This window comes from Streptomyces sp. NPDC003379 (assembly GCF_053589195.1).
In genome coordinates, this window is record NZ_JBSFRK010000004.1 from 189,801 (window position 1) to 246,305 (window position 56,505).

The window sequence follows — 56,505 nt, forward strand, 5'->3', positions numbered from 1 at the left end:
ACCTCCCACGCCCCACCAAGGCGTTGCCGAGCTTCATCTTTGGCCGAACCGACGGCACACCTCCAGAGCTCCACCAGAACCCCCCGTAACGTCAAGCAGCGTTCTCCACAGACCGCTTCTTAGCCGGAGGCAACACCGTGAAGGAAATCCTGGACGCGATTCAGTCGCAGGACGCAAAGCCCGCCGACTTCGCCGCTCTCGCCCTGCCCGACTCGTACCGCGCGATCACCGTGCACAAGGACGAGACGGAGATGTTCGCGGGCCTGGAAACGCGCGACAAGGACCCCCGCAAGTCGCTCCACCTCGACGACGTGCCGATCCCCGAACTCGGCCCCGGCGAGGCCCTGGTGGCCGTCATGGCCTCCTCGGTGAACTACAACTCCGTGTGGACGTCGATCTTCGAGCCGATGGCGACCTTCGGCTTCCTGGAGCGCTACGGCAGGCTCAGCGAGCTCACCAAGCGCCACGACCTGCCGTACCACATCATCGGCTCCGACCTGGCGGGCGTCGTGCTGCGCACCGGGCCCGGAGTGAACTCCTGGAAGCCCGGCGACGAGGTCGTCGCGCACTGCCTGAGCGTCGAACTGGAGTCCTCCGACGGACACAACGACACGATGCTCGACCCCGAGCAGCGCATCTGGGGCTTCGAGACCAACTTCGGCGGCCTCGCCGAGATCGCGCTCGTCAAGTCCAACCAGCTGATGCCGAAGCCCGGCCATCTGAGCTGGGAGGAGGCGGCCTCGCCCGGCCTGGTGAACTCCACCGCGTACCGCCAGCTGGTCTCCCGCAACGGCGCCGGCATGAAGCAGGGCGACAACGTCCTGATCTGGGGCGCCAGCGGTGGACTCGGGTCGTACGCCACACAGTTCGCGCTCGCGGGCGGCGCCAACCCCATCTGCGTCGTCTCCAGCCCCCAGAAGGCCGAGATCTGCCGCGCCATGGGCGCCGACGCGATCATCGACCGCAACGCCGAGGGGTACAAGTTCTGGAAGGACGAGCGCACCCAGGACCCCAAGGAGTGGAAGCGCTTCGGCAAGCGCATCCGCGAGCTCACCGGCGGCGAGGACATCGACATCGTCTTCGAGCACCCCGGCCGCGAGACCTTCGGCGCGAGCGTCTACGTCACCCGCAAGGGCGGCACCATCACCACCTGCGCCTCGACCTCGGGCTACATGCACGAGTACGACAACCGCTACCTGTGGATGTCCCTGAAGCGCATCATCGGCTCGCACTTCGCCAACTACCGCGAGGCGTGGGAGGCGAACCGCCTGATCGCCAAGGGCAAGATCCACCCCACACTCTCCAAGGTGTACTCCCTGGAGGACACCGGCCAGGCCGCCTACGACGTCCACCGCAACCTCCACCAGGGCAAGGTCGGCGTCCTCACGCTCGCCCCCCGGGAGGGCCTCGGGGTGCGCGACCCGGAGCTGCGGGCCGAGCACATCGACGCGATCAATCGCTTCCGCAACGTCTGACGCCCTAAGGAGCAGCGGGACATGACAGAGCGCCAGAAGGACCGGCCGTGGCTCATGCGGACGTACGCCGGTCATTCCACGGCGGAGGCGTCCAACGAGTTGTACCGGCGCAACCTCGCCAAGGGTCAGACGGGCCTCTCGGTCGCGTTCGACCTGCCCACGCAGACCGGCTACGACCCCGACCACATCCTCGCCCGCGGCGAGGTCGGACGGGTCGGCGTACCGGTCTCCCACCTCGGCGACATGCGACGGCTGTTCCAGGACATCCCCCTGGAGCAGATGAACACCTCGATGACGATCAACGCCACCGCCATGTGGCTTCTGGCGCTCTATCAGGTGGTCGCGGAGGAGCAGGGCGCGGACATCACCAAGCTGCAGGGGACGACGCAGAACGACATCGTCAAGGAGTACCTGTCGCGCGGGACGCACGTCTTCCCGCCGGTGCCGTCCCTGCGCCTGACCACCGACATGATCACGTACACGGTGGCCCACCTCCCCAAGTGGAACCCCATCAACATCTGCAGCTACCACCTCCAGGAGGCGGGGGCCACCCCGGTCCAGGAGATCGCGTACGCGATGTCCACCGCCATCGCGGTCCTCGACGCCGTACGCGACTCGGGGCAGGTCCCCGAGGAGAAGTTCGGGGACGTCGTGGCCCGCATCTCCTTCTTCGTGAACGCGGGTGTCCGCTTCATCGAGGAGATGTGCAAGATGCGGGCGTTCGGGCGGATCTGGGATCAGGTCACGCGCGAGCGGTACGGCATCGAGGACCCCAAGCAGCGCCGTTTCCGCTACGGCGTGCAGGTCAACTCCCTGGGACTGACGGAGGCGCAGCCCGAGAACAACGTCCAGCGGATCGTCCTCGAAATGCTGGCCGTCACGCTGTCCAAGGACGCACGCGCGCGTGCCGTGCAGCTGCCCGCCTGGAACGAGGCGCTCGGCCTGCCCCGGCCCTGGGACCAGCAGTGGTCCCTGCGCATCCAGCAGGTCCTCGCACACGAGAGCGACCTACTGGAGTACGAGGACATCTTCGACGGCTCGCACGTCATCGAGGACAAGGTCGCCTCCCTCGTCGAGGAGTCCCTCGCCGAGATGGACCGCATCGAGCGGATGGGCGGCGCGATGGCCGCCGTCGAGTCCGGCTACCTCAAGTCGCAGCTCGTCTCCTCGCACGCCGAGCGCCGGGCGCGCATCGAGTCCGGCGAGGAGAAGATCGTCGGCGTGAACTCCTACGAGTCCACCGAGCCGAGCCCGCTCACCTCGGACCTGGACGGGGCGATCATGACGGTCGACCCGGCGGTCGAGGCGAACGTCGTGAACGCGCTGCGGCACTGGCGCGACAACCGCTGGCAGCCGCCGTTCAACCACCCCCGCCCGTGCAAGGCCCTGGAGAACCTCAAGGCGGTGGCCATGGGCACGGGCAACCTCATGGAGGCCACCCTGGAGTGCGCACGCGCCGGTGTGACGACCGGCGAGTGGGCGGGTGCCCTGCGGGAGGTCTTCGGCGAGTTCCGGGCGCCCACGGGCGTCTCCAGCGCCCCCGTGGCCGTCACCGCCGAGGCGGGCACGCCGCTCGCCCTGGTCCGCGAGAAGGTCGCCAAGACGGCCGCCGACCTCGGCACCGGCAAGCTCCGCTTCCTGGTCGGCAAGCCCGGCCTCGACGGGCACTCCAACGGCGCCGAGCAGATCGCGGTGCGCGCCCGTGACGCCGGCTTCGAGGTGGTCTACCAGGGCATCAGGCTCACGCCCGAGCAGATCGTCGACGCGGCGCTCGCCGAGGACGTGCACGCGGTGGGCCTGTCGATCCTCTCCGGCTCGCACGCCGAGCTGGTGCCGGACGTCCTGGTGCGCCTGCGCGAGGCCGGGGCGCTCGACATTCCCGTCATCGCGGGAGGCATCATCCCCAACAGCGACGCCGAGGACCTGCTGGCGGCGGGTGTCGCCGCCGTCTTCACACCCAAGGACTTCGGCATCACGGAGATCATCGGCCGTATCGTCGACGAGATCCGGAAAGCGAACAAGCTCGACCCTCTGGAGGTCCCCGCATGACTGTGAACCGTCTTCGCCCCCGGCGCTCCTGTCTGGCCGTACCCGGCTCGAACCCGCGCTTCCTGGAGAAGGCCCAGGGCCTCCCCGCCGACCAGGTCTTCCTGGACCTGGAGGACGCCTGCGCGCCGCTCGCCAAGCCGGAGGCCCGGCACACCATCGTCAAGTTCCTCAACGAGGGCGACTGGACGGGCAAGACGCGGGTCGTGCGCGTGAACGACTGGACGACCGAGTGGACGTACCGCGACGTCGTCACCGTCGTCGAGGGCGCGGGCCAGAACCTCGACTGCATCATGCTGCCGAAGGTGCAGACGGCCGACCAGGTCGTCGCCCTCGATCTCCTCCTCACCCAGATCGAGAAGACGATGGGCTTCGAGGTCGGCAAGATCGGCATCGAGGCGCAGATCGAGAACGCGCGGGGCCTCAACAACGTCGACGCCATCGCCGAGGCCTCCCCGCGCGTCGAGACCATCATCTTCGGCCCGGCCGACTTCATGGCGTCCATCAACATGAAGTCCCTGGTCGTCGGCGAGCAGCCGCCCGGCTATCCGGCGGACGCCTACCACTTCATCCTGATGAAGATCCTGATGGCCGCCCGCGCCAACGACCTCCAGGCGATCGACGGCCCCTACCTCCAGATCAAGAACGTCGACGGCTACCGCGAGGTCGCGAACCGCGCCGCCGCCCTCGGCTTCGACGGCAAGTGGGTCCTGCACCCCGGCCAGGTGGAGGCCGCCAACGAGGTCTTCTCGCCCTCCCAGGAGGACTTCGACCACGCCGAGCTGATCCTGGACGCGTACGAGTACTACACGTCCGAGGCGGGCGGCAAGAAGGGCTCGGCGATGCTCGGCGACGAGATGATCGACGAGGCCAGCCGGAAGATGGCGCTGGTCATCTCCGGGAAGGGGCGTGCCGCCGGAATGCGGCGCACGTCCAAGTTCGAGGCCCCGGAGGCGTAAGACACCATGCAGTTCGGCCGCACCTACGAAGAGTTCGAAGTCGGCGCCGTGTACAAGCACTGGCCCGGAAAGACGGTCACCGAGTACGACGACCACCTCTTCTGCCTGCTCACGATGAACCACCACCCCCTCCACATGGACAGCAACTACGCGGAGCGGACGACGGACTTCAAGAAGAACGTCGTCGTGGGCAACTACATCTACTCGCTGCTCCTCGGCATGTCCGTCCCGGACGTCTCCGGCAAGGCCATCGCCAACCTGGAGGTCGAGTCGCTCAAGCACGTGGCGCCGACCTTCCACGGCGACACGATCTACGGCGAGACGACCGTCCTCGACAAGACGCCGTCGAAGTCCAAGAGCGACCGTGGCATCGTTTACGTGGAGACCAAGGGCTACAAGCAGGACGGCACCCTGGTCTGTGTGTTCCGCCGCAAGGTGATGGTGCCCACGGAGACGTACATCAAGGAGCGCGGCGGAGAGCAGCCCGGCCGCCCGGAGCTGAAGAGCCAGGAGAAGTAGTGATGAGCCGACTCGCGCAGACCGCCGGTCTCACCGACGTCCAGCAGGAGATCCTGTCCACCATCCGGGACTTCGTCGACAAAGAGATCATTCCGGTCGCGACGGAGCTGGAGCACCGGGACGAGTATCCGCAGAAAATCGTGGACGGCCTCAAGGAGTTGGGTCTCTTCGGGCTGATGATCCCGGAGGAGTACGGCGGTCTGGGCGAGTCGTTGCTCACGTACGCGTTGTGCGTCGAGGAGATAGCGCGTGGCTGGATGTCGGTCTCCGGCATCATCAACACGCACTTCATCGTCGCCTACATGCTCAAGCAGCACGGCACACAGGAGCAGAGGGAGACCTTCCTGCCGCGGATGGCGGCCGGCGAGGTGCGCGGCGCGTTCTCCATGTCGGAGCCGGGCCTCGGCTCGGATGTGTCGGCGATCACGTCCAAGGGCGTCAAGGACGGCGACGAGTACGTCCTGAACGGTCAGAAGATGTGGCTGACCAACGGCGGAACGTCCACGCTGGTGGCCGTTCTGTGCCGCAGTGACGAAGGACACGCTGAGGGCACCGCCCCGCACAAGTCGATGACGACGTTCCTCGTGGAGAAGGAACCCGGCTTCGGCGAGGTCCGCCCCGGTCTGACCATCCCCGGCAAGATCGACAAGATGGGCTACAAGGGCGTCGACACGACCGAGCTCATCATGGACGACCTGCGAATTCCGGCCAATCGCGTGCTCGGCGGGGTCACCGGCCGAGGGTTTTACCAAATGATGGACGGTGTCGAAGTGGGCCGCGTGAACGTCGCGGCGCGTGGTTGCGGTGTCGCTCACCGTGCATTTGAGCTCGGCGTCTCTTATGCCCAGCAACGCCACACTTTCGGCAAGCCGATCGCTCAACACCAGGCGATCCAGTTCAAACTGGCCGAGATGGCTACCAAGGTCGAGGCCGCCCATGCGATGATGGTCAACGCAGCACGCAAAAAGGACTCCGGGGAGCGAAACGACCTCGAAGCCGGGATGGCGAAGTACCTCGCATCCGAGTACTGCAAGGAAGTCGTCGAGGACGCGTTCAGGATTCACGGCGGGTACGGCTTCTCGAAGGAGTATGAGATCGAGCGCCTCTACAGGGAGGCCCCGATGCTGCTCATCGGTGAAGGTACCGCCGAGATCCAGAAAATGATCATTGGTCGTCGACTGCTCGAAGAGTATCGATTCCAGGGCTAGATGCCCGGTTTAGGGCGTTTTCTTCGCGAAGAAGATCACACCCTGTCAACACTCTTCGGCCGTCGACTCGGCTTCCTGGCTTGCCCAGTTGTGCCTCGCAACCGATAGCATCCGGAGAAAGCCGCCGTCCCCCGTATCACCGCGCGGCATCATCCGCTACGAAGGTCATCCATGCCCCACAGCCAAACCTCTGCACCACGCGACGGCATTCTTCAGGGACGCCTTGCTCGCGGAGCATCGCCGTGGCTCCTGCCGACCGTCGCCACCGCGGCACTCAGCCTCGTCCGCGCGCGCCGCTCCAAGGGCGCCGCGGCCGTCGCCGTCCCCGCCACCGCTCTGGCGGCGGGAATGCTGTGGTTCTTCCGCGACCCCGAGCGCGAGATCGCTCAGGGCCGGGTCATCTCCCCCGCCGACGGCGTGGTGCAGAGCATCATGCCGTGGAAGGACGGGCGTACCCGCGTCGCCATCTTCATGAGCCCGCTGAATGTCCACGTCAACCGCGCGCCCCTCGCGGGCACGGTGACGTCCGTGGAACACATCCCCGGCGGGTTCGTCCCGGCGTTCAACAAGGAGAGCGAGAACAACGAACGCGTTGTCTGGCACTTCGACACCGAGCTCGGCGACATCGAGATGATCCAGATCGCGGGCGCGGTCGCACGGCGCATCGTGCCGTACGTGCCGCAGGGCACGAAGGTGGAGCAGGGCGAGCGGATCGGCCTGATCCGCTTCGGCTCGCGTGTCGACATCTACCTCCCCGAGGGTGTCGAGGTGGACGTCGAGGTCGGTCAGAAGACCGTGGCTGGGGTGACTCGCATTGACCGTGGTTGATCCCGAGACACAGGCCGGCTGGGTGCCGGAGGCCGCGGTGCAGGACGACGCGCCCTGCGACGCCGACGAGATGCCGCTGTCACTGCGCCTCTCGATAGCGGACACCCTCACGCTCGGTAACGCCACGTGCGGGTTCATGGCGGTGTACTTCACCACCACGGGCATCCTCATCCCCTACGTGCAGGGCAGCACCGAAAGCGGCATGGCGCGACACTCCGCCGCGACCGCCGTGATCCTGATGCTCTGCGCGGCCGTCTTCGACCTCTTCGACGGGCTCGTGGCGCGCAAGCTGCGGTCCTCGCCGATGGGCGCGGAGCTGGACAACCTCTCCGACCTGATCAGCTTCGGTCTGGCCCCCGCGTACTTCGTGCTGGTCTACGGCATGGTCGCGGACGACGCGCACCAGCGGGTGGCGGCGGTGGGCGCGATCGTTGTCCTGTTGGCGGTGGTGCTGCGGCTTGCGCGGTTCAGTTGCGTGACCGTGAAGGACGGCACCTTCCAGGGCATGCCATCGCCCTTCGGTGCGCTCACGGTCGTCTCGATCGTGCTCCTGGAGCTGCCCTTCGTGGCGACGCTCCTCGCGATCATCGGGACGGCCTGGCTCATGGTCAGCCGTGTCGAGTACCCCAAGCCGCGGGGCCCCCTCGCGGTGGCCATGCTCGCCTGGATCGTCGCCGCAATGGGGTTGCTCGCGGCCTGGGCGTTCGACGCGCCGGGCGGTCAGCTGCTCCTGCAGACCGGCTGCGCGCTCCAGCTCGTCCTCGGTGCGGTGATTCCCCTCTTCGCCACCGCTCGGAGGGTGAACAACTTCCGCGACAACCGGCGCGAGGCCCGTGCGGCGCAGTTGCCGTAGTTTCTTCCTGTACGCAGCCCTGGGGCCCGAACCATCTGGTTCGGGCCCCTTTGCGTGCCGTCGATCGCCCTTCGGGCTCGTCCTCAGTCGCCGGACGGGCTGAAATTCCGCGCCGCCTCCGCCGCTTCCGGCTCGCGTACGACCTTCATGCCGCCCGTCGCCTCCTTGTCCGGCTGGAGGATCACGCTCTGTTTCGACGAGGGCGCCTTGGGGTCGGTGAAGTTCTGCGGGACGCCGAAGCCCGAGTCGAAGTCGTCGAGGGTCAGCAGGGCCTTGTCGACGCCGTCGCGTGTGAGGTCCTTGTCCGCGCACGCCTTCTTCAGGGCCTCGCCGAAGACGGAGGCCGCAGTCCAGCCCGCCACGACTCCGTTGTCGAGGGAGTCCTTCGGGTGGGCCTTCTTGTAGTCGGCGACGAGCTTCTTCGCCGCCGCCGTGTCCGCGCCGACGGGCAGCGTGGGCGAGGCGACGTAGTAGTTCTTCTCCAGGGCGGGGCCGGACTGCGTGGCGAGGAGCTGGGGGGCGAACGCCGAGTTGTTGCCGATGACCGGGACGTCGAAGCGGCCGGCCGCCGCGACGCCGACGAGGGACGCCGCCTGGCGCGGGCCCGCGCTGATCACGATGGCCTTGACCCCGGCCTTCTTCAGGGCGGAGACCTGGGCGGTCATGTCGTTGTCCGTCGGCTTGATCTTCTGCTCGACGACGGTCAGGCCCGCCTTCCGTGCCATGTGCCGGGAGCCCTTCAGGGCGCTCTCGCCGTAGTCGCCCTCGAAGTAGACGTGGCCGAGCTTGTCGCCCTTCTTGAGGCCCTTCTCCTTCATCAGGAAGTCGATGGCGTTGATCGTCTCCAGGTCGTACGTCGATCCGATGACCCGTACGTACGGGCTGCCCAGGAGGTTCGCCGACCAGGCCTGCGGCAGGACCAGGGCCTTGTCGCTGTCGACGCGCTTCTTGACGGCGGCCACGAACGGGGAGCCGATGAACTGGGCGAAGCCGAGGACCTTCGGCTCCAGCTCGGTGTAGGCGGCGACGGCCTTCTGCGGGTCGTAGCCGTGGTCGCGGACGGTCAGCTTCAGCTTGTGGCCGCAGATGCCGCCGTCCTCGTTGGTCTGGTCCACGTAGAGCTGCTGGGCCTGTGTGACGCTCTTGCCGAGGGTGGCGTAGACGCCGGTCATGTCGGTGAGCACGCCGAGATTGATGGTCCCGCCCGAGATGCCGTCGCCGGTCTTCACCCCTCCCGCGCTCTTCTCGCCGTCGCCGTCGCCGTCGTTCGCCTTGGAGCTGCACGCGGTGAGCGCGAGGAGGGCGGCGAGCGCGGTGGCGGCCGCCGTGGCCCTGGTCAGTGTGTTCATGCTGTCTCCCCTGAGGTGCCTGATGTGCCTGGAGTGGCTGGAGTGTCCTGGGCGGGCCCGCGGCGGCGGGCGGCGAGCCTCACCAGGCCGCCGGGCAGGAAGAGCACCACCGCCACGACGGCGGCGCCGTACAGATACCGGGACGCCTCCCCCGGTGAGATCCCGCCGGTGCCGGGCGCCGAGACGAGGGGCAGCGCGTCGCTGTACCGGGTCAGCAGCTGCGGCAGCAGGGAGACCAGGGCCGCGCCCGCGACCGCTCCGGAGACCGAGCCGAGGCCGCCGATGACGATCATGGCGAGGTACTCCAGGGACAGCGTCATGCCGAAGTAGTCGGGCACGGTCCGCTGGAAGATCAGGGCGAGCAGCACCCCGGCGAGGCCCGCGTACATCGACGACAGGACGAAGACGCCGGCGCGGTAGCGGGCCACCGGCACGCCGATGACACCGGCGGCGACCCGGTGGTCGCGGATGGCGTTCATGGCGCGCCCCGGCCGCCCGCGCAGCACGCCCCGGGCGAACAGCCCGCCGAGCAGGAGCAGCACCAGACCGGCGTACCAGAGCTTCTCCGCCGAGCCGAACGGCACGGCGGCGACGACGACCTCGCGCTCGTCGAAGGTCAGGCCGAAGAGGTTCAGGGGCGGTACGTCACGTCCGTTGGAGCCGCCGGTCAGGTCGTGGGCGTTGAACAGCACATGCTGCCCGATGAAGATCAGTGCCAGGGTGGCGATGCCGAGGTAGGCGCCGCGCAGACGGCCCGCGATCGGGCTGAAGAGGCCGCCCGCGAGCCCGGCGACTGCCACCGCGAGCACGGCGGCGAGCCAGGTCGGCAGGCCGAGCCCCGTCAGGCCGTCGCCGCCGTCACCGGCGAGGACGCAGTAGCCGTACGCGCCGATGGCGAGGAAGAAGGCGTGCCCCATGGAGAGCTGGCCGGTCGCGCCGGTGAGGAGGTTGATGCCGATCGCGCCGATCGCGGCGGCCATCGCGAAGAGGCCCGCCTGGAGCCAGAAGCGGTCCAGGTAGAAGGGCAGGGCGAGCAGCAGGGCGGTCCCTGCCGCCCAGACGTACGTACGACGGCTGCTGAGCGGCGTGCGACGGCGGGGACGTGTGGCGGGGGTGGTGAGGGTGTCAGACACGGGCGAGCTCCTTCGTGCCGAAGAGCCCGGCGGGGCGGATGAGCAGGATCGCGGTCATCACGAGATAGGGCGCGAGGTCGCCGAGGCCGCGCCCGAGGAAGGTCAGCTCGCTCTGGTAGCCGGTGGCGAGCGACTCGGTCACGCCGACCACGAGGCCGCCGACGAGGGCGCCCGTGGTGGAGTCGAGGCCGCCGAGGATCGCGGCGGGGAACGCCTTCAGGGCGGCCAGCGACGTGGCGCGTTCGAGTCCCGGCGTCGGGAAGACGGTGAGGAAGAGCGCGGCCACGGCGGCCAGCGCGCCCGCCACCGCCCACGCGCCGAGCGACACCCTGCCCAGGCGTACGCCCATCAGCGCGGCGGTCTCCGGGCTCTCGGCGGCGGCGCGCATGGCCACGCCCCAGGAGGTGTAGCGGAAGGCGAGCAGGAAGACGGTGATGAGCAGGGCCGCCGCGACGAACGCGGCGATGCGGGTGTGTGCGAGGGAGACCGGGCCGACGCTCAGCACGTCGTCGCCCCAGGGGTCGCCGAGTGGCAGGACGTCGGTGCCGAGGCGCCGGGTCAGCTCGGTGGTGAGCAGGATGTCGACGCCGATGGTGACGATGGCGAGCACACTGTGGTCGGTGCCCCGGTAGCGGCGCATGACCAGGAACTCGACGGCCGCCCCGACCACCGCGGCGCCCGCGATGCCGACGAGGAGCGCCGGCCAGAAGCCGAGGTCGTCGTGGAGGGACGCGGTGATGTAGCCGCCCGCGAGGAGCAACGAGGCATGGGCGAAGTTCACCACCTCGGTGGCGCGGAAGATGACGACGAAGCCGAGTGCGATGAGCGCGTAGACGGAGCCCATCGAGAGGCCGTTGAGGAGGAGTTCGATGAAGGTGGTCATGAGCGGGTGCCCTCCTCACCGGGTCGTTCGCCGTCGTTGCCCTCGCCCAGGTAGGCGCGGATGACCGCCGGGTCGTTCTGTACGTCGGCGGGGACGCCGTCGGCGATGCGGCGCCCGAAGTCGAGTACGGTCACCGCGTCCGCGAGCCGCATCACCACCCCCATGTCGTGTTCCACCAGGACGATCGAGATGCCGAGGCTGTCGCGTACGCCCGCGATGACGGCGGCCGTGCGGCGCCGCTCGTCGGCGGTCATGCCGGCGACCGGCTCGTCGAGGAGCAGCAGGCGCGGCTCCATGCACAGGGCGCGGGCCAGCTCGGCGAGCTTCTGCTGTCCGTAGGGCAAGGCGCCCGCGGGAACGTCGAGTTGGCGTTCGATCCCGACGAACGCGGCGATCTCGCGGACGCGTTCGCGGTGGCGGCGCTCCTCGCGGGCCGCCGCGGGGAGCCGGAGCCCGGCGGCCACGAAACCGGTGCGGGTCAGGCGGTGGCGGCCGAGCAGCAGGCTGTCGGCGACGGTGGCGCGCGGCGGCAGGGCGAGGTTCTGGAAGATCCGGGCGACGCCGAGTCCGGCGATCTGGTGCGGGCGCATGCCGGTGAGTTCGTGCTCTCCGAAGCGGACGCTGCCGCCGGTGGCGCGGTAGACGCCGGACAGGACGTTGAAGCAGGTGGACTTGCCCGCGCCGTTGGGTCCGATGACGGCGTGCACGGTGCCGGGGCGGACGGTGAAACTGACGGCGTCCAGCGCGGTGAGCCCGGCGAAGCGGACGGTCAACTCGTGGATTTCGAGGGGCGGTACAGGCTCTCCGGTCACCGTCGGTCCTCCCACCGGGGCAGCGTCGGCAGCGCGCCGAGGCCCCGGGTCGCGTCGGCGGCGGCGTCCTCGTCGACCACGCCGAGGTAGCGGCGGCGCACCTCGTCGGAGGCGGCGAGCTCGTCGGCCGGGCCCGCCAGGGCGACCTCGCCGACGTCGAGGACGTACGCCTGTGAGGCGAGGCGCAGCGCGAGGGCGGCGTTCTGCTCGACGAGGAGCACCGAGGTGCCCTGGGCGTTGATCTCCCGGATGGTGTCGGCGATGCGGGCGGCCATCAGCGGCGCGAGGCCGAGGGACGGTTCGTCGAGGAGGAGCAGGCGCGGCGAGGCCATCAGGGCCCTGCCCACGGCGAGCATCTGCTGTTCACCGCCGGAGAGCAGCCCGGCGCGCTGGGCGCCGCGCTCGGCGAGGACCGGGAAGAGCTCGTGGACGCGGCGCAGGGCGTCCGCCTTGGCGGCGCGCGACCCGGTCGAGCCGAGCGCCCCCGCGCGCAGATTGTCGGCGACGGTCATCCGGGCGAACACACGTCTTCCTTCCGGTACTTGGGAGATCCCGGCGGCCACCACGCGGTCCGGCGCGAGGCCGTCGACGCGTGTGCCGTCGAAGTGGATGTCGCCCGAGGTGAGCGCCCCGCCCTGGAAGGAGAGGGTGCGCGAGACGGCGCGCAGCAGCGTCGACTTGCCGGCGCCGTTGCCGCCGAGCACGGCGACGACGGTGCCGTCCGGCACGTCGAGCGAGACGCGGCGCAGGGCGCGGACGGGCCCGTAGCCGACCGACACCTCCCGCACGACGAGCCCCGCCCCACGAGCCTTGGGGCCACCGGCACGGTGAGCCTCGCGGCCACCCGCGCCGCGGGCCTTGCTGCCACCCGGGCCGCGAGCCTTGGGGTCACCCGCGCCGCGAGCCTCGGGGTCACCCGCGCCGCGGGTCTCGCGGCCACCCACGCCGCGAGCCTTGGGGTCACCCGCGCCGCGAGCCTTGGGGTCACCCGCGCCGCGAGCCTTGCGGCCACCCGGGCCGTGAGCCTCGGGGTCACCCACGCCGCGAGCCTCGGGGTCACCCGGGCCGTGAGCCTCGGGGTCACCCAGGCCGCGAGCCTTGGGGTCACCCGCGCCGCGGGCCTTGCGGCCACCCACGCCGCGAGCCTCGGGATCAGCGGCGCCGCGAGGCTTGGGGTCACCCACGCGGTGAACCTCCGGGTCACTCGGGCCGCGAGCCTTGCGGCTACCCACGCCGCGAGCCTCGGGGTTACCCGCGCCCCGAGCCTTGCGGCTACCCACGCCGCGAGCCTCGGGGTTACCCGCGCCCCGAGCCTTGCGGTCACCCAGGCCGCGAGACTCAGGATCACCCGCGCCGCGAGCCTTACGGCCACCCACGCCGTGAGCCTCGGGGTCACCCGCGCCGCGGGTCTCGCGGTCACCCAGGCCGCGAGCCTCGGGGGCACCGGCGCCGCGAGCCTCGGGCTCACCCGCGCCCCGAGCCTTGGGCTCGCCCGCGTCGGTGCTGTCCGTGCCCGAGCTCTCCGTATTGGAACCACCCACGTACCGACCCCCAGTTCCGCGCGGCTCGTGCCGCCGTCGCGTGGCGCTCACCCCAGCACCGCGGGACCGGCCCGTCCACGGGGAGCGGGGGAAACGCTGCGGGAGACCAGCGGCGGCGCCCCGCCGTTGTGCACGCGCACAACACCGCGTGTCAGGGGCCTGCGCGGGGGCGCGCCCCCGTGGCATCCTCCGCAGCAACAACGTCCTGGAGCGCGGCGATGGGGGATCCATGACCGGGTTCACGAACGGCCGCAGGCCTCGGACCGGGCACGACTGGAAACTACTCAAGGAGGCGTGCACAGCCCTGCTGCCCCGGCTGCCCGAACTGGTCGACGAACACCTGCGGCAGCTCTCCGAGCACTCGCCGGTGTTCGGGCGCGTCCTGCCGTACGACGTGCACTGGCGCGAGTCCGAGGAGGCCATGCGGATCGGCATCGAGGCGATCTCGGCGCCGCGGGCCTCGCCGCGCCGCGATCTGGAGCACGCGGAGGAGGCGGGCCGCCGCCGCGCCCAACAGGGCCTGCCGCTCGACCTGCTGGTGCACTCGTACCGCAACGCGGGCTATCTGGTCTGGGACTCGCTCCTGGAGGGCGTGGCGGGCAAGGACCCCGAGCAGCTCGCGGTCCTGATGCGCTCGGCGACGATGGTGTGGTCGGCGGTCGACGCGCAGGCGGCGGTGGCGTCCGACGCGTACCGCGCGACGGAGCTGGAACTGCGGCGGCGCACCGACGAGCAGTTGCAGGCGCTGCTGGACGCGCTCCTGGAGGGGCAGACCGCGCCGGGCCTCGCGGCGCGCGCGGCGGCCGGGCTCGACCTGCCCGAGCAGGGGCCGTACGCGGTGGTAGTGCTGCGCGTGGAACGGCGTGACGGGCGCGAGGCGTTCCACCGGCAGATCCAGCGTCCCGGGTTCCGTTTCATCTGGCGGATGCGGACGGACTGCGAGGTCGGCGTGGTCGCGCTCGGCGCGGACGAGGGGCTGGACGGCCTCGCCCGGCTGCTCGACGGGCGGTGCCCGGGGCCCGGCGGCATCAGCCCCGTGGTGCCCGGCCTCGCGGAGCTCGGCCACGCGCGTCGGCTCGCGGAGCTGGCGCTGCGCACCTGCCCGCCGGACGCGACCGGCATCGTACGCCTCGACCAGCGGATGCCGACCGCCCTCGTGGTCAGCCAGCCGGAGCTGGCGGGGCGCCTCGTCGCGGACGTGCTCGGCGAGGTCCTCGCGCTCGAACCGGCGGACCGCGCGGTCCTCCTGGAGACCCTGGACGCGTGGCTGACCTGCGAGGGCTCCGCCGGCCGGGCGGCCGGGCTCCTCTACTGCCACCGCAACACGGTCTTCAACCGCCTGCGCCGCCTGGAACAGCTGACCTCACGGTCGCTGGCGCGGCCGAGGGACCTGGTCGAGGTGGCGTTGGCGGTGGAGGCACATCGGCTGTCCCCTGGGTAGGAGCGCCCCGCCAGGGGCGCGGGGAACTGCGCGAGCAACCCAAGAGAACCCGCACCCGCACCGCACCGCACCGCCCCCGCGAGGAAAGCAAGGCCGGGCAGGCGAGAGAACGGCACGGAAACGGCGGGGCGCCTCGGCCCGGGCGGAGCCAGACCCGGGCCGACAGGCCGAGCGACCTGAGGCCAAGCGACCTCAGGCCAAGTAATCCCGCCCGAGATTCTCCGCGAGCGTCTCCAGAAGCGGCCCCGCCTCTGCGATGCACCGCGCCACATCCGGCTCCACGTCCGTGAGGGCGTACGCGCGGCGAATGCCCGCCTTGCCCAGGCTCTCCGGCGGCAGCGCGAGCCGCCCGCAGACCGCGACGACCTCGATACCCGCGGCGCGGGCCGCCGAGGCCACCCCGGCGGGCGCCTTGCCATGCAGGGTCTGCTCGTCCAGAGACCCCTCACCGGTGATCACAAGGGTGGCCCGCTCCAGCGCGGGCCCGAAGCCCAGCACGTCCAGCATGACCTCGATGCCGGGCCGGAAGCCCGCCCCGAGCCCGACCAGCGCGCCGTACCCGATGCCGCCCGCGGCACCCGCGCCCGGCGACTGCGCGTACTCGGCGGCCTTGGGGCCGATGGACTTCTCCAGGACCGTGGCGAAGTGGGCGAGCGCCGCGTCCAGCGCGGCGACGTCCTCAGGGGTGGCCCCCTTCTGCGGCCCGTACACCGCGGGCGCGCCCTTCGGCCCGGTCAGCGGGTTGTCGACATCGCTGGCGAGCACGATGTCGACGTCCTTCAGACGCGGGTCGAGGCCCGACAGATCGGCGGTGGCCAGCTCCTTGAGCGGCCCGCCGCCCGGCGCGACGGGCTCGCCGTCCGCGTCCAGGAAGCGCGCGCCGAGCGCGGCCAGCATGCCCGCGCCACCGTCGGTGGTGGCGCTGCCGCCGACGCCGAAGACGATCGTGCGGGCGCCCGCGTCGAGCGCGGCGCGGATCAGCTCTCCGGAGCCGTACGTCGTGGAGGTGAGCGGCGCGAAGACACCCTCGGGGAGCAGCTGGAGGCCCGAGGCCTCGGCCATCTCCACCACGGCGGTGCCGTCTTTGAGCGCGTACGCCGCCGTCACCTGCTCGCCGAGCGGTCCGGTGACACGTACGTCCCGGCGTTCGAAGCCGCCCGCGACGGCCGCGGCGACCGTGCCGTCACCGCCGTCGGCGACCGGGAGCGCCTCGACCGACACGCCGGGGGCGGCGCGGCGGAGCCCGGCCGTCACCCGCTCGGCGACCTGCACGGCCGTGAGCGATCCCTTGAACTTGTCCGCGGCGATGAGCACGTGCTGCGCCTGCGCGTGCCGAGCCTGCTGCTCGCGCCGCGCCTGCTGCTCGCGTCCCGCCGTCCTTGCAGCGTCCGCCACCTTGCATTCCCCTTGCTTTCGGCCTTGCTCACGTCAAGGCAGTCGCGCCGCTGCGACCATAACCGCAGGAGGGGCCCCCTGCCCATGGTCGCCTGCGGAGCGAGACGACATTCCCGGGCAGAACGGCTCGGCGTTACCCTTCCCCGATGACCACTCAGGACTACGCCACGTACATAGCGGGCCTCCCGCGCGTCCTCGTCGGGGCCGCCGCGCTCTTCCGGGACGCGCGGGGCCGGGTCCTGCTCGTCGAGCCCAACTACCGCGACGGCTGGGCGCTGCCCGGCGGGACCGTCGAGTCGGACGACGGGGAGACGCCCCGCCAGGGTGCGCGCAGGGAGACGGCCGAGGAGATCGGCCTCGACGTCGTGCTCGGACGGCTGCTCGCGGTGGACTGGGTGCCGCCCGGGCCGCGGCGGGAGCGGCCTCCGGTGGTGGCGTACTTGTACGACGGCGGGGTCCTGGACGCGGACCAGCTGGAGTCGATCAAGCTCCAGGAGGCGGAGCTGCTCTCCTGGCGCCTGGTGACCGACGAGGAACTCGCGGAGCTGCTGCCGGACGGACTCGGCCGCCGGGTCGCGGCCGCGCTCGACGTACTGGCGCGGGGCGACGGCCCGGCGGAACTGGAGAACGGCCACCGGGTCGCCTGACCCGGCGCCCGCCGGGGGCGAAGCCTGCGGCCCCCTCGTCCGAGGCCCGCTGATGCCTCAGAAGAGCGCGTCCTCGCCCCCCGCGGCCCCGCCCTCGAAGGCCAGTAGCCGTTGCTTGCGGGCGAGCCCGCCGCCGTAGCCCGTCAGGCTGCCGTTGGCGCCGACGACGCGGTGGCAAGGGACGATCACGCCGATCGGGTTCTTGCCGTTGGCGAGGCCGACCGCGCGGGACGCGCCGGGCTTGCCGAGGATCTCGGCGAGTTCGCCGTACGTACGGGTCTCGCCGTAGGGGATCCGCTGGAGCTCGTCCCAGACGGTGCGCTGGAACGGCGTGCCGTCGAGCCGCAGCGGCAGGTCGAAGTCTTTCAACTCCCCGGCGAAGTAGGCCTCCAGCTGGCTGATCACCTCGCCGAAGGGCGCCGGGTCGCGGTGGCCGAAGGTCTCCTCCGCCGGCCGGTGGCGCTGCTCGGTCATATAGAGACCGCTGAGGACGCCGTCCGTGGCGACGAGCGTGAGCGGACCGTAGGGGCTGTCGATAAGGGTGTGCAGGCGTTCCTGCGCGCCTTCCTGTGCGCCTTCGTGCGCGTCTTCGTGTTCGCGTTCATGTTCCACGGTTTTCCGTCCCTTACGCGGGGATGTAGTTGATCGGGTGGTCGTCGGTGGCCCACAAGTACTGCACCGCGTACGCCCGCCACGGCCGCCAGGCGGTGGCGCGCGCGGTGAGTGCGGCGGGGGTGTGCGGCAGGCCGAGATCCTTCGCGGAGCGCCGGATTCCGAGGTCGGAGGGGAGGAAGGCGTCGGGGTCGCCGAGCGCGCGCATCGCGATCACCTCGACCGTCCAGGGCCCGAAGCCGGGCAGTTCGGTGAGCTGGGCGCGGACCTCGTCCCAGTCGCTCTCCGCGCCGAGCCGGATGCTGCCGTCGGCGAGGTGGCGTACGAGCGTGGTCAGCGTGGTGCGGCGGCTGCGGGGCAGGGCCAGGGACTCAGGGTCGAGTGCGGCGAGGGCCTCCGGGGCGGGGAAGAGGTGGGTGAGGCCGCCCTCGGGGTCGTCGACGCGCTCACCGTGCGCGGCGACGAGGCGCGCGGCGTGGGTGCGGGCGGCAGCCGTGGAGACCTGCTGGCCGAGTACGGCGCGCACGGCGAACTCCGCCTCGTCGACGGTGCGCGGCACCCGCCGCCCCGGGGCCTTGTCGACGAGCGGCGCGAGCAGGGGGTCGCTCCTCAACTGGTCGTCCGTGGCGGCCGGATCGGCGTCCAGGTCGAGCATGCGGCGGCAGCGGCTGATGGCGATGGTCAGATCGCGCAGGTCGGTGAGGCTGAGGCGGCAGCCGATGTGGTCGGGGTGCGGGGTGAGGGCGACGACTCCGTGTCCGTAGGGGAGGCTCAGGGTCCGGCGGTACGCCCCGTCGCGCCACTCCTCGACACCCGGTACGCCCGTCGCGATGAGGTGCCCGAAGAGGTTGTCGGGGTTGAGCGGGGCGCGGAACGGCAGCCGCAGGGAGAGGACACCGGGCGTGGCGGAGGGCATGGCGGAGGCCGCGGCTCCGGCCCGCTTCGACGCGCGGGCGCGCAGCTCTCCGGGGGCGAGCGCGAAGACCTCGCGCACCGTGTCGTTGAAGGTGCGGATCGAGGAGAATCCAGCGGCGAAGGCGATCTCCGCCATGGGCAGCGCGGTCGTCTCGATGAGCAGCCGCGCGGTCTGGGCGCGCTGGGCACGGGCGAGCGCGAGCGGCCCCGCGCCCAGCTCGGCGAGCAGCTGCCGCTCCACCTGGCGGGCGCTGTAGCCAAGGCGGGCCGCGAGGCCGGGGACGCCCTCGCGGTCGACGACGCCGTCGCCGATGAGGCGCATGGCGCGGGCGACGAGATCGGCCCGTTGGTTCCACTCGGGCGAGCCGGGGCTGCTGTCCGGGCGGCACCGCTTGCAGGCGCGGAAGCCCGCCTGCTGGCAGGCGGCGGCGCTCGGGTAGAAGGTCATGTTCTCGGCCCTGGGCGGCACGACCGGGCAGCTGGGACGGCAGTAGATGCGGGTGGTGAGGACAGCCGTGAAGAACCAGCCGTCGAAGCGGGCGTCCTTCGACTGAACGGCGCGTACACAGCGCTCTGTGTCGGTGTGCATGCGCATCAGCATCGCGGATTCCTCCGGGCGTGACTGGCGAGAATCCGACATCAACGTCGCGCTGCCGGAGCACATGGGCGGGGCACACGGGCGACGCACACGGGCGGGGCTCACGGGCAGGGTCTCACCGGCCGGGCCTCACCGGCGGGGCCTCACGCACCGCGGAGCCTCTTCCACACGGCCTTGGCCGCGTTGTGGCCGGACATGCCGTGGACGCCGGGTCCCGGGGGCGTGGCGGAGGAGCAGATGAAGACCGACGGGTGCTTCGTCCCGTACGGGAAGAGGGAGAGCTTGGGCCGCAGCAGCAGTTGCAGACCGCTCGCGGCGCCGCAGGCGATGTCGCCGCCCACGTAGTTGGCGTTGTTCGCGGCGAGTTGGGGCGGTCCGGCCGTGGCGCGCGCGAGGACGCGGTCGCGGAAGCCGGGCGCGAACCGCTCCAGCTGCCGCTCGATCGCGTCGGTCAGGTCGCCGTCCCAGCCGTTCGGGACATGGCCGTACGCCCAGAAGACGTGCTTGCCCTCGGGGGCGCGAGAGGGGTCGACGACGCTGGGCTGCACGGTGATCAGGAACGGCGCGTCCGGCGCGCGCCCCTCGCGTGAGGCGGCACGCAGCGCGGCGCCGATCTCCGCGCTGCTCGCGCCGATCTGCACCGTCCCGGCGGATCTCGGCTCCTCGGCGGTCCAGGGGACGGGCCCGTCGAGCGCGTAGTCGATCTTGAATACGCTGGCCCCGTACCGGTAGCCGTCATAGGCGCGGCCCAGCCCGGCGATCCGCGCGAGCGCGGTCGGTGAGGTGTCGAAGACGTAGGCCCGCGCGGGCGGCAGATCGTCGAGCCGCTTGACCTCGTAGTCCGTGTGGACGGAGCCGCCGAGGTCCTTCAGATACGCGGTCAGCGCGTCGGAGATGGACTGCGAACCGCCGCGCGCGAGCGGCCAGCCGCGGGCGTGCGCGGCCAGCGCGAAGACCATGCCGACGCCGCCCGTGACGATGCCGTCGAGCGGCGCGATGACATGGGCAACGAGACCCGAGAACAGGGCGCGGGCCCGGTCGTCGCGGAAGCGCCGCGTCAGCCACGTCGCCGGGGGCAGCCCCACGAGCCCGAAGCGGGCGAGGGTGACGGGGTCGCGGGGCAGCGAACTCATCGGCAGGGACATGAAGTCGCGCAGCAGGACGTCCCACTTGGGGAGGAAGGGCTCCACCAGGCGCCTGTACGTCCCCGCGTCACGCGGCCCGAAGGAGGCGGCGGTCTCGGCGACGGAGCGGGAGAGCACGGCGGCGCTGCCGTCCGGGAAGGGGTGCGCCATGGGCAGCCGGGCGTGCAGCCACTCCAGGCCGTACCGCTCCAGGGGCATGGCGCGGAACGCCGGTGAGTTGATGCCGAGCGGATGCGCGGCGGAGCAGGGGTCGTGCCGGAAGCCGGGGAGCGTCAGCTCTTCGGTACGTGCTCCGCCCCCCACGGTGCTCTTGGCCTCGAAGACGGCCACGGAGAAGCCGCGGCGGGCCAGCTCGACGGCAGCGGTCAGCCCGTTCGGCCCCGCTCCCACGACGACGGCGTCAAGCATCGACGGCACCTTCGGACTCCTTTGTCAGCCGATTGTCAGCCGATGGCCACTCCCGCTCAGGATAGGCCGGGGCGCTGCCCGCTCGTCTCAGGCCCCGTTCGCGAGGAGGTCCACCACCCGCCGGGCCGTGGCGGCGTCGCGGGCCACGGTGAAGGGCAGTGCGTTGCCCCCGGCTATTCGGAACGGCTCGCCCGTCAGCGTCAGGGCGGCGCCTCCCGCCTCGGCGACGAGCAGCAGACCCGCGGCGTGGTCCCAGGCCAGCTCCCACGAGAAGGCGACGGCGTCCAACTCGCCCTTCGCCACGGCGAGGTACTCAAGGCCCGCCGAACCGCACGGCCGGGGCCGCACGCCCTCCGCGCGCAGCCCGAGCAGCGCGTGCTTCTGCTCCTCGGTGGTGAAGTCCGGGTGGGAGGTGGCCACTTCCAGTTCCCGCCCCGGCTCGGGCGCCCCGGAGACCAGCGGCCGCCCGTCCAACCACGCGCCCTTGCCGCGCACGGCCCAGGCGAACTCGTCCAGCGCCGGCGCGTACGTCCACGACGCCAGTACCTCGCCGCCCACCGCGAGGGCCACGAGCATGCAGAACCCGGGCTCGCCCCGGACGAACTGCCGGGTGCCGTCGACGGGGTCGACGATCCACACGGGGGCCTCGCCGCGTATCGCGTCGTACGTCGACGGGTCGGCGTGCACCGCTTCCTCGCCCACGACGACGGAGCCCGGGAGGAGGGCGGACAGGTCGGCGGTCAGCTGCTCCTCGGCGCGGCGGTCGGCCACGGTCACCACGTCGTGCGGGCCGCTCTTCTCCACCACGTCACCCTCGGCGAGCTGCCGGAAGCGGGGGGTCACCTCCGCGGCGGCGGCCTTCCTCAAGGCCTCCTCCACGTCACGTACGCCGTGCGTCAAAAACTCTTCGATCATGCATCCATGAGAGCACGCCGCACTGACATCCCGTACGTGGCCGCTGAACGGGACCTTGCCTCCCGCTGAACACGCGTCTCTGGCGGCGCGCCCGGAGCCATACCCTGCCCCGCCGCGAAGCGACGGGCCCTGCTCCTACGAGGCGATGGTGCTGCGGGGCAGACGGGCGGGCGGGTGGGAAACACCGGCCGCGAAGCGGCGGACCAGAACCCGCCCGAGGCGCCCCCGCCAGACTCAGCGGCCCACCGCATACCCCTGCATCCCCCGAGCATTCGCCGCCCCCGACAGCACCCCGCTCCCCGGATCCCGTGCCACCGCGCACAGCCGTCCCTCCGACCACGCGCCGCCCACCAGCACGTCGTGCCCCCTCCGCCGCAGCCCGGCCACCAGCTCCGGAGCCATCCGGGACTCCACCGTCACGCTTCCGGCCCGCATCCCACGCGGGTGGAACGACCCGGGAAAGCTGTCCGTGTGCCAGTTGGGCGCGTCGATCGCGCCCTGTAGGTCGAGGCCGCCCCGTACGGAGGCCCGCAAGGCCACCCCCAGGAAGAAGTGGACCTGCCACTGGTCCTGCTGGTCGCCCCCGGGTGTGCCGAAGGCCATGACAGGGACGCCGTCCTTCAGCGCCATCGACGGCGTCAACGTGGTCCGAGGCCGCCTGCCCGGCGTCAGCGAGTTCGGCAGCCCGTCCTCCAGCCACGCCATCTGAAGCCGCGTACCCAGCGGAAAGCCGAGTTCCGGCACGACGGGGTTGGACTGCAGCCACCCCCCGCTGGGCGTCGCGGAGAGCATGTTCCCCCAGCGGTCGACGACGTCGAGATGGCAGGTGTCGCCCCGCGTCCCCCCGTCCCCGGCCACGGTCGGCTCCCCGCTCCCGGGGGCCGAGCCAGAGCCTCCCGCCTCCCCGGCCTCCCCCGAAGCCACCGCGAGCGCATGCGCGGAGAGCCGCGGCCTCCGCCCGCCGGGCGAGCCGGGCCGCAGCTCGTACGAGGCCTTGTCCGCGATCAGCTGGCGCCGCAGCGCGTTGTACTCCTCCGAGAGCAGCTCCCGGACCGGCACACCGTCCGCGCCCCCGGCACCGGCGTCCCCAGCACCCGCGTCCCCGTACCAGGCCTCCCGATCCGCCATGGCGAGCTTGCAGCCCTCGACCAGGAGATGCACGTACTCCTCGGACCCGTACTCCGGAAGCTCCGCGACGTCCCGGGGCAACAGGGCGAGCTGTTGAAGGAAGGCGGGGCCCTGGCTCCAGGCCCCGGCCTTGCACAGGGTCCAGCCGTTCCAGTCGTACGTGACCGGGTCCTCGTAGGACGCGGACCAGCCCCGCAGATCCTCCGCCGAGAGCGTCCCGACGTGGCGCTCGCCGCTGGTGTCCATGGTGGGCCGCCCGGCCTGCCGCACGAGCGCCTCAGCTATGAAGCCGGCGCGCCACACCTCGCGCGCGGCATCGATCACCGCGGCCCGCGACCCCGCCCGCGCAGAAACCCCCGCCTCCGCCTCCGCCTCCGCCTCCGCTATGAGCCGCCTCCACGTCGCCGCGAGCGCCGGATTGCGGAACAGCTCACCGGTGCGGGGCGGTTCACCCCCGGCAGGGCCCCCACGGAGATAGATGTCGGCGGACGACGGCCACTCCTTCTCGAAGAGCTCCCGCACCGTCTCCACGGTCTCGCCGACGCGCTCGACGGGGGCGTGCCCGTCCTCCGCGTACCCGATGGCGTACTTGAGGACATCGGCGAGCGACTTCGTGCCGTGGTCCCGCAGCAGCAGCATCCACGCGTCGAAGGCGCCGGGCACGGCGGCGGCGAGCGGGCCGGTGCCGGGCACCAGTTCGAGCCCGAGGGAGCGGTAGTGGGCCACGGTGGCACCGGCGGGCGCGGGCCCCTGCCCGCAGAGCACGCGCACGTCGCCGCCCACGGGGGCGAGGATGATCGGGACCTCACCGGCGGGCCCGTTGAGATGGGGCTCGACCACGTGCAGGACGAAGCCCGCGGCGACCGCGGCGTCGAAGGCGTTGCCTCCGTCCTCCAGTACGGCCATCGCGGACTGGGAGGCGAGCCAGTGGGTGGACGACACCATGCCGAAGGTGCCCTGGAGAGTAGGGCGGGTGGTGAACATAGGGCCTCTCGCCTCGTTGTTTCCGCGCAAACGGCGGTCCAGCAGGTATCGGCACCCTGCTGCCGAGCTGCGACTGTGTCAACGCGCGGCGCGCTGGAGCGGTTCCTCACCACACGCCCCCCTGCTTCGAAGCCCCCTGGCGTTACAGCCCCGCCGCGGCCTTCCGCCGGAAGGCCGCCCACGCCTGCTCCGGCACGTCCTTCCGCAGGAGGACGTCGGCCGCGGTGCACGCCAGTGCCTGCGCCGCGGCCAGCATCACGTCCCGCCCGCGTGGCCCGGCGGCCGCCTGTGCGAACCGGGGTGTGTGGTCGGAGCCGTCGGAGCCCATGATGGCGACGAACGGATGGATCGCCGGCACGCGCGTGCTGACGTTGCCGATGTCCGATGAGCCCAGGTGGACGCCCGGCGCGGGCTCCGACAACCGGATGCCCGCCCGGCCCAGGTGGCGGGTGAACAGCCCGGACAGCACCTCGTTGTCACGGAAGTGCTCGTACCGGCCGCCCACGTCGGTCACCTCCGCCCTCGTACGGGTGGCGAGGGCGACGCCCTGCGCGCAGGAACGCAGCTCCTCCACCAGTTCCTCCAGCGCGGACGTAGTCCCTCCGCGCAGTCCGAACAGCCCTTCCGCGTACGCGGGGACGATGTTCGTGGCCCGGCCCCCGTCCGTGACGATGCCCTGGATGTGCGATCCGGTGGGCAGCCGCCTGTCGAGTACGCCGAGCGTGTTGAAGAGCTGGATCAGTGCCCCCAGCGCGTCGATCCCCTCCGTCGGATTGCCGGTCGGGTGCGCCGCCCGCCCGTGGAAACCCACCCGGACCTGTGCGCTGGCCGTCAGCGGCGCCCATGCCCAGTCGTAGACGCCCGGATGGAACATCAGCGCCGCGTCCACCCCGTCGAACAGGCCCGCCGCCACCTCCGTGACCTTGCCGCCGCCGCTCTCCTCCGCCGGTGTCCCGACGGCCAGCAGGGTCCCGTCGATCTCGCCGAGCGCGGCCCGCACGGCGAGTGCCGCGCCGAGGCCCGCCGACGCGATCAGGTTGTGGCCGCACGCGTGCCCGAGCAGCGGCAGCGCGTCGTACTCCATCAGCAGGGCGACGCGGGGCCCTTCGCCTTCGCCTGTCGAGGCCCCCGGGGTCTCCATGGCTCCCGTGCCCGTACGGGCGGCGAAGGCGGTCGGCAGCCCGGCCACCTCGCGCTCCACACGGAAACCCTCCCGTTCGAGCTCACCGGCCAGCAGGCGGGCCGCCCGATGCTCCTCGTAGGCGGTCTCCGGTTCCCGGTGCAGGGCGAGGCTCACGTCCCAGAGCCGGTCGGCGCGGGCGGCCACCTCCTGTCCGACGCGGGCGTAGACAGCATCCATGGTGTCGGGCATGTCGGCCTCCTCGGGCGTGGGCAGTCGCTGCGCATACGCACGTATTCCACCGAAAGCGGTGCGCGAAGCCCGCGCCGCGGTTGGGTCGCGCACCTGACCGCGCTGGTGGTCCACGTCCGGCCACAGGCGGTCAGTCGATCCCCCGGGCCCGTCTGAAACGGGCGAGTCCGTCGGAGAGTTCGACGAGCGGCTCGGGGTAGTCGTAGCGCGCCCTCTCCTCGGCCGGCAGCTTCCACGGCTCGTGGACCGCGGCGCCCCGCAGTTCGCCCAGCTCGGGCACCCAACGACGTACGTACGTACCGTCCCGGTCGTAACGCTTGCCCTGGAGTACGGGATTCAGCACCCGGTTGGGGCGGCTATCCGTGCCGGTGCCGGCCATCCACTGCCAGTTGAGCTGGTTGTTGGCGAGATCGACAGTCGGCGAGAAACGCCTCCCGGTTCGGCCCCGCGAACCCGATCCCGTCGATGACCCGGTCACGAACGAAGAGCGGCACCACGGCATCACCACACGCGAGCGCGGCGCGCAGCGGCGGATGGTCGTGCACGCGGAGATCGGAGGTGAACAGGACGACCGAGGTGATCATGGCGCCGCTCCTGTGGGACCGGGAGGGGGTCTGGTACCGGTGCCGGTGCCGGTGCCGGGGCTGCCGCCAGTCCCCGTGCCGCCCTCGCCCCGCCGCCCCGCCTCCCTGGCCGCCGCCTTGGCGATGTTGCGGGCCATTCCGCCGAACACCACCGCGTGGAACGGCGAGACGCTCCACCAGTACGCGTGGCCGAGCAGCCCGTGGGGGTGGAAGAGGGCGCGCTGGCGGTAGCGGGTGCGGCCCTCGGGGTCGCGGTCGGCGTGCATTTCCAGCCAGGCGAGGCCCGGCAGCCTCATTTCGGCCCGTAGCCGCAGGAGCCGGCCCGGATCGATCTCCTCGACCCGCCAGAAGTCGAGCGAGTCGCCGACCCTCAGCCGTGCCGCGTCCCGGCGGCCCCGCCGCAGGCCCACGCCGCCGACCGCGCGGTCGAGCCAGCCCCGCGCGGCCCAGGCCAGCGGGAAGGAGTACCAGCCGTTGTCGCCGCCGACCCCCTCGATGATCCGCCACAGGGCTTGCGGCGGGGCGTCGACGGTGATCCGGCGGTGGTCGGTGTAGAGGCTGCCGCCCGCCCAGTCGGGGTCGGTGGGCAGCGGGTCGCTCGGCGCGCCGGGCAGCGCCGCCGACGACCATCGGGTGACGACCTGCGCCTCCTTCACCCGCCGGAGCGCGAGCGCGAGCGCCTCGTCGAAGGGGATCGGGGCACCGGGCGGGTCGGGCACGTACCGCCCGATGTCGTGCTCATCGCAGACCACCTCGTTCCGCAGCGACTCCGCGAGGGGCCGGGCCAGCGAGCGGGGCACCGGGGTGACGAGGCCGATCCAGAGGCTGGAGAGCGCCGGGCTGAGCATCGGCACACGCACGATGAAACGGTGCGGCAGCCCGGCCACCACCGCGTACCGCCGCATCATCTGTTCGTACGTGACGACGTCGGGGCCGCCGATGTCGAAGGCACGGTTCACGTCGGGCGGCATGCGCGCGCTGCCGACGAGGTAGCGCAGGACGTCGCGTACGGCGATGGGCTGGATGCGGGTGTCGACCCAGCTCGGCGTGACCATGACGGGCAGCCGTTCCGTGAGGTACCGGAGCATCTCGAAGGAGGCGGAGCCGGAGCCGATGATGACGGCCGCGCGCAGCACGGTGGCCGGGACCTCCGCGCGCAGGAAGATCTCGCCGACCTCCGCCCTGGAGCGCAGGTGCGGCGAGAGTTCCTCGGGCGGTACGTCCGCGGGGGTGAGGCCGCCTAGGTAGACGACGCGCCGCACACCGGCGGCGCGGGCTTGTTCCGCGAAGGTCTCGGCCGCCTTGCGGTCGGTCTCCTCGAAGCGGGCGCCGGTGCCGAGGGCGTGCACCAGGTAGTACGCCACGTCGATGCCGCGCAGCGCCGCGGCCAGCGAGGGAGCGTCGGTGACGTCGCCTCGTACGACCTCGGTGCGGGGTGTCCAGGGGTGGTCGCGCAGCTTCTCCGGCGTGCGGGCCAGGCAGCGTACGCGGTATCCGGCGTCGAGGAGCTCGGGGACCAGACGGCCACCGATGTAGCCCGTCGCTCCCGTCACCAGGACGTGCGGGCCCGGCACCAGGACGTGCGGACCCGGCTCGTCGCCCGGCCCCGCGCGAACGCTCATCGCTTCCTCCACCTGCTCACCCTCGCGTCGCCCCGTCCCTCCTGCCTCATCTTCCGTCGGACCGGGCATTCCGGCACTCGGCTAGCGTGGGGATGATTGCGAGACAGTGAGCCGAGGGGCGTGACGCGCGTCCCGGGGGCTCGGAGCACTTGGAGGACGTACGGTGCACGGTGAGTACAAGATCCCCGGCGGCAAGCTCGTCGTGGTGGATCTGGACGTCGAGGGCGGCGAGCTGCGGCGCACGCGCGTGGCCGGCGACTTCTTCCTCGAACCGGACGAGGCGCTCGACGCGATCAACGGCGCGCTGGACGGCGCCCCCGCCGACACGGACGCCGCGGGCCTCGCCGCCCGCATCGAGGCGGCCCTCCCCGAAGGCACCGTGATGTACGGCCTGACGTCGGAGGGCATCGGCATCGCCGTGCGCCGCGCCCTGGCGCACGCGACGGACTGGACCGACTACGACTGGCAGCTCGTCCACGACGGGCCGCAGCAGCCCGCCCTGCACATGGCCCTGGACGAGGTGCTGACCCAGGAGGTCGCGGCGGGCCGGCGCCCGCCGACGCTGCGGGTGTGGGAGTGGGGCGCCCCTTCGGTGATCATCGGCAGCTTCCAGTCGCTGGCCAACGAGGTCGATCAGGAGGGCGCGGCCCGGCACGGGATCGATGTCGTGCGCCGCGTCTCGGGCGGCGGCGCGATGTTCGTGGAGCCGGGGAACACCATCACGTACTCCCTCTCCGTGCCCGACGCCCTCGTGCAGGGACTCTCCTTCCAGGACAGCTACGCCTATCTGGACGACTGGGTGCTCGGCGCTCTCGCCGACATGGGCATCAAGGCGTGGTACCAGCCGCTCAACGACATCGCGACGGAGGCGGGCAAGATCGCGGGCGCCGCGCAGAAGCGTGTGGTGGGGCCCGGTGGGGGCGCGGGCGCGGTCCTGCACCACGTGACGATGTCGTACGACATCGACGCCGACAAGATGCTCGAAGTGCTCCGCATCGGCAAGGAGAAACTCTCCGACAAGGGCACCAAGAGCGCCAAGAAGCGGGTGGACCCGTTGCGCCGCCAGACCGGTCTGCCGCGCGAGACCGTCATCGACCGCATGATCGATTCCTTCCGTTCCCGCTACGGCCTCACCCGGGGGAAGGTCACCGACGCCGAGCTGGCCCGGGCCCAGGAGCTCGTGCGCAGCAAGTTCGGCACCGCCGAATGGACGGCCCGGGTGCCCTGACGGACGGCGGACCGGGTGCCCTGACGGCGGCCCGGGTGCCCCGACGGGCGCAGGTCAGCCCTCGGGGCTGCGCTGCCAGGCGGTCGTGCCGAGCATGCCCGTCTCGCCGATGTCGAGGCCGCCCTCCGGTTCGATGGTCCGGCGCGGCGCGCCCTTGGCGGGGCCGATCTCCACGTAGACGCCGCTGCCCCGCTTGGTGGCCGCGTCCACGGCGGAGTACCGCCAGACCAGTGAGGTGTACGCGGACTCCCCCGGCCTCAGCCTGACGCGGCTGGGGCCCGGGTCGTCCATGGTGGTGACCGGCTCGGTCCCCTTGAGCACCGTCACGTCGAAGAGCTGCCGGTCGACGCCGCGTACCCGGATGTCCGGGTAGCCGTTGAGCTCGCGTACGCCCTTGCCGCAGTTGGTCAGCGTCACCGACATCGCGCGCAGCCCCATCGCGGCGGTCACCATGCCGGGGGACACGCTCAGCCCCGACTTCGGGCAAGGCGGCGCGGTCGGGGCCGGCGCGGTCGGGGCCAAGGTCGACGTGGTCGGGGCCGGGGTCGGCGCGGTCGGCTCGCGCTCCGGGTTCACCTCGCGGTCCAGTTCCGCGGAGAGCCCGCATCCGGACATGAGCAGGGCCGTCACCGTGAGCGTCACGGCGTGCGTGAGCGGCCTCGGCAGCGATGCCGCTCTCCGGCTCCGTCCCGGTTCTGGTCTCTGTCCCGGTCCCTGCCTCGGTATGACGGTCACGCAGGGATCATGTCACGGCCACGGACGACGCCCCTTTCGATCGATTCCGTCTCGGCCACGGCTACGGCTACGGCTACGCGGTCCGCGCTGTCACCAGGCCCGACTCGTAGGCGAACACGACCAGTTGGGCCCGGTCGCGCGCACCGAGTTTGACCATCGCGCGGCTCACATGCGTCTTCGCCGTGAACGGGCTGATGACCATGTGCGCGGCGATCTCCCCGTTCGTCAGCCCGCGAGCGACCAGGGCGGTCACCTCGCGCTCGCGGCGGGTGAGCCCTTCCAGGCCGGGCGCGGAGGCCCGGTCCGGCGGCCTGGCGACGAACTCGCCGATCAGCCAACGGGTCACCGAGGGCGACAGCAACGCCTCGCCGCGCGCGACGACTTCGATGCCCTGCAGCAGCTCGGCGGGCTCGGTGTCCTTGAGCAGGAAGCCGCTGGCCCCGGCGCGCAACGCGTCGAAGACGTACTCGTCGTGGCCGTAGTTGGTGAGGATCACGACGCGCACGGCCGCCAGGCGGGGTTCGGCGACGATCCTGCGGGTCGCCTCGATACCGCTCATCACGGGCATCTGTACGTCGATGAGGGCGACGTCGGGCACCTGCTCACGGACGACGGCGACTCCCTGCCCGCCGTCGGCGGCCTCCCCCACGACCTCGACGCCTTCCTCGGCGTCGAGCAGCGCGCGGAATCCGGCCCGCATCAACGCCTGATCGTCCACCAGCACGACGCGGATCACGCCCGCGCCCTCTCCCACTCGGCGCCCCGCTCGGCCTCCTGCTCGGTCTCCCGCTCGGTCTCCCGCCCGGTGCGGGCCTCGTCCCCGGCGGCGGCATCGGCATCCCCCGCCGGCCGCCGCCTCCCCACGCCGCCCTTGATCGGCAGTTCCGCCCGCACCGCGAACCCGCCGCCGTCCCGTGGCCCCGCCCACAGCCTGCCGCCCAGCGCGGAGACGCGCTCCCGCTTGCCTGTGAGGCCGGTGCCCTCCACCGGCGGATGCCCGGGGGCGGCCGTTCCGTCGTCCTCCACCCGGAGAGCCAACTGCCGTTCGCCGTAGTCGAGTCGGACGCTCACCAGGGCAGGCCCGCCCGCATGGCGCGCGGCGTTGGTCAACGCCTCCTGCACGATGCGGTACGCGGCACGGTCGAGCGCGGGCGACAGGGGCCGCTCGCGCCCGGTCACCGTCAGCTCGACGGCGAGCCCCGCGGCGCGGGCCCGCTCCACGAGCAGCGCGGGGCTGCCGGTGGGCTCGTCGGTGCGCAACACGCCCAACGTGGCCCGTAGTTCGCGCATGGCCTCGCCGCTGGCCTCCTGAATGGCGAGCAGCGCGGGCGGTATCTCCTCGCCCCGCTTGCGCGCCAGGTGCACGGCGACGCCCGCCTGCAGCTTGACGATCGAGATGCTGTGCGTGAGCGAGTCGTGCAGTTCGCGGGCGATCCGCAGCCGCTCCTCACCCGCTCTGCGCAGCGCCGCCTCCTCCCGGGTCCGCTGACAACGGCCTCCCTCCCGTGGACCGCTCCCTCGCTACTCCCCCGGTAGTAGCGCCGCCGCCCGGCGCCCCCGGTGGCGTAGCCCCAACTCCCTTCCCCCGTACGACGCCCGCCGTGCCCGGAACGGCGAGCATCGGCACCTCCAGCACCCGTGATCCGAAGGAGCCCGCAGTGAACGCACGCCCCAACGCCCGTCGGCTGCGGCGCGGGCGCCCTCACGCGGACGGCGGCACGCCTGGCGGGCCGGGGCCACGCGGTCGGCGTGGACATCTCGGCCCCGCTGCTCGAACGGGCCCGCGACCGCACCGCGTCCGAAGGCGTCGCGAACGTCACGTACGAAAGGGCGGACACCCAGACGCACCCTTTTCCGGCGGCCGGGTACGACGTGGCGATCAGCCGGGGCGGGGTGATGTTCTTCGCCGACCACGCCGCGGCGTTCGGCAACATCGCGCGCGCCCTGCGCCCCGGCGGCCGCCTCGCGTTCGCCTGCCCGCAGCCCGTCGGGTCCGGCGGTGAGGAGGCACAGGCGTTCGGGCACCTCGCGGAACTGCTCGCCGACAGCGGCGGCGGAGGTCGCGAAGGTGACGAACGCCTCGGCGACGACAGTCCCGAGGCCGCCTACCGGGCCGACGCCCATACCGCGATGGCCTCCCTCTCCGACCCGGACCGCGTCCACCAGGCCCTCGACGCCTGCAACGCCTTCGACGACGTGACGGTGACCTCCCTGTCCATCAAGACGTACTGGGGCGAAAGCCCTGCCGACGCCGTCGACTTCGTACTCTCCCGCCCGCCGGGCCACACGGTCCCCGCGGACAAGCGAGCCGCCCTGGAGGACATCTTCCGCCCCTACGCGACCGACGCCGGGGTACGGATGCGGGGCGCGGTCTGGCTGGTGACGGCGGTGCGTCCGAACCCGGCGCGCTGAGGGGGCGAAATCGGCCGCCGCCCGCCCACTCCCCCACAGGGCCGCGGGGTTGTACAGTCCATCCACTCCGCGTGAGATCGTCGGCACCCGCACAGCGCGCCCTGCCCCTGTCACGAACGGCGGCCTGCCCATGAACGACGCCTGCCCTCCTCCCGCGGAGAACCTCACCGCGACAGCCGATCCCCGTTTCACCAACGAGGACCTGCTGCCCGTCCCCCCTGAGCGGCGCACCTGGGGGGTGTACAACTACGCCGCTCTGTGGGTGGGCATGGCCCACAACATCCCGTCCTGGACGCTCGCTTCGGGCCTCGTCGCCCTCGGGATGGACTGGAAGCAGGCCGTGCTCGTGATCGCGCTGGCCAATGTGATCGTGCTGCTGCCGATGCTTCTGACCGGGCACGCGGGGCCGAAGTACGGCATCCCCTTCCCCGTGCTCGCCCGCGCCTCGTTCGGGCTGCGCGGCGCCAACCTCCCGGCGCTGATCCGGGCGGCGGTGGCGTGCTGCTGGTTCGGCATCCAGACCTGGATCGGCGGCCAGGGGATCTTCCTGCTCATGGGCAAGATCTTCGGCGGCTGGGCGGAGGTCTCGCAGGTCGGCGGTTATCCGTGGACGCTGTGGCTCTGCTTCGTGGTCTTCTGGGTGTTCGAACTCGCCATCATCTACCGGGGGATGGAGGCCCTGCGGCGGTTCGAGAACTGGGCGGCGCCGTTCGTGATGGTCGGCGCGGTGGTGCTGCTCGTGTGGATGGCGACGGAGGCGGGCGGGTTCGGTCCGCTGCTGGACCAGCCGTCCGAGCTGGGCTGGGGCGCGGACTTCTGGCGCGTCTTCTTCCCCTCCCTCATGGGGATGATCGGCTTCTGGTCCACGCTCTCGCTCAACATCCCCGACTTCACCCGCTTCGGTAAGGGGCAGCGCGCGCAGGTGTGGGGGCAGACGCTCGGCCTGCCGACCACGATGACCGCCTTCGCCCTTCTGTCGGTCCTGGTGACCTCGGGTTCGCAGGTGGTTTACGGCGCGGCGATCTGGGACCCGGTGGAGCTCGCGGCGAAGACGGACAACGTCTTCGGTCTGCTCTTCGCCCTGGTCACCGTGCTGGTCGCGACCATCTCGGTGAACATCGCCGCGAACGTGGTCTCACCCGCGTACGACCTGTCGAACCTCGCCCCGAAGCTCATCGACTTCCGTGCGGGGGCGCTGATCACGGGCGTGGTCGGCGTGCTCGTCATGCCGTGGAAGCTGACCGCGACCCCGGAGCTGTACATCTTCACCTGGCTCGGCGTGGTCGGCGGGCTGCTCGGCACGGTGGCGGGCGTGATGATCGCCGACTACTGGATCGTACGCCGCACCGTCCTGGACCTCCCGGACCTGTACCGACCCCACGGACGCTACTGGTACACGGCGGGCTGGAACTGGCGGGCCCTGCTCGCCTTCGCCGTCGGCGGAACGCTCGCGGTGGGCGGCTCGCACTCCGCACCGGGAAAGGGGCCGTTCCCCGCGGACGGCCTGATCCCCGCACTGGAGCCGCTTGCCGACTACGGGTGGGCGGTCGGGCTCCTCGTCGCCCTGGGGTTGTACTGCCTGACCAGTGTGGCTCACCGGGATCGGCGCTCGTAGAGCCGGTGGGTGCGGAAGTGGACACCGCCGACGGCTCTGGCGGCGCCGTTGGACGCGCGGTTGTCCTCCAGGACCCAGGAGAGCTCCCTTTCGGTGTAGCCGAGGCGGTACGCGGCGCGGAGGCTCTCCGTGAGCAGCGCGTAGGCCATGCCGCTGCCGCGATACTCCTGCTTGATGCCGAGGGCTACGAGACGGGCCCGGTCGACCGTGCGCAGGGCCCTTCTGAACCGGAGCAGTCCGAGGGGCAGGCCGTACGAGGTGAGACGGCCGCGGGCGGCGCGCAGCGCCTGGTTGATGTCGGGGAGCCAGAGCACGAAGGCGACGGGTTCGTTCTCGACTTCGGCGATCTGGAGAAGCTCTGCGGGAAGGAAGGGCCGCAACTCCCGCACCCAGTGCGCGAATTCGCTGTCGGTCAGGGGGATGGAGGCGTAGTTCTCGGCCCAGGCGTCGTTGTAGATGCTTCTGACGACGGCCATGTCGGCTTCGAAACGCGCCGGGTCCATGGGTCTGATCCGCGTTCCCGGTGTGCGCAGGACCTGTTCGGCGGTGCGCCCTACGGCCGCCGGGGGTTCGCCGTCGCAGGACATCGGCACCCGGTACGAGAGCAGGTCCATGGCCTTGACGAAGCCGCATCCCTCCAGCAGGGCGGAGTAGTAGGGCCGGTTGTACGGCATGAGGACGGTGGGCGGCCCGTCGAAGCCGTCCACCAGTACACCGCATTCGTCATTGGTGGAGAAGCTCAGCGGCCCGAGCATCCGGTCGAGACCCCGCTCGGCCAGCCAGCCCGCCGCCGCGTCGAGGAGCGCGGCGGCCGCCTCCGTGTCGTCGGCACACTCGAAGAGGCCGAAGTGACCGCACCGGGCGTCATGGCGCGACTGGAACCGCGGGTCGATGACGGCGGCGATCCTGCCCACGGGGGTGCGCCCGCGCCGGGCCAGGAAGAGCCGGACGGCGCCCGTCTCGAAGAACGGGTTGCTGCCCGGATCGAGGAAGGCTCGCCGTTCCCGTTCCAGCGGGGCGACCCAGTGCGGGTCGTCGCGGTAGACGGCGTAGGGCAGGCGGATGAAGGCGGTGGTGTCCGCGCGGCCCCGTACGGGGGTGACGGTGACGGGCGCGACGGTGGCGGGCGTGACGGTGACGGCCGTACTGCTCATCGGCCACGCTCCGGAGTCTGTGCCCGGGTCACCGCGGCGGGTCCGGGGATCAGGCCGAGCCTGCGCCCGGCGGTGGCGAAGGCGTCGATGATGCGGTCGATGTGCTGATCGGTGTGGCACGCCTGCAGGGCCGTCCGGATCACGCACTCGCCCTCGGGGACCGCGGGAGCGCTGACCGCGTTGGTGAGAACGCCCTCGTCCAGAAGCGCGTTCCACATCGGCGCGCACCTCTCCGCCTCGCCGATCCGCACCGGGACGACGGGTGTGACCGACCGCCCGGTGTCGTACCCCAGGGCGCTCAGCCCCTTGTTCAGTCTCTCGCCCAGCTCAAGGACGCGTGACCGCCGCCACGGTTCGGACTCGATGATGTCGAGGGCGGCGAGGCCCGCGCCCAGCGCGGCCGGGGGCATCGACGCGGAGAACGTGATCGAGCGCGCCGCGTACCGCAGATACTCGATGACGTGCGCGGGGCCCGCGACGATGCCGCCGGTGGAGCCGAAGCACTTGGAGAGGGTGCCGGTGTGCAGGTCGATCGCGTCCGGCACGCCGAAGTGTTCGCCCACGCCGCGCCCACCGGCCCCGATCAGCCCGATGTCGTGGGCGCCGTCGACGACGAGCCGGGCCCGGTAACGGCGTGCCAGCGCCGTGAGTTCCGGCAGCGGGCACAGGTCGCCCTCCATGGAGAACATGCCGTCCGTGACGATCACCTTGGCCGCCTCGGGGGTCGCCGCGTCCGCCGCCGCAAGCCGCTCGGCCAGATGTGCCGCGTCAGCATGCCGGTACGGGAAGCGGCGGGCGCCTCCGAGCCGGATGCCCTCGACCAGCGAGGCGTGGTTGGCGGTGTCGCTGAAGACGATGGCGCCCCTGCCCAGGAGCGCCGAGACGGCCAGATTCGCCTGGAATCCCGTCGTCACCACGGCGGCCGCCTCGGTGCCGAGAAACGCGGCGAGCCGCTCTTCCAGCTCCACGTGTATCGGCAGGGTGCCGTTCATGACCCGCGAGCCCGAGCAGGAGGAACCATACTTCTGGACCGCTCGCGCCGCGGCGCCGGTCACCCGGGGATCGGTGGACAGACCCAGATAGTCGTTGGAGCCCGCCTGGACGACGACCCTTCCTTCCACCACCACCTCCCCGCACTCCGCTGCCGGGTGCATGGGCCGGTAGAAGGGACGGTCTCCGCTTCTCACCATGGTCAGAACGGATGCGGGAATCGACTCCTGGTCCCTGTCGAAGATGTCCGCCATAGAGCTCACAGTCTCCCTTGCGCGCGTCGGTGCAGCCGGCTCGGGTGAGCAGCTCACCGGTGAGGGCGTCACCGGCACAACGTCACGGACGATGAAGGGACACGCACCCGCGGAACGCTTCAGCGGCCAGGACCACCCCGTCGGACCCGAGATCGAGCGGGCGTACGAAAGTCGCGTCACGCGCTGCGAACACCTGCCCAGAATCGTGGCAGGCGTACGCCCGGTAGCCTGAACCGTATGGAATCGGACCCGCATGACTCCGGCCGACTGCCCGGTTGGGAGGTCGTCCGCCCGCGCGGGGGCACGCCGTTCGACGGTGTGGCGGTGGCCGGGTTCCGCGACCGGGACGCGGTCGGCCTCGACGCGCGGGTGCTGCCCCAGCCGGCCGTGACGGTCGTGTTCGAACTCGGGGACGACGACATCGTCGTGGAACGGGCCGCCGGAAGGCGGGCGTTGCGCAGTCTCGTCGCCGGTATGTCGCCCGGTGCCGCCCGCATCCGGGGGCGGCACGTCGACTGTGTCGAGGTCCGCCTGTCGCCCGTCGTGGCGTACGCGTCGCTGGGCATCGCCCCGTCCGAGCGCGAGGGGGAAGGCGTGACCGACCTGGGGGATTTATGGGGGCGTCGGCTGGGCGTCCTGCACGAGCGGTTGGTGGCCGCGCCGGGATGGGACGGGCGCTTCGCCGTCCTTGAGGCGTTCCTCGCCGAGCGGATCGGATCGGGGCCGCGGATGGACGCGGAGGTCGCGGCCGCCTGGCGGCAGATCGTCGCGCGGCGGGGGCAGGTGCGCGTCAACGACCTCGCGGCGTCCTGCGGTTGGAGCCGCAAGCGGCTGTGGTCCAGGTTCGGCGCCCAGATCGGGATGACGCCGAAGCGTGCCGCGATGCTCGTCCGCTTCGACCGGGCCGTGCGCGGCCTCTCGGCGGGCCGGGACGCCGCCGAGACCGCGGTGGCGTGCGGCTACGCCGACCAGTCCCATCTGCACCGCGACCTGCGGGAGTTCGCGGGGTGCACACCGGGAGCGCTACGAGCACTGGGCGCGTCGGCAGGCGAACAGTTCGGCGGCGAACAGCTCAGCGGGGAACAGCTCGGCTGGGAACATTCGTCCAAGACGTGAACCCCCGGCGCCGGTGAGGGTCAGGGCATGTGGAGCCATGACCCGACAGACATCACCGAGAGCGGCCCCGCGGACGCTCCCACCCTCGTCCTGATCCACGGCCTCGCCGGTTCGACGGCCTGGTGGGACGCCGTGGTCCCTGAGCTGGCACGGGCCCACCGCGTCATCCGCCTCGACCTCCCCGGGCACGGCAGGTCGGCGCGGCCGTCCCGAGGCGGTTACGACATCCCGGCCCAGGCCCGTCGGGTCGCCGCAGCCCTGGACGGACTCGGCGTACAGCGGGCCGCCGTGGCCGGGCACTCGACGGGCGGCCTGGTGGGCACGGCGCTGGCCGAGCAACGACCGGACCTGGTGGGTGCGTTGGCGCTCATCAACACCGGTCCGAGCCCCGACGCGCGCCTGCCGGAGCCCTGGCCGGGGCGCCTCGTCACGGTGCCCGTGCTCGGCCGGTGGGTGTGGCGCATGCGGAACGACACCACGATCCGGCGGGGCCTGGACACCGCCGTCGGCCCGGAGACCACCCTCCCCGACCGGGTCGTCATGGACGTGCGCGGCATGACCTACCTCGCGGTCACCGCGACCTCACGGGAGTCCCTCACCTACCTGAGCGAGCGCGAACTGCCGTCCCGGCTGTCCCAGTTGGACATACCCGTCCTGGTCATCTTCGGGAGCCAGGACCGCCGGTGGCGTCCTTCGTCCGCCGATCGCTACCGCGTCGTACCGGGGCTGCGGCTCGAACTCCTCCCCGGCGTCGGCCACACGCCGATGCTCGAAGCGCCCGGGCGCACCGCGGAGCTGCTGCTCGCGTTCACCTCGCCGCTCAGGCAAGCTCCGGGATGACGGAGGTTCCGTACGCGTCGATGACGTCCTCCCGGGCGTCGTGCATCGCGTACACGGCGAACTGGTCGACGCCCAACTCCCGTAGCTCCTTGAGCCGTTCGAGGTGCGTTTCGACGGGGCCGAGGAGACAGAACCGGTCGACGATCTCGTCGGGCACGAAGGCGGTGTCGGGGTTCCCGGCCCGCCCGTGGTGGCTGTAGTCGTAGCCCTCGCGCGCCTTGACGTACGCGGTGAGGGCCTGCGGCACCACCGACGACCGCTCGCCGTACCGGGCGACGAGATCGGCGACGTGGTTGCCGACCATGCCGCCGAACCACCGGCACTGCTCGCGGGCGTGCGCGAGGTCGTCGCCGACGTACGCGGGCGCGGCCACGCAGATCCTCACGTCGGCCGGGTCGCGCCCCGCCGCGGCGGCCGCGTCCCGTACGGCCTTCACCATGTACTCGGTCAGATAGGGGTCGGCGAGCTGCAGGATGAAGCCGTCCGCCCGCTGCCCGGCGAGCGCGAGCGCCTTCGGGCCGTACGCCGCCATCCACACCGGCAGCTTCCCGTCCCGCACCCACGGCAGCCGCAGCCGCCGCCCGTCGATGTCCGCCTCGCGCCCCTCGGCGAGGTCACGGATGACGTCGATGGCCTCGCCGAGCCGGGCCAGCGTGTGGGGTCTGCGGCCCGCGACGCGCATCGCGGAGTCGCCGCGCCCGATGCCGCAGACGGTGCGGTTGCCGTACATGTCGTTGAGCGTGGCGAAGGTGGAGGCGGTGACCTCCCAGGTCCTGGTGCCCGGGTTGGTGACCATGGGGCCCACCGTCAGCCGCGTGGTGTGTTCGAGGATGCGGCTGTAGATGACGAACGGCTCCTGCCACAGGACCGCGGAGTCGAAGGTCCAGCCGTAGCGGAAGCCGTTGCGCTCCGCGCGCCGCATGAGTCCGACGACCGCCGACGCGGGCGGATCGGTCTGCAGCACAAGTCCGAAATCCACAGCGGGACCTCCTGGTCTCGAAGGTGATCCGAGAAGGGACAATCGTGGACTTCCCCTTGGTCCTTGGCAAGAGGACCGTGCCGCGTCAGACGCCGTGCGCGGGGGCGGGGGCGGGGGCGAGCGCGGACAGGTAGTCGTCGAGGAGTTCGACCTGGCGCTGCGGCGGGAACGCCGGGGCGTCGAGCAGGGCCTGCACCACGAGGCCGAGCACGAAGGCCTGGGCGCCGGCGGCGATGCGTACCGGGTCTCCGGGCGTCAACTCGCCGAGCCGCTGGGCCCGCTCCACCAGGTCGCGCAGCCTGTCGCGGCTCTGCGCGTACCTGCGCGCGTGGTCGGCGCTCAGTTCGGGGTCGGCGAGCGCGGTGTCCCAGGAGGAGACCCAGATGCGGTTGCTGTCGGTGGCCTCTTCCGTCAGCGGCAGGACGTCGAGGAGCGCGGCCCGTACGGCGGACATGCCCTGCCCCGCGGTCGCGGTGCGCCGGGGGCGGGCGGCGGTGCGCCGCTCCAGCAGGTCGAGGGCGTAGGCGACGAGGTCGCGCTTGGTGCGGAAGTAGTGGGTGAGCAGGCCGGTGGTGGCGCCGAGTTCGGTGGCGACGGCGCGCATCGTCAGCCCGCCGAAGCCGTGCGCGGCCAGCACCCGCCAGACCGCCTCGGAGACGTCGCGGCGGCGGGCCTCGTGATCGCCCTTGGTCCGTGGCATGCTGCTACGGTACATAACCGTAACGCTTGTTGTGTGAATGGGGCCCGATGTTCTCCCTCTCCCTCACCCTCCCGCTACGGGGCGATGCCCGGCTGCGTCCCCTTGAGAGTCGGCACGCCGAGGAGTTCGCCGCCCACCTGGACCGGGCGCGCGAGCACATCCGGCCGTGGGTGGGGCGCGGCTTCGTCACCGATGACGTCGACGGCGCGCGGGCCACCCTGCGCCGGTACGCCGAGCGGCAGGCCTCGGACGGCGCCCGCCTGTACGGCATCTGGCTGGACGGCACGCTGGTCGGCGGCGTCATGTTCGTGGCCTTCGACGCGGCGGCGGGCTCGTGCGAGGTCGGCTGCTGGCTGGAGCCCGCCGCCGAGGGCCACGGCCTGATCACCGAGGCGTGCCGCACGCTGCTGGAGTGGGCGTTCACCACCCGGGGCCTGCACCGCGCCGAGTGGCGCTGCCGAGCCGACAACGACCGCAGCGCCGCGGTGGCCAAGCGGCTCGGCATGACACTCGAAGGGGTGCAGCGCGAGGCCTGGCCCTACGCCGGCACCCGTTACGACAAGCAGAACTGGGCGGTTCTGGCCCGGGAATGGCGCGGTTAGTCCAGGTACTGGCACGTGCCGCGCGCGGTGTACGCGCCGTGACCGGTGCGGCCGGTGAACTCCCGGCCGGTGATGACCGGTTCGCCGCGCGACAGGACCGTCTCCACCCGGCCGGTCAGACGCTTGCCCTCGTACGCCGAGTAGTCGACGTTCATATGGTGCGTGGCCGCCGAGATCGTCTGCTCGGCGTGCGGGTCGTAGATGACGATGTCCGCGTCGGCGCCCGGCGCGATGGTGCCCTTCCTCGGGTACAGGCCGAACATCCGGGCCGGTGACGCGCAGGCGATGTCGATCCAGCGGCGCCGCGAGATGCGGCCGTCGACCACTCCCTGGTGGAGCAGGTCCATGCGGTTCTCCACGCCCGGCATCCCGTTGGGGATCTTGGAGAAGTCGCCGCGCCCGAGCTCCTTCTGCCCCGAGAAGCAGAACGGGCAGTGGTCCGTCGACACCACCTGGAGATCGTTCGTGCGCAGGCCGCGCCAGAGTGCCGCCTGATGCTCCTTCGGGCGAAGCGGCGTACTGCACACGTACTTCGCGCCGCCGAAGTCCGGCTCGGCGAGGTTGTCCGTCGACAGGAACAGGTACTGCGGGCATGTCTCCCCGAAGACCGGCAGCCCCTCGTCCCGCGCCCGGGTCAGCTCGGCCACGGCCTCCCGCGCCGACACGTGCACCACGTACAGCGGCGCCCCCGCCACCTGCGCGAGCTTGATGGCGCGGTGCGTCGCCTCGGCCTCCAGGAGCGCCTTCCTGACCTCGCCGTGGAAGCGGGGATCGGTCTCGCCGCGGGCCAGCGCCTGCTCCACGAGCACATCGATCGCGATGCCGTTCTCGGCGTGCATCATGATCAGCCCGCCGTTCTCGCCGGCCCTCTGCATCGCGCGCAGGATCTGCCCGTCGTCCGAGTAGAAGACCCCGGGATACGCCATGAACAGCTTGAACGAGGTCACGCCCTCCTCGATGAGCCCGTCCATCTCCTTCAGCGTCGAGTCGTTCACATCCGACACGATCATGTGGAAGGCGTAGTCGATCGCGCAGTTCCCGGTGGCCTTCGCATGCCACGCGTCCAGGCCGGACCGCAGCGCCCTGCCCTTGGACTGCACCGCGAAGTCGACGATGGTGGTGGTGCCGCCCCAGGCCGCCGCCCGGGTCCCGGTCTCGAAGGTGTCCGACGAGAAGGTGCCGCCGAACGGGAACTCCATGTGCGTATGGGCGTCGACGCCACCGGGGATCACATACTTCCCGGTGGCGTCGATGACGCGGTCGGCGGTCCACGCGCTCGCCGCGGCGCTGGTGCTCGCGGCGAGCGCGGCGACCCTGCCGTCCTCGACCAGCACGTCGGCGTGGGTCTCCTCGGCGGCGGTGACGACGAGGCCGCCGCGGATCAGGGTGCGGGTGCTCATGTGGTGCGCTCCCTTTTCTGCACAGGGGTACGTACGTGACAGGGGTGCGTACGTCGACAGGGGTACGGGGGACGACAGGGGTACGGGGTCGACTAGGCGCTCCGCAGGGCCTCTCCGAGGATGGCCGCGCCCTCTTCCGCCTCCGCCACGGTCAGCGACAGCGGTGGGGCGACGCGCAGGACGCTGGTGCTGTGGCCGCCGCCCTTGCCGATGAGCAGGCCGCCCTCGCGCGCCGCTTCGAGCACCGCGGCGGCCGCTCGCTGGTTCGGCTCGTCGGTGCCGGGCCCGACCAGTTCGATGCCGATCATCAGGCCGCGCCCGCGCACCTCGCGTACGACGGGCAGCTGGGCGCAGATCGCCCGCAGCCGCTCTATCAGCAGGCCCCCGACGCGCCGGGCGTTGCCCTGGAGGTCGTGTTCAAGGAGGTACGAGAGGTTGGCGAGGCCCGCCGCCATGGTGACCGGCGAGCCGCCGAACGTCGAAATGGAGTTGGCGTCGAGGGAGTTCATCACCTCGGCGCGGGCGACGACACCACCGATCGACATGCCGTTGCCGATGCCCTTGGCGAAGGTCAGCATGTCCGGCGGGCCGTGCTGGGCGTGCGCCTGCCAGCCCCAGAAGTGCTCGCCCGTGCGGCCCCAGCCGGTCTGCACCTCGTCGGAGATCCACAGGATGCCGTGTTCGTCCAGTACTTCGCGGAAAGCGGCGTACAGTCCGTCGGGCGGCGAGGTGAAGCCGCCGACGCCCTGGATCGGCTCGGCGATCAGCGCCGCCACTCCCCCGCGCGCCTGCCCGAGCATGTCCCGCAGGTCGGCGACGCAGGCCGCGGTGAACTCGGCGTCGCTCAGCGCGGCGTACGGCCCCCGGCTGCGGACGCCGCCGTGCACGTACAGCGTCTGGAGCGGCGAGAGGCTGGTCGGCGACCACGACTGGTTGCCGGTGATGCCGACGGCCGTGAAGGAGCGACCGTGGTAGCTGTTGCGCATCGCCAGGATCTGGTTGGAGCGGCGGTGGGCGGTGGCGAGCAGCAGCGCCGCGTCGTTGGCCTCGGTGCCGGAGGTGGTGAAGAAGACGCGGGCGTCGGGGATGCCGGACAACGCCGCGACGCGCTCGGCGAGTTCGACCATCGGGCGGTCGAGGTAGAGGGTGGAGGAGTGGATGATCCGGCCCGCCTGTTCGCTCACCGCCTTGGTGACCTCGGGCAGGGCATGTGCGGTCATGGTGGTGAGGATGCCGCCGAAGAAGTCGAGGTACTTCCTCCCGTCGGCGCCCCAGACGTACCGGCCCTCGCCGTGGGTGAGTTCGAGGGGCTGCTGGTAGTAGAGCGCGAGCCACTCGGGCAGCACCGCCTTGTGGCGGGCGTACAGGTCGGTCACGGCTGCACCAGCCCTTCGTAGGCGTCGGGGCGTCGGTCGCGGTAGAACGCCCACTGCCTGCGTACCTCTTCGATGAGCCCCAAGTCGAGGTCCCTGACGAGGAGTTCCTCGGTCTTGTCGCTCGCGGGCTCGCCGACGAACTGGCCGCGCGGGTCGACGAAGTACGACGTTCCGTAGAAGTCGTTGTCGCCGTACTCCTCCTGGCCCACGCGGTTGATCGCGGCGATGAAGTACTCGTTGGCGACGGCCGCCGCGGGCTGCTCCAGCTGCCAGAGGTGCGAGGAGAGGCCGCGGTGGGTGGCGGAGGGGTTGTAGACGATCTGGGCGCCGTTGAGGCCGAGTTGGCGCCAGCCCTCCGGGAAGTGGCGGTCGTAGCAGATGTAGACGCCGACCTTGCCGACGGCGGTGTCGAAGACGGGCCAGCCGAGGTTCCCCGGCTTGAAGTAGTACTTTTCCCAGAAGCCCTTGACCTGGGGGATGTGGTGCTTGCGGTACTTGCCGAGGTAGCTGCCGTCGGCGTCGACGACGGCCGCGGTGTTGTAGTAGGACCCGGACTGCTCGACCTCGAAGACCGGGACGACGATCACCATGCCGGTCTCGCGGGCGAGCGCCTGCATGCGTGTGACGGTGGGGCCGTCCGGCACGGGCTCGGCCCAGCGGTAGTGCTCGGGCTCCTGGACCTGGCAGAAGTAGGGGGCATTGAAGACCTCTTGGAACCCTATGACCTTCGCGCCCTGCCGAGCCGCTTCGCGGGCGTGCTCCTCGTGCTTGGCGATCATGGATTCGGTGTCGCCCGTCCAGGTCGCCTGGACTAGTGCGGCGCGTACGACGTTGACCATGAGCTGCTCCTTCACTGCCCTGGGGAGGACTGTCCTGAAGAGAACATCAGAGAGCTTCTACGCCCGTAGAGACTCTCATGATTCGTACCCGGGTGGGCCGGAAACGGGCGGAAAGCGGCACGGGACCAAGGGGGTCAGGTGTTGAACCCCGCGACGCGCAGGGCGTGCACCAGGTCCCAGTGGTGCTCCTCGGAGACCGCTCGGGCCGTCTCCAGGAGCAGCGGGATGAGGCGGTGCGGGTCGGTGTGCGCGCAGCGGGCCGCGTCCTCGGGGGTGCGGACGCGGAGGTAGGAGTCGAGGAGGGCGCGGGCCTCGCGCTCCCTGCCCGCGTCGATCAGCGCGAGGATCGCCTCGGCGATCTCCGGCGCGGGGCGCGCGACGCCCTGCCGCAGCAGCTTCCGGCAGTCGTCGGCGCGGCCCGCCCCCGCGAGGGCGTCCGCCAGGGCGACCAGCGGGCCGGGCGGCAGCGAGGCGGCCTCCCACAGGAGGGTCGCCCAGTCGGCGGCCAGGCCCGCGCGGTGCAGTTCCACGGCCAGCGACGGCAGGCGGGGGGCGGGCCAGGCCGCGGCCTCCACCAGGACGGCGTGGGCCTCGCCGGTGCGGGCCGCGCCGCGGAGCTGAAGGAGGGTTTGGACGGTGGCGGTGGTGTCGGCGCCATCAGTGGCGTCGGTCGTGTCGTCGGGGGCTTGAGGCCGGGGCTGGGGGGTCGCGGAGGCGTGCGTGGCGGGCTCGTAGCGTGCGCCGCGTGGGGTGGCTCGTGCGGGGTCCGCCTCGGGGGCGAAGAGCGAAGGCGCCTCGGCCTCCGTGCCCGTACCTGTACCGGTATTCGTGTCCGTGTCCGTGAGGCCCGCGAAGCGGGCGCCGCGGGGGGCTCGCCGGGGGCGTTCGTGCCCCTCGGGGATGTGGTCGGAGCCGTAGGGGTCGGGCCCGTCCGGTCCGTCCGGTCCGTCCGGCGGAGACGCCGTGCCGAGGTCCATCCACGCGGGGCGCTCCGCCGCGTCCAGGCGGTCCATACGTTCCTGGAGTTCCGCGCACCTGGCGGTCGCACGCTCGTGGTCGTCCCGGACCCACGCCAGGTCGAGGTTGATGCGGTCGGCCTCGTCCGGGCCGGTCGCCTCGGTCAGCTGCCGACCGAGTTCCGCCTGCCGTTCCAGGGCGATCCGCTGCTCCCCGAGCATCATGTCGAGCCGGGTGCTTAGGAGCTCGCGGGCGCCGGGCCGGGCGTCGTACGCGGTGAGCGAGGCGCGGTGCAGGGTGCGCGCTCTGTCCGTCTCGTGCTCGGCCTCGGGGATGCCGCGGTCCGCCGCCAGGTCGTGGAGCAGCGCCTGCACCACGTCCCAGGGCGGTACCTCCGTGCCGTCCAGGCAGGCGCGCATGCCGTCCGGGTCCCGTTGCCAGAACACGCCGCACCAGCCGGTGGACTGATCGAGCCGCCCCAGCAGATCCCTCAAGTACCTTGCGAACTCCCCCGCCTGTTCCGGGAGTTGTCCCACTGCCATCTGACCAGCACCGCCCCGTGGAGCCTGGAGTCTTCCGGTCCGGAAGATAACACCAGACGTGTTACGGGACGACTACACGCAGTTTTCCGGTACGGTCTCGCGCCGCCTCCCACGCCAGGCGGGCCGGAGGAAATTGACGCCTTTGCGTTCTGCACGACGATCACGGCACGTGACAGCATGGTCACATGACGGATGGACGGCCCGCGGGAACGGCCTCGCCGACGGTGGGAGCGGAGGAGGAGTACCTGCTGGTCGATCCGGTGTCACGCGAGTTGAGCACCGAGGCCGCGAAGGTGGTGGCCGAAGCCTCGCGCGAGCTCGGCGACCGGGTCACCACGGAGATCACGCGTTACCAGGTCGAGGTGCGCACCGACCCCCACGCCAGCCTGGGCGCTCTGGCCGAGCAGGTCCGCGCCACGCGGGAGACAGTGGCACGGGCCGCCGCGCGTCAGGGCCTGCGCATCATCTCCAGCGGTACGCCCGTCCACGGCCCGCCCGGCCCGCCGCCGCTGAGCGACGGCCCCCGTTACGCCCGGAGCGCCGCGATGTTCCGCGCCCTGGACGACGAGCAGAGCGCCTGCGCCTGCCACATCCACGTCGGCGTCGCCGATCTGGCCACGGCGCTGCGGATCAGCAACCACCTGCGCCCATGGATTCCCCTCCTCATAGCCATCACGGCCAACTCGCCGTACTGGGCGGGACGGGACACCGGCTACCACAGCTGGCGCACGACGATGTGGGGACGCTGGCCGGTGGCCGGCCCCCCGCCGCACTTCGACTCCCCCGCCCACTTCGAGGATCTCGTCGCCGGTTTCCTCGCCACGGGCGCCGTCATGGACCGCGGCGGCCTGTACTGGGACATCAGGCCCTCCCACCACGTGCCGACGCTGGAGTTCCGCGCCGCCGACGCCACGGCCACCGCCGACGACACAACGCTCCTCGCCGGCATCGTCAGAGCCATGGCCGCCACCGCGCTGGCCGCGATCCACGCGGGAGAACCGGCGTTCCGGCCACCGCCGGAGCTGCTGCGCGCGGCCTGCTGGCGCGCGGCACGCGACGGCCTGGCCGGCGAGGTCATCGACCTGTCCACCGGGCGTCTGTCCCCGGCCACCACCCAGGTGGACCGGCTCCTGTCCCGGCTGCGCCCCTCGCTCCACGAGCACGGTGACGCCGACCTCGTCCACGCCCTCTGGTCGCGGCTGCGCGCCCACGGCAGCCGGGCCGAAGGCCAGCGCGCCGCCTACCGGCGAGGCGCCGGCCTCACGGACGTGATCGACCATCTGATCTCCACGACCACCCCGGCCGGCCACAACGACACCCGGCCCGGCTGACAGCCCGCCGGGCCGCTCAGGCGACCGCCGCCAACTCGCACCGCAGGACGATCTCGTCCAGCGAAAGGCCCAGCACGGAAGCCAGCGCCGCCACAGTGAAGAGCGCGGGCGTAGGCGCTCGCCCGGTCTCGATCTTCCGCAGCGTCTCGGCGGAGAGCCCCGCCTCCGCCGCCACCGAGACCATGCTCCGCCCAGCCCGCGCGTCCCGCAGCAGACGCCCCAGCCGCTCGCCGCGCTCACGCTCTTCGGGAGTCAAAGGAGTCCGAACCATGCGCCCATCGTACGACCCCCATTTAAATACCGGTATAGTAATTGGCATGGTTGAACTCAAGACGGCACAGTCGATCGACGCGATGCGTGAAGCGGGCCGCATCGTGGCGCAGGCACTCACCGCTGCCCGTGAGGCCGCCGGCGTCGGCGTATCACTGCTCGGCCTCGACGCGATCGCGCACGCCGTGCTCCGCGAGGCCGGCGCCTCGTCCCCCTTCCTCGGCTACCGCCCGCACTTCGCCCCGACCCCCTTCCCCGCGGTCCTGTGCGCCTCGGTCAACGACGCGATCGTGCACGGCATCCCCACCGCGTACCGCCTGTGCGATGGCGATCTGCTCTCCCTCGACTTCGGCGCCCAGTTCGGCGGCTGGGCCGGCGACTCGGCGATCAGCTTCACCGTGGGGACCCCGCGCCCCGAGGACGTACGCCTCATCGGGACGGCGGAGCGCGCCCTTCAGGCGGGCATCGCGGCGGCGGTCGTCGGCAACCGCATCGGCGACATCGCCCACGCCATCGGCACCGTCTGCCGGAAGGCGGGGTACGGCATCCCCGAGGGGTTCGGCGGCCACGGCATCGGACGCCGCATGCACGAGGACCCGGGCGTGCCGAACGAGGGCCGCCCCGGCCGCGGCCTGCCCCTGCGCCCCGGCATGGTGCTGGCCATCGAGCCGATGGTGATCGCGGGTGGCGACGACGGCTACCACCAGGCGCCGGACGGCTGGACGCTGCGTACGAACGACGGGAGCCGCGCGGCCCACGCCGAGCACACCGTCGCGATCACCGAGGACGGTCCCAGGATCCTCACGGCACTGTGACACCTCGGAGACAGTCCCTGACGTAGATCATTCGTACGATGCGTCGGTGACACGAGAGATCATCGACTATGGACAGTTCGCGGAACGGCTGAGGCTGCGTCAGCAGGGGCGGCCCCGTTGGGAGTTGCTGGAGGCCGTCCAGCGCGAGTGGGGGTACGAGGATCCGGGCGGCGAGCCCGGGCACTCGCGGTGGGGCGGTGAGAACGAGAGACACGGCATCGACTGGGCGCTGCCCGTCCCCGAGGCCCTCAACGAGTGGTGGGACTCGCCGCTCAACTCCTTCGCCTTCAAACCGCGTCTGTACTGGGTCCACACGCAGTGGCCGCCGAAGATCTCCGAGCTGGACGTCGCCCCGGGGAGCGAGCTGTTGACCACGGGCTCAGGTGGCGACCGCCGCGTCTGTGTGTTCATGTCCGAGTACCACCACAGCCACGAGTGGGGCTATCTCGCCGCCGACGCCGAGCTGCCCGACCCCCGTGTCGTCGTGAGCGTCGGTGGCGAGTGGGTGGTGCAGAGCCGGTCGCTTTCGGAGTTCCTGACGCAGCTGGCCTTCGAGCGGCTGCCGGCGCAGTACGGCTGGACGCTGCGGGTGCGCCGCGCCACCGTCGACGCCGACCCGGAGATCGTCCGGCGCCTTGAGTCCTCGTACCGCGAACTGGGGCTGCTCCCCTGGCAGGAGATGGGCACGGACGCGCTGTCGTACGGCGCTCCCGACGCGGTCATACGGCATGGGCGCGGGCCCGGCGCCGACTTCCGCGTCGTGATCAACGCCCGGACCCGCCAGGCCCTGGTCGACGTCGCCGAGACCCTCGGCGTCGACTGGTCCGGCGACAAGGCGATCCGCCCGCCCAGCGAGGTGCCCGCGCCCCTGGAGGACCTCGGGCCGGTCTCGCTGAGGGAGGGCGACGCCGACGCGCGGGGGCGCTGGTCGGTGGTCTCGCGCGGCCACTGCGCGCCGCCCGAGGTGCCCGGCGCCGCCGCCGCGCTCGTCCGGCCGCCCGGCACCCTCGGTCCGGTGGCCGCCGATCAGGACGCGACGACCCTCGCGGCGGGCGACACGGACGGATGCGTCCACGTCCTGGAGACCGACGACGAGAACCCCGAGACGATCACCCTGGCCCTGCACCGCGCCCCCGTCACCGCGCTCGCCTGTGTGAAGACCACCGGCGGCAGGCGCCTCGTACTGAGCGGCGACGAGAACGGCGTGATCCGCTACTGGAGCACCCGCCGCAAGCCGCTGCGCGCCCCCTTCGCCCGCCGCCGCACACCCGTCCGCGCGCTGGCCGCGGCCCAGCTGGAGACCGGGCCCGCGCTCGCCGCCGCGTGGGCCGACGGTCTGGTCCGGGTCTGGGACATCGGCTCCGACGCGGTGGCCGGGCTGCGCCTGGGCACCGGCATCACCTTCCTCGGCCTCGACGCGGACGGGACCCTGCGCGTCACCGACGCCGACGGCACCTCCGTGCTCCGGCTGGATCCGGCGAAGCTCTGGCCGCACCGCGACCTGCGACTGCGCCTGGACGGGGTCGACTGGGGGTCCCTGTGGACCGCCCGCGGGCCCGGCCGCATGATTCCCGACCTGATCGGCAAGGTCGCGTCGGACGACAAGAAGACCGCCATGGACGCGGTCCACGACCTGTACCGGCTGCTCGTCTCCAAGGAAGCCTCCTCGACCGCCGCGGTCCCCGCGATCCCGTTCCTGGCCGAGCTGATGACGGACCCGGACAACCGGTCGCGCAGCACGCTGCTGCTGCTCATCGCGGACCTCGCCGACGTCCACCAGGCCCGCGGCGGGCGCGGCGACGCCCAGCTTGCGGCGGTCCGCGAGGCGCTGCCCGCCCTGCGGTACCTGCACGACGACCCGGAGTCGTCCATCCGCTGGGCGGCCAACGAGCTGGAGCGGAACTGCGCGGCCTCGCCCGCCCCGTAGGCAGGCGGGTCGTCAGCCGGTGGGGTGCACCACCATCGCCGAGCCGCCGCCCCTGCGCTCCTTCTCCGCCGCCGCGAGCCACTTCCCGCCCGGCAGCCGCTGCACGCCCGTCGCCGCCCCGATCTCCGGGTTCCGCTTGAAGGAGTGCCCGATCGACTCCAGGGAAGCGCGCAGCCCGCTGTCCCACAGGCCCGGTTCGAGCTCGGTCTGTGCGGCGTTGCGCTGGCTCGCGCGCGGCGCGGCGATCGCGTCGACCAGGGGCAGGCCCCGGTCGACGAAGCCCGTCAGGGTCTGTAGAACGGTCGTGATGATGGTCGCCCCGCCCGGCGAACCGAGCGCCACCACCGGCTTGCCGTGCTTGAGCACGATCGTCGGCGCGATCGAGGAGCGCGGGCGCTTGCCCGGGCCCGGCAGGTTCGGGTCGTGCACCGCGGGGTTGGCGGGCGCGAAGGAGAAGTCCGTCAGTTCGTTGTTGAGCAGGAAGCCGCGCCCCGGCACGGTGATGCCGCTGCCGCCGGTCGACTCGATGGTGAGGGTGTAGGCGACGACGTTGCCCCACTTGTCGGCGGCCGTGAGGTGCGTGGTGTTCTCGCCCTCGTACGTGGTGGGGGCCGCCTTGTCACCCGTCGCGCACGCCCTCGGCCGGCGCGGGTCGCCGGGTGCGAGCGGGCTCTTGAGCACCGCGTCGTCCTTGATCAGGCACTCCCGGCTGTCCGCGAACCGCTGCGAGAGCAGTTCCTTCGCCGGTACGTCCTCGAAGGCGGGGTCGCCGACCCAGCGGCCCCGGTCGGCGAACGCGATGCGGCTGGCCTCGATGAAGCGGTGCAGGTACTTCGTCTTCGAGGCCTTGGACAGGTCGGTGCGCTCCAGGATGTTGAGCGCCTCGCCGACGGTGGTACCGCCGGAGGACGAGGGCGCCATGGAGTAGACGTCAAGGCCGCGGTACGTCGTCTTCGTGGGCTTCTGGCGCTTGACGCCGTAAGACGCGAGGTCCTTCAGGGAGAGGTCGCCGGGCCGGGCCACGCGGCCGGACGCCGGGTCGACGGGCGGCTTGTTGACGGTGCGTACGAAGTCCTTGGCGAGCTTTCCGTGGTACAGCGCCCCTACACCCTTGCGGCCCAGCTCGTCGTACGTACGGGCCAGGTCCGGGTTCTTGAACGTGGAGCCGACCACCGGCAGCTTCCCGCCCGGCAGGAACAGCTGCGCCGAGGCGGGGAAATCCCTGAACCGCTTCTCGTTCGACGCGGTCTGGGAGCGGAACGTCTCATCGACCGTGAAGCCGTCGCGCGCGAGGCGTTCGGCGGGCTTCAGGAGCGTGCCGAGCTTTCTGCTGCCCCACGCGTCGAGCGCCGACTGCCAGGTGGCGGGCGTTCCCGGTGTGCCGACGCCGAGGCCGCTGGTGACCGCGGACTCGAAGGGGATCGGCCTGCCGTTCTCCAGGAACAGCCCGGAGTCGGCGGTGCGGGGGGCCGTCTCGCGGCCGTCGATGGTGCTGACCTCGCGGGTCCTGGCGTCGTAGTGGACGAAGTAGCCGCCGCCTCCGACACCCGCCGAGTACGGCTCGGTGACGCCGAGCGCGGCGGCGGTGGCGACCGCCGCGTCCACGGCGTTGCCGCCCTTGCGCAGGACCTCGATGCCGGCGGCGGAGGCGTCCGGGTCGACGCTGGCGACCGCCCCGCCGCGGCCGACGGCGACCGGCACCTTCCCCGTGGCCGCCGACACCTTCCCCGTGGCCGTCGGGGCCTGTTCCGCTGAGCGCGTAGGCGAAGGGGGCGCGGCGGCACCGACCGACACCAATACCCCTCCGACCGCCAATAGCGTCAGATTACGTACGACAGCGCGACGCATTCGTACCTCCAGTCAACAGCCGTCCGCGCAGCGTAACTTCGCACCGGCGTTCGCGTCAGGTCCGCCTCGAACACTGCTCCGAAAGGCCGCTAGCATGCGCCCCCATGACTGAAGACGTGCGCAATATCGTCCTCGGCCTGATCGCGGCCGGCCTCGGTGCCGTCCTTGGCTGGCTGGTGCGCGGCTACCTGTGGAAGCGCAGGCTCCGCCGCAAGCAGGCCTTCTTCGGGCTGCCCGACAACGCCGAGTCGCTGCTCGTGGTCAACCGTGACGCGGGCGGCGGCGAGCTGATGGTGGTGCGCCACGACGTGTCCGCTCTCCTCGAACTCGCCGCCGTCGTCAAGGAGTGCGGGGCCCACTTCCAGGTGGTCGCGCACGACGCGGCCCAGCAGAGCTTCGGCGAGCGCACCGAGTTCTGCGTGGGCAACCCGGTGGCGCACCGCCGCATGGCGGCGCACATGCACTCGCTGCTCCCGGGCGTGCGGGTGAACACCGAGCCGGAGCCGGTCCCCGACCGGGGCGCGTTCCAGATCGGCGCCGAGCGCTACCGCCTGGAGGCGGGCCTGACGGAGTACGTGATCCTCGCGCGGCTCACCGCCGACCAGGGCCAGGACGCGCGGCCCGTCTTCCTCTTCTGCGGCCAGCGCGCGGTGACCAGCCAGGCGGCGACCCGCTATCTCGCCCGCCACCACGAGAAGCTCGCGCGCAAGCACGGGAACAGCTCCTTCGTGCTGCTTCTGAAGGTCGTCAACTCGCAGGCGTACGGTCCCGACGTCGTCGAGCTCGTCGCCGATGTGACACGCGCCGCCGAGACGCCGCTGCCCGCGCCGGTCCGGGCCTCTCATCGCGCCAAGTGATCCAGCCATCGATTTCCGGACATCAGGCAACCTGTCCGGGTCCTACGCCCTCTTTCCATGCGGTCCACATTCGCATGGAGGTACGTTTCCTTGTCCCCGCAGAGCTCTTCGAGCCGCCGACGCCCCCTTCGCACGCGCCACGCGGCTGCCGCGGGCCTCGCGGTGCTCGCCGCCGCCCTGACCGCCTGCTCGGGCGGCAGCGGCTCCTCCGGGTCCGACAAGGCCGCCGAGAAACCGAAGATCTCGGTGAACCTCACGGGGCAGCGGGCAAAGGCGGGCGGCCCGGTCACGGTGAAGCTGGCCGAGGGCAGGCTGACGCAGGTGACCGTCGCCGACGCCAAGGGCGCGAAGCTCCCCGGCAAGGTCTCGGCGAACGGCACCACCTGGACGTCCCTGCGCACGGCGGCGCCCGGCACCGCGTACAAGGTCGAGGCGGTCAGCGACCGGGGCGGCAGCGCGCGCACGTCCTTCAGGACGGCCGCGCCCGACAAGGTCAACAAGGTGACGCTCGCCCCCGGCAAGGACACCACCGTCGGCATCGCCCAGCCCCTGTCGATCACCTTCGACCACCCGGTGAAGAACAAGGCCGAGGTCGAGAAGCAGCTGAAGGTGACGACCTCGAACGGCACCACGGGCGCCTGGGGCTGGATCAAGAACTACGACGGCAAGGACCGCGCCGACTGGCGCCCCAAGGAGTACTGGAAGTCCGGCACGAAGGTGAAGCTGGACGCCCGACTGAACGGCGTCGACTCCGGTCACGGCGGCGGCTGGTTCGTCCGCGACTACGCCACCGGGTTCACGGTCGGCAGGAGCCAGGTCGTGAAGGTGGACCTGGACAGCAAGACCGCGACGCTCGTGCGGGACGGCAAGACGGTCAGGTCGCTCCCGATGTCGGCCGGCACGCCCGGCGGCGAGAAGGCCTCCTGGGGCGGTACGTCGGTCCTGATGTCGAAGGAGGGCACGATCAACATGCGCTCCGAGACGGTCGGCCTCTCCGGCAGCGACAGCTACGACAAGATGGTCGACTACTCGATGCGCCTGACCTGGTCGGGCATGTACGCGCACGCGGCCCCGTGGAACGTCGCGTACTTCGGCAACACCAACCACAGCTCCGGCTGCGTCGGCATGAGCACCGGTGACGCGGGCTGGCTCTACGGCCAGGCCCGGATCGGCGACCCCTTCGAGGTCACCGGCAGCGGCTCGAAGGGCGTGCCCGATCCGGGCAACGGTTACGGCGAGTGGAACGTCTCCTGGTCGGACTGGCAGGCCAAGAGCGCGCTGCACTGACGGTCCACTCCTCAACAACCGTTACCGAGGCGTAACTTACCGACGGGTTACCCTCGGTAAAGCGTCGAGGTTACCGTCGGGTCACTTTCTATCGCACGAGCGAGGAGTGACCCGTGGGACTGCCGCACCATGCCTTGCGTACGACCACCGTGGGAGCCGTGTCGGCGACCCTCGTCGCCGGGGCCGCCTTCGGCCTCGCCCCGGCGGCGCAGGCGGCGCCCGCCGCCGAGCCGCGGGCCGCGAGCTCCGCCGACGTGCGCTTCGTCGACATACCCGGCGACGGCGGCACGGTCCTCAAGGCCAACGTCTTCACCCCCAAGGACGCGAAGCCCGGCGCCGGGACGACGTATCCCTCGATCGTGCTGCCCACCAGCTGGGCCATGCCCCAGATCGAGTACGTCGCACAGGCCCAGAAGCTCGCGGACTCCGGCTATGTCGTGGTCAGTTACAACTCGCGCGGCTTCTGGCAGTCCGGCGGCGAGATCGAGACCGCGGGCCCCAAGGACATCGCCGACGCCTCCAAGGTCATCGACTGGACCCTCGCCAATACCCCGGCCGACCCGTCGAAGGTCGGCATGGCGGGCGTCTCGTACGGCGCGGGCATCAGCCTGCTCGCCGCCGGGCACGACAAGCGGATCAAGGCCGTCGCCGCGCTGAGCGGCTGGGGCGATCTGATCGACTCGATCTACAGCGGACGCACCCAGCACGTCCAGGCCGCCGCCCTGCTCGGCGGCGCGGGCGCCCTCACCGGCCGTCCGAGCCCCGAACTCCAGCAGACGCTCAAGGACTTCCTCGGGTCCAACCTGGACAAGGAGGACGAGATGATCGCCTGGGGCGCGAAGCGCTCCCCCGCGACCCACCTCGACCGGATCAACAAGAACGGCGCGGCCATCATGCTCGGCAACGCCTGGGGCGACACCCTCTTCCCGCCCAACCAGTACGCCGAGTTCTACGAGCGGCTCAGCGGCCCCAAGCGCCTGGAGTTCCGTCCCGGCGACCACGCGACGGCGGAGGCCACCGGCCTGCTCGGTCTGCCCAACGACACCTGGACCTCGACGCGGCGCTGGTTCGACCACCACCTCAAGGGCGAGGACAACGGCATCGACAAGGAGCAGCCGGTCCAGCTCAAGTCCCGCTCGACGGGCGACTACGAGGGCTACCCGGACTGGAAGTCGGTGGGCCCCACCCGCGAGAAGATCGCCATGGCGGGCTCCACCACGATCCGTACGAACGTCGACTCGGGCGCCAACGGCGGCATCGCGATCCTCTCCAACGCCCTGGACCAGTTCCTGAAGATCCCGCCGACGGCCTCGGTGCCGCTGCTCCCGCGGCGCTACACGGGCGTGTGGCAGTCGGAGAAGTACGCGGAGGGCCGGCGGGTGCGCGGGACCGCGAAGCTGCACACCACGCTCACCAGCACCAAGGAGAGCGGCACCCTCGTCGCGTACCTCTACGACGTGGGCCCGCTCGGCCTCGGCAAGCTGGTCAGCAATGCGCCGTACACCTTCCACGGCAAGACGCCCGGCAAGCCGTTCGGCGTGGACCTGGAGCTGTTCTCCACGGCCTACGACGTACCGGCAGGACACAAGCTCGCCCTGGTCGTCGACACGGTCGACCCGCTCTACATCGAGCACAACCCGTCCGGCGCGCAGCTGACCTTCTCCTCACCGGCGGCGGACCCGTCGTACGTGTCCGTCCCCCTGCGCGAGCAGTGATCTCCGGCTGCCACCGGCCAGGCATGGCCCTACGAGCTACTGCGCACCATGCAGCAGCGTCCCTGGTTCGGCCGGCGCGACTTCCGCGGCCTCGGTCTTGGGATTGCGCCGCTGACGCCTGGACACCCACTGGGCGAACCATGACAGCAACATGCACATCCCGATGTAGATCGGTGAGATCACCATGACCACGGGGATGAAGGGCAAATCGTAGTCGAGATTCGACGCGATCAGCTTCCCGGCGTGGAGGAACTCCTCGTAGGTGATCAGAAAACCCAGCGAGGTGTCCTTGAGGGCCACCACCAGCTGGCTGATGATGGCGGGCAGCATGGCGCGCAGGGCCTGGGGCACGAGGACGTAACTCATGACCTGGGTCTTGCGCATGCCCAGCGCGTACGCGGCCTCCTTCTGGCCGCGTTCCACGGAGTTGACGCCCGAGCGGAAGACCTCGGCGAGCACCGAGCCGTTGTAGAGCGTGAGTCCGGCGACGAGCGCGGGCAGCGGCTGCACCTTCAGCGCCACGAAGACGAAGAAGATCATCACCAGGACGGGCATCGCGCGGAAGAACTCCACCAGGAGCGTGGCCAGCCAGCGCACCGGACGGTGGTCCGAGAGCCGCCCCATGGAGAGCAGTCCGCCGAGCGCGAGCGCGAGGACCGCGGAGATCGCGAACGCCTTGAGCGTGTTGCCGAGCCCCCGCAGGAGCAGTTCCTGGATGCCCCGGTACTCGAAGGGCGTCCACTTGGTGGAGGTGAACTGGTCGGTGTCGAACAGCAGATACAGGATCCAGCCGACGAGGGCGAGCACGACCAGGGTGGAGAGCAGTCCGTAGAGCCTGTGCCGCCGCACGGTCTTCGGCCCCGGGATGTCGTACAGGGCGGTGGAGTCGTGGCTGAGGGCTTTCATCGGGCGACTCCCCAGCGCTGTTCGAGGACATGGAAGACCGCGCTGATGGCGAGGGTGATGACGAGGTAGCCGAGGGCGATCCAGACGAAGGTCCAGACGATGTTGTAGCCCAGCTCGTTGAGCGTCTTGTACGTGCCGAGCAGTTCGGTGACGCTGAACGCGCCGGCGATCGCGGAGTTCTTGGCGAGCGCGATGAGGTTGGAGCCGACCGGGGCGATGACGGACCGGAAGGCCTGCGGGAGGATCACCATCGACAGGGTCTGCCCGAAGCTCATGCCGAGGCTGCGGGCGGCCTCGCCCTGCCCCCGGGGCACGGTGTTGATGCCGGACCTGAGCGCCTCGCAGATGAAGGCGGAGGTGTAGCAGCCGAGGGCGAGCACCGCGAAGACCTTGAAGGGCAGGACGAGCCCGAAGCGGGGCAGGCCGAGCAGCACGGCG

General features: G+C 71.6%; 48 protein-coding genes and 3 pseudogenes (1 of these 51 cut by a window edge). 21 read left to right on the forward strand and 30 right to left on the reverse strand.

Annotated features, from left to right (window positions below; genetic code table 11):
• Window positions 1-137 precede the first annotated feature (137 nt).
• The 7 genes from ccrA (at window position 138) to pssA (ending at window position 7,888) form a co-directional block, all read left to right on the forward strand.
• Window positions 138-1,475, forward strand: a complete 1,338-nt coding sequence (ccrA, locus tag ACWDVB_RS05835; protein WP_451514119.1) for a crotonyl-CoA carboxylase/reductase — start codon at window positions 138-140, stop codon at window positions 1,473-1,475.
• A gap of 21 nt (window positions 1,476-1,496) precedes the next feature.
• On the forward strand, window positions 1,497-3,524 hold the full coding sequence (locus ACWDVB_RS05840) for a protein meaA (RefSeq protein WP_451514118.1): 2,028 nt from the start codon (window positions 1,497-1,499) through the stop codon (window positions 3,522-3,524).
• The gene (locus ACWDVB_RS05845; RefSeq protein ID WP_451514117.1) at window positions 3,521-4,480 is read left to right on the forward strand and encodes an HpcH/HpaI aldolase/citrate lyase family protein; all 960 of its coding nucleotides are present in this window, start codon (window positions 3,521-3,523) and stop codon (window positions 4,478-4,480) included. The genes ACWDVB_RS05840 and ACWDVB_RS05845 overlap by 4 nt, the downstream gene beginning before the upstream one ends.
• 6 nt (window positions 4,481-4,486) lie before the next feature.
• Window positions 4,487-4,999 (forward strand): MaoC family dehydratase, encoded by a 513-nt coding sequence (locus tag ACWDVB_RS05850; protein WP_451514116.1) that lies wholly within the window; start codon window positions 4,487-4,489, stop codon window positions 4,997-4,999.
• 2 nt (window positions 5,000-5,001) lie between these two features.
• Window positions 5,002-6,207, forward strand: coding sequence for an acyl-CoA dehydrogenase family protein (locus ACWDVB_RS05855; protein ID WP_451514115.1), 1,206 nt, complete (start codon window positions 5,002-5,004; stop codon window positions 6,205-6,207).
• 171 nt (window positions 6,208-6,378) lie between these two features.
• Window positions 6,379-7,035 (forward strand): phosphatidylserine decarboxylase, encoded by a 657-nt coding sequence (locus ACWDVB_RS05860; protein WP_451514114.1) that lies wholly within the window; start codon window positions 6,379-6,381, stop codon window positions 7,033-7,035.
• Entirely contained in the window at window positions 7,022-7,888 is an 867-nt protein-coding gene (gene pssA, locus ACWDVB_RS05865; RefSeq protein WP_451514113.1) for a CDP-diacylglycerol--serine O-phosphatidyltransferase, read from the forward strand. Before ACWDVB_RS05860 ends, pssA begins: the two co-directional genes overlap by 14 nt.
• An 83-nt stretch (window positions 7,889-7,971) precedes the next feature.
• On the opposite strand, the gene ACWDVB_RS05870 is transcribed toward pssA, so the two are convergent.
• The 5 genes from ACWDVB_RS05870 to ACWDVB_RS05890 are packed head-to-tail and all read right to left on the reverse strand — an operon-like array spanning window position 7,972 to window position 12,853.
• Window positions 7,972-9,237: an ABC transporter substrate-binding protein gene (locus ACWDVB_RS05870; RefSeq protein WP_451514112.1), complete on the reverse strand. Its 1,266-nt coding sequence runs from the start codon at window positions 9,235-9,237 to the stop codon at window positions 7,972-7,974.
• Entirely contained in the window at window positions 9,234-10,370 is a 1,137-nt protein-coding gene (locus ACWDVB_RS05875; RefSeq protein WP_451514111.1) for a branched-chain amino acid ABC transporter permease, read from the reverse strand. The genes ACWDVB_RS05870 and ACWDVB_RS05875 overlap by 4 nt, the downstream gene beginning before the upstream one ends.
• Complete coding sequence (locus ACWDVB_RS05880) at window positions 10,363-11,253, reverse strand: branched-chain amino acid ABC transporter permease (protein ID WP_451514110.1); 891 nt, start codon at window positions 11,251-11,253, stop codon at window positions 10,363-10,365. Before ACWDVB_RS05880 ends, ACWDVB_RS05875 begins: the two co-directional genes overlap by 8 nt.
• Window positions 11,250-12,065: an ABC transporter ATP-binding protein gene (locus tag ACWDVB_RS05885; RefSeq protein ID WP_451514109.1), complete on the reverse strand. Its 816-nt coding sequence runs from the start codon at window positions 12,063-12,065 to the stop codon at window positions 11,250-11,252. Before ACWDVB_RS05885 ends, ACWDVB_RS05880 begins: the two co-directional genes overlap by 4 nt.
• Window positions 12,062-12,853: an ABC transporter ATP-binding protein gene (locus ACWDVB_RS05890; protein ID WP_451514272.1), complete on the reverse strand. Its 792-nt coding sequence runs from the start codon at window positions 12,851-12,853 to the stop codon at window positions 12,062-12,064. Before ACWDVB_RS05890 ends, ACWDVB_RS05885 begins: the two co-directional genes overlap by 4 nt.
• Window positions 12,854-13,835: 982 nt before the next feature.
• On the opposite strand from ACWDVB_RS05890, the gene ACWDVB_RS05895 reads away from it, so the two are divergent.
• Entirely contained in the window at window positions 13,836-15,047 is a 1,212-nt protein-coding gene (locus ACWDVB_RS05895) for a PucR family transcriptional regulator (protein WP_451514108.1), read from the forward strand.
• Window positions 15,048-15,239: 192 nt separating this feature from the next.
• Here the strand turns inward: ACWDVB_RS05895 and ACWDVB_RS05900 are convergent, their stop codons facing one another.
• Entirely contained in the window at window positions 15,240-16,361 is a 1,122-nt protein-coding gene (locus tag ACWDVB_RS05900; RefSeq protein WP_451514271.1) for a glycerate kinase family protein, read from the reverse strand.
• A gap of 227 nt (window positions 16,362-16,588) precedes the next feature.
• On the opposite strand from ACWDVB_RS05900, the gene ACWDVB_RS05905 reads away from it, so the two are divergent.
• Window positions 16,589-17,089 (forward strand): NUDIX domain-containing protein, encoded by a 501-nt coding sequence (locus ACWDVB_RS05905; protein WP_451514107.1) that lies wholly within the window; start codon window positions 16,589-16,591, stop codon window positions 17,087-17,089.
• A 57-nt stretch (window positions 17,090-17,146) separates the two neighbouring features.
• Here the strand turns inward: ACWDVB_RS05905 and ACWDVB_RS05910 are convergent, their stop codons facing one another.
• From ACWDVB_RS05910 to ACWDVB_RS05950, 9 genes and pseudogenes are all read right to left on the reverse strand, one after another.
• Window positions 17,147-17,638, reverse strand: a complete 492-nt coding sequence (locus tag ACWDVB_RS05910; protein WP_451514270.1) for a methylated-DNA--[protein]-cysteine S-methyltransferase — start codon at window positions 17,636-17,638, stop codon at window positions 17,147-17,149.
• 76 nt (window positions 17,639-17,714) lie between these two features.
• Complete coding sequence (locus ACWDVB_RS05915) at window positions 17,715-19,205, reverse strand: AlkA N-terminal domain-containing protein (protein ID WP_451514106.1); 1,491 nt, start codon at window positions 19,203-19,205, stop codon at window positions 17,715-17,717.
• Between the two features lie 152 nt (window positions 19,206-19,357).
• The gene (locus ACWDVB_RS05920) at window positions 19,358-20,767 is read right to left on the reverse strand and encodes a phytoene desaturase family protein (RefSeq protein WP_451514269.1); all 1,410 of its coding nucleotides are present in this window, start codon (window positions 20,765-20,767) and stop codon (window positions 19,358-19,360) included.
• Between the two features lie 87 nt (window positions 20,768-20,854).
• On the reverse strand, window positions 20,855-21,682 hold the full coding sequence (locus ACWDVB_RS05925; RefSeq protein WP_451514105.1) for an inositol monophosphatase family protein: 828 nt from the start codon (window positions 21,680-21,682) through the stop codon (window positions 20,855-20,857).
• Window positions 21,683-21,916: 234 nt separating this feature from the next.
• Window positions 21,917-23,794: a gamma-glutamyltransferase family protein gene (locus tag ACWDVB_RS05930; RefSeq protein WP_451514104.1), complete on the reverse strand. Its 1,878-nt coding sequence runs from the start codon at window positions 23,792-23,794 to the stop codon at window positions 21,917-21,919.
• A 142-nt stretch (window positions 23,795-23,936) separates the two neighbouring features.
• The gene (locus ACWDVB_RS05935) at window positions 23,937-25,166 is read right to left on the reverse strand and encodes an amidohydrolase (RefSeq protein WP_451514103.1); all 1,230 of its coding nucleotides are present in this window, start codon (window positions 25,164-25,166) and stop codon (window positions 23,937-23,939) included.
• A gap of 130 nt (window positions 25,167-25,296) precedes the next feature.
• Window positions 25,297-25,578, reverse strand: a pseudogene (locus tag ACWDVB_RS05940) (FAD-binding domain-containing protein); the annotation flags it as partial.
• Window positions 25,523-25,750, reverse strand: a complete 228-nt coding sequence (locus tag ACWDVB_RS05945) for a deoxyribodipyrimidine photo-lyase (protein ID WP_451514102.1) — start codon at window positions 25,748-25,750, stop codon at window positions 25,523-25,525. The gene ACWDVB_RS05945 and the pseudogene ACWDVB_RS05940, both read right to left, overlap by 56 nt.
• Window positions 25,747-27,372 carry an SDR family oxidoreductase gene (locus ACWDVB_RS05950; protein WP_451514101.1) on the reverse strand — a complete coding sequence of 542 codons (1,626 nt, stop codon included), beginning with the start codon at window positions 27,370-27,372 and terminating at the stop codon, window positions 25,747-25,749. The genes ACWDVB_RS05945 and ACWDVB_RS05950 overlap by 4 nt, the downstream gene beginning before the upstream one ends.
• Before the next feature lie 163 nt (window positions 27,373-27,535).
• Between ACWDVB_RS05950 and ACWDVB_RS05955 the strand changes: the two genes are divergently transcribed.
• Window positions 27,536-28,600: a lipoate--protein ligase family protein gene (locus ACWDVB_RS05955; RefSeq protein WP_451514100.1), complete on the forward strand. Its 1,065-nt coding sequence runs from the start codon at window positions 27,536-27,538 to the stop codon at window positions 28,598-28,600.
• Between the two features lie 54 nt (window positions 28,601-28,654).
• On the opposite strand, the gene ACWDVB_RS05960 is transcribed toward ACWDVB_RS05955, so the two are convergent.
• The 3 genes and pseudogenes from ACWDVB_RS05960 to ACWDVB_RS05970 form a co-directional block, all read right to left on the reverse strand.
• The gene (locus ACWDVB_RS05960; protein WP_451514099.1) at window positions 28,655-29,242 is read right to left on the reverse strand and encodes a DUF4232 domain-containing protein; all 588 of its coding nucleotides are present in this window, start codon (window positions 29,240-29,242) and stop codon (window positions 28,655-28,657) included.
• A gap of 166 nt (window positions 29,243-29,408) precedes the next feature.
• A complete protein-coding gene (locus tag ACWDVB_RS05965) occupies window positions 29,409-30,071 on the reverse strand; it encodes a response regulator (protein WP_451514098.1) in 663 nt (220 codons plus the stop codon).
• A pseudogene (locus tag ACWDVB_RS05970) lies at window positions 30,068-30,823 on the reverse strand (sensor histidine kinase); the annotation flags it as partial. The gene ACWDVB_RS05965 and the pseudogene ACWDVB_RS05970, both read right to left, overlap by 4 nt.
• 204 nt (window positions 30,824-31,027) lie before the next feature.
• Between ACWDVB_RS05970 and ACWDVB_RS05975 the strand changes: the two are divergent.
• Both ACWDVB_RS05975 and ACWDVB_RS05980 read left to right on the forward strand, forming a co-directional pair.
• Window positions 31,028-31,747, forward strand: a pseudogene (locus ACWDVB_RS05975) (class I SAM-dependent methyltransferase); the annotation flags it as partial.
• Between the two features lie 130 nt (window positions 31,748-31,877).
• On the forward strand, window positions 31,878-33,362 hold the full coding sequence (locus tag ACWDVB_RS05980) for an NCS1 family nucleobase:cation symporter-1 (RefSeq protein WP_451514097.1): 1,485 nt from the start codon (window positions 31,878-31,880) through the stop codon (window positions 33,360-33,362).
• On the opposite strand, the gene ACWDVB_RS05985 is transcribed toward ACWDVB_RS05980, so the two are convergent.
• Together ACWDVB_RS05985 and ACWDVB_RS05990 are read right to left on the reverse strand one after the other, a co-directional pair.
• On the reverse strand, window positions 33,341-34,516 hold the full coding sequence (locus tag ACWDVB_RS05985) for an N-acetyltransferase family protein (protein WP_451514096.1): 1,176 nt from the start codon (window positions 34,514-34,516) through the stop codon (window positions 33,341-33,343). The two genes, ACWDVB_RS05980 and ACWDVB_RS05985, sit on opposite strands and share 22 nt — an antisense overlap.
• Window positions 34,513-35,760: an aminotransferase class I/II-fold pyridoxal phosphate-dependent enzyme gene (locus ACWDVB_RS05990; protein WP_451514095.1), complete on the reverse strand. Its 1,248-nt coding sequence runs from the start codon at window positions 35,758-35,760 to the stop codon at window positions 34,513-34,515. The genes ACWDVB_RS05985 and ACWDVB_RS05990 overlap by 4 nt, the downstream gene beginning before the upstream one ends.
• A 237-nt stretch (window positions 35,761-35,997) precedes the next feature.
• Between ACWDVB_RS05990 and ACWDVB_RS05995 the strand changes: the two genes are divergently transcribed.
• Entirely contained in the window at window positions 35,998-36,876 is an 879-nt protein-coding gene (locus ACWDVB_RS05995; protein WP_451514094.1) for a helix-turn-helix domain-containing protein, read from the forward strand.
• A gap of 27 nt (window positions 36,877-36,903) precedes the next feature.
• A complete protein-coding gene (locus ACWDVB_RS06000; RefSeq protein ID WP_451514093.1) occupies window positions 36,904-37,716 on the forward strand; it encodes an alpha/beta fold hydrolase in 813 nt (270 codons plus the stop codon).
• Here the strand turns inward: ACWDVB_RS06000 and ACWDVB_RS06005 are convergent.
• Both ACWDVB_RS06005 and ACWDVB_RS06010 read right to left on the reverse strand, forming a co-directional pair.
• Complete coding sequence (locus tag ACWDVB_RS06005; protein ID WP_451514092.1) at window positions 37,697-38,695, reverse strand: TIGR03842 family LLM class F420-dependent oxidoreductase; 999 nt, start codon at window positions 38,693-38,695, stop codon at window positions 37,697-37,699. The two genes, ACWDVB_RS06000 and ACWDVB_RS06005, sit on opposite strands and share 20 nt — an antisense overlap.
• Window positions 38,696-38,780: 85 nt before the next feature.
• Window positions 38,781-39,395 carry a TetR/AcrR family transcriptional regulator gene (locus tag ACWDVB_RS06010; protein ID WP_451514091.1) on the reverse strand — a complete coding sequence of 205 codons (615 nt, stop codon included), beginning with the start codon at window positions 39,393-39,395 and terminating at the stop codon, window positions 38,781-38,783.
• Window positions 39,396-39,442: 47 nt separating this feature from the next.
• Between ACWDVB_RS06010 and ACWDVB_RS06015 the strand changes: the two genes are divergently transcribed.
• The gene (locus ACWDVB_RS06015) at window positions 39,443-39,997 is read left to right on the forward strand and encodes a GNAT family N-acetyltransferase (protein WP_451514090.1); all 555 of its coding nucleotides are present in this window, start codon (window positions 39,443-39,445) and stop codon (window positions 39,995-39,997) included.
• Here ACWDVB_RS06015 and hydA read toward each other — a convergent pair.
• From hydA to ACWDVB_RS06035, 4 genes are all read right to left on the reverse strand, one after another.
• Window positions 39,994-41,397, reverse strand: a complete 1,404-nt coding sequence (hydA, locus tag ACWDVB_RS06020; RefSeq protein WP_451514089.1) for a dihydropyrimidinase — start codon at window positions 41,395-41,397, stop codon at window positions 39,994-39,996. The genes ACWDVB_RS06015 and hydA overlap by 4 nt on opposite strands.
• Before the next feature lie 92 nt (window positions 41,398-41,489).
• The gene (locus tag ACWDVB_RS06025) at window positions 41,490-42,773 is read right to left on the reverse strand and encodes an aspartate aminotransferase family protein (RefSeq protein WP_451514088.1); all 1,284 of its coding nucleotides are present in this window, start codon (window positions 42,771-42,773) and stop codon (window positions 41,490-41,492) included.
• A complete protein-coding gene (locus tag ACWDVB_RS06030; protein ID WP_451514087.1) occupies window positions 42,770-43,612 on the reverse strand; it encodes a nitrilase-related carbon-nitrogen hydrolase in 843 nt (280 codons plus the stop codon). The genes ACWDVB_RS06025 and ACWDVB_RS06030 overlap by 4 nt, the downstream gene beginning before the upstream one ends.
• A 134-nt stretch (window positions 43,613-43,746) precedes the next feature.
• Window positions 43,747-45,063 carry a hypothetical protein gene (locus ACWDVB_RS06035; RefSeq protein ID WP_451514086.1) on the reverse strand — a complete coding sequence of 439 codons (1,317 nt, stop codon included), beginning with the start codon at window positions 45,061-45,063 and terminating at the stop codon, window positions 43,747-43,749.
• A 233-nt stretch (window positions 45,064-45,296) separates the two neighbouring features.
• Here ACWDVB_RS06035 and ACWDVB_RS06040 point away from each other — a divergent pair, with 233 nt between their 5' ends.
• Window positions 45,297-46,442 carry a carboxylate-amine ligase gene (locus ACWDVB_RS06040; protein WP_451514085.1) on the forward strand — a complete coding sequence of 382 codons (1,146 nt, stop codon included), beginning with the start codon at window positions 45,297-45,299 and terminating at the stop codon, window positions 46,440-46,442.
• Between the two features lie 16 nt (window positions 46,443-46,458).
• Here the strand turns inward: ACWDVB_RS06040 and ACWDVB_RS06045 are convergent, their stop codons facing one another.
• Window positions 46,459-46,713, reverse strand: coding sequence for a helix-turn-helix domain-containing protein (locus ACWDVB_RS06045; protein WP_451514084.1), 255 nt, complete (start codon window positions 46,711-46,713; stop codon window positions 46,459-46,461).
• Between the two features lie 46 nt (window positions 46,714-46,759).
• On the opposite strand from ACWDVB_RS06045, the gene map reads away from it, so the two are divergent.
• Both map and ACWDVB_RS06055 read left to right on the forward strand, forming a co-directional pair.
• On the forward strand, window positions 46,760-47,527 hold the full coding sequence (gene map / locus ACWDVB_RS06050; protein ID WP_451514083.1) for a type I methionyl aminopeptidase: 768 nt from the start codon (window positions 46,760-46,762) through the stop codon (window positions 47,525-47,527).
• Between the two features lie 46 nt (window positions 47,528-47,573).
• A complete protein-coding gene (locus tag ACWDVB_RS06055; protein ID WP_451514082.1) occupies window positions 47,574-49,454 on the forward strand; it encodes a WD40 repeat domain-containing protein in 1,881 nt (626 codons plus the stop codon).
• Between the two features lie 12 nt (window positions 49,455-49,466).
• Here ACWDVB_RS06055 and ggt read toward each other — a convergent pair whose 3' ends face one another.
• Window positions 49,467-51,302 carry a gamma-glutamyltransferase gene (gene ggt / locus ACWDVB_RS06060; protein WP_451514081.1) on the reverse strand — a complete coding sequence of 612 codons (1,836 nt, stop codon included), beginning with the start codon at window positions 51,300-51,302 and terminating at the stop codon, window positions 49,467-49,469.
• A gap of 104 nt (window positions 51,303-51,406) precedes the next feature.
• On the opposite strand from ggt, the gene ACWDVB_RS06065 reads away from it, so the two are divergent.
• The 3 genes from ACWDVB_RS06065 to ACWDVB_RS06075 all read left to right on the forward strand — a co-directional run bounded on the left by ACWDVB_RS06065 (window position 51,407) and on the right by ACWDVB_RS06075 (window position 55,161).
• The gene (locus ACWDVB_RS06065; protein ID WP_451514080.1) at window positions 51,407-52,159 is read left to right on the forward strand and encodes a hypothetical protein; all 753 of its coding nucleotides are present in this window, start codon (window positions 51,407-51,409) and stop codon (window positions 52,157-52,159) included.
• 57 nt (window positions 52,160-52,216) lie between these two features.
• Window positions 52,217-53,446 (forward strand): Ig-like domain-containing protein, encoded by a 1,230-nt coding sequence (locus ACWDVB_RS06070; protein ID WP_451514079.1) that lies wholly within the window; start codon window positions 52,217-52,219, stop codon window positions 53,444-53,446.
• Window positions 53,447-53,559: 113 nt separating this feature from the next.
• On the forward strand, window positions 53,560-55,161 hold the full coding sequence (locus tag ACWDVB_RS06075) for a CocE/NonD family hydrolase (RefSeq protein ID WP_451514078.1): 1,602 nt from the start codon (window positions 53,560-53,562) through the stop codon (window positions 55,159-55,161).
• Between the two features lie 36 nt (window positions 55,162-55,197).
• On the opposite strand, the gene ACWDVB_RS06080 is transcribed toward ACWDVB_RS06075, so the two are convergent.
• Both ACWDVB_RS06080 and ACWDVB_RS06085 read right to left on the reverse strand, forming a co-directional pair.
• Entirely contained in the window at window positions 55,198-56,067 is an 870-nt protein-coding gene (locus tag ACWDVB_RS06080; protein ID WP_451514077.1) for an amino acid ABC transporter permease, read from the reverse strand.
• Window positions 56,064-56,505, reverse strand: partial view of an amino acid ABC transporter permease gene (locus ACWDVB_RS06085; protein WP_451514076.1) — the 3' portion only. It continues 203 nt past the right edge of the window; the window shows 442 of its 645 coding nt (coding positions 204-645); its start codon lies beyond the right edge, outside the window; its stop codon occupies window positions 56,064-56,066. Before ACWDVB_RS06085 ends, ACWDVB_RS06080 begins: the two co-directional genes overlap by 4 nt.

Bases quoted from the DNA above. Each gene is read 5' to 3' on its own strand.
- ACWDVB_RS05985 (WP_451514096.1), bottom strand. From the start codon at position 34,516: ATGAGCAGTACGGCCGTCACCGTCACGCCCGCCACCGTCGCGCCCGTC.
- ACWDVB_RS05895 (WP_451514108.1), top strand. From the start codon at position 13,836: ATGACCGGGTTCACGAACGGCCGCAGGCCTCGGACCGGGCACGACTGG.
- hydA (WP_451514089.1), bottom strand. From the start codon at position 41,397: ATGAGCACCCGCACCCTGATCCGCGGCGGCCTCGTCGTCACCGCCGCC.
- ACWDVB_RS05990 (WP_451514095.1), bottom strand. From the start codon at position 35,760: ATGGCGGACATCTTCGACAGGGACCAGGAGTCGATTCCCGCATCCGTT.
- ACWDVB_RS06065 (WP_451514080.1), top strand. From the start codon at position 51,407: ATGACTGAAGACGTGCGCAATATCGTCCTCGGCCTGATCGCGGCCGGC.
- map (WP_451514083.1), top strand. From the start codon at position 46,760: ATGGTTGAACTCAAGACGGCACAGTCGATCGACGCGATGCGTGAAGCG.
- ACWDVB_RS05840 (WP_451514118.1), top strand. From the start codon at position 1,497: ATGACAGAGCGCCAGAAGGACCGGCCGTGGCTCATGCGGACGTACGCC.
- ACWDVB_RS06070 (WP_451514079.1), top strand. From the start codon at position 52,217: ATGCGGTCCACATTCGCATGGAGGTACGTTTCCTTGTCCCCGCAGAGC.
- ACWDVB_RS06030 (WP_451514087.1), bottom strand. From the start codon at position 43,612: ATGGTCAACGTCGTACGCGCCGCACTAGTCCAGGCGACCTGGACGGGC.
- ACWDVB_RS05930 (WP_451514104.1), bottom strand. From the start codon at position 23,794: ATGTTCACCACCCGCCCTACTCTCCAGGGCACCTTCGGCATGGTGTCG.
- ACWDVB_RS05935 (WP_451514103.1), bottom strand. From the start codon at position 25,166: ATGCCCGACACCATGGATGCTGTCTACGCCCGCGTCGGACAGGAGGTG.
- ACWDVB_RS05980 (WP_451514097.1), top strand. From the start codon at position 31,878: ATGAACGACGCCTGCCCTCCTCCCGCGGAGAACCTCACCGCGACAGCC.
- ACWDVB_RS06015 (WP_451514090.1), top strand. From the start codon at position 39,443: ATGTTCTCCCTCTCCCTCACCCTCCCGCTACGGGGCGATGCCCGGCTG.
- ACWDVB_RS05995 (WP_451514094.1), top strand. From the start codon at position 35,998: ATGGAATCGGACCCGCATGACTCCGGCCGACTGCCCGGTTGGGAGGTC.
- ACWDVB_RS05860 (WP_451514114.1), top strand. From the start codon at position 6,379: ATGCCCCACAGCCAAACCTCTGCACCACGCGACGGCATTCTTCAGGGA.
- ACWDVB_RS06000 (WP_451514093.1), top strand. From the start codon at position 36,904: ATGTGGAGCCATGACCCGACAGACATCACCGAGAGCGGCCCCGCGGAC.
- ACWDVB_RS05850 (WP_451514116.1), top strand. From the start codon at position 4,487: ATGCAGTTCGGCCGCACCTACGAAGAGTTCGAAGTCGGCGCCGTGTAC.
- ACWDVB_RS06040 (WP_451514085.1), top strand. From the start codon at position 45,297: ATGACGGATGGACGGCCCGCGGGAACGGCCTCGCCGACGGTGGGAGCG.
- ACWDVB_RS05945 (WP_451514102.1), bottom strand. From the start codon at position 25,750: ATGATCACCTCGGTCGTCCTGTTCACCTCCGATCTCCGCGTGCACGAC.
- ACWDVB_RS05920 (WP_451514269.1), bottom strand. From the start codon at position 20,767: ATGCTTGACGCCGTCGTCGTGGGAGCGGGGCCGAACGGGCTGACCGCT.
- ACWDVB_RS06080 (WP_451514077.1), bottom strand. From the start codon at position 56,067: ATGAAAGCCCTCAGCCACGACTCCACCGCCCTGTACGACATCCCGGGG.
- ACWDVB_RS05845 (WP_451514117.1), top strand. From the start codon at position 3,521: ATGACTGTGAACCGTCTTCGCCCCCGGCGCTCCTGTCTGGCCGTACCC.
- ggt (WP_451514081.1), bottom strand. From the start codon at position 51,302: ATGCGTCGCGCTGTCGTACGTAATCTGACGCTATTGGCGGTCGGAGGG.
- ACWDVB_RS05950 (WP_451514101.1), bottom strand. From the start codon at position 27,372: ATGAGCGTTCGCGCGGGGCCGGGCGACGAGCCGGGTCCGCACGTCCTG.
- ACWDVB_RS06010 (WP_451514091.1), bottom strand. From the start codon at position 39,395: ATGCCACGGACCAAGGGCGATCACGAGGCCCGCCGCCGCGACGTCTCC.
- ACWDVB_RS06045 (WP_451514084.1), bottom strand. From the start codon at position 46,713: ATGGTTCGGACTCCTTTGACTCCCGAAGAGCGTGAGCGCGGCGAGCGG.
- ACWDVB_RS05880 (WP_451514110.1), bottom strand. From the start codon at position 11,253: ATGACCACCTTCATCGAACTCCTCCTCAACGGCCTCTCGATGGGCTCC.
- ACWDVB_RS05855 (WP_451514115.1), top strand. From the start codon at position 5,002: ATGAGCCGACTCGCGCAGACCGCCGGTCTCACCGACGTCCAGCAGGAG.
- ACWDVB_RS05925 (WP_451514105.1), bottom strand. From the start codon at position 21,682: ATGATCGAAGAGTTTTTGACGCACGGCGTACGTGACGTGGAGGAGGCC.
- ACWDVB_RS05870 (WP_451514112.1), bottom strand. From the start codon at position 9,237: ATGAACACACTGACCAGGGCCACGGCGGCCGCCACCGCGCTCGCCGCC.
- ACWDVB_RS05915 (WP_451514106.1), bottom strand. From the start codon at position 19,205: ATGCACACCGACACAGAGCGCTGTGTACGCGCCGTTCAGTCGAAGGAC.
- ACWDVB_RS05905 (WP_451514107.1), top strand. From the start codon at position 16,589: ATGACCACTCAGGACTACGCCACGTACATAGCGGGCCTCCCGCGCGTC.